The organism is Caballeronia grimmiae, assembly GCF_022879615.1.
In the GTDB taxonomy this organism is placed as follows: domain Bacteria; phylum Pseudomonadota; class Gammaproteobacteria; order Burkholderiales; family Burkholderiaceae; genus Caballeronia; species Caballeronia grimmiae.
Window position 1 is genome coordinate 1 of record NZ_CP084276.1, and the last position, 57,671, is coordinate 57,671.

41 protein-coding genes, 12 pseudogenes and 1 other annotated feature (1 of these 54 running past the window's edge) are annotated in these 57,671 nt (G+C 60.0%); of the genes and pseudogenes, 19 read left to right on the forward strand and 34 right to left on the reverse strand.

Annotated features, from left to right (window positions below; all coding sequences use genetic code 11):
• Positions 1–409 precede the first annotated feature (409 nt).
• Entirely contained in the window at positions 410–1,834 is a 1,425-nt protein-coding gene (locus LDZ21_RS28480) for an MFS transporter (protein ID WP_244797847.1), read from the reverse strand.
• Between the two features lie 683 nt (positions 1,835–2,517).
• Between LDZ21_RS28480 and LDZ21_RS28485 the strand changes: the two genes are divergently transcribed.
• On the forward strand, positions 2,518–2,703 hold the full coding sequence (locus tag LDZ21_RS28485) for a DUF2934 domain-containing protein (protein ID WP_244797848.1): 186 nt from the start codon (positions 2,518–2,520) through the stop codon (positions 2,701–2,703).
• Positions 2,704–3,571: 868 nt separating this feature from the next.
• Here LDZ21_RS28485 and LDZ21_RS28495 read toward each other — a convergent pair.
• Both LDZ21_RS28495 and LDZ21_RS28500 read right to left on the reverse strand, forming a co-directional pair.
• Positions 3,572–3,808 carry a YlcI/YnfO family protein gene (locus tag LDZ21_RS28495; RefSeq protein ID WP_404981055.1) on the reverse strand — a complete coding sequence of 79 codons (237 nt, stop codon included), beginning with the start codon at positions 3,806–3,808 and terminating at the stop codon, positions 3,572–3,574.
• A 117-nt stretch (positions 3,809–3,925) separates the two neighbouring features.
• Positions 3,926–4,942, reverse strand: a complete 1,017-nt coding sequence (locus LDZ21_RS28500) for a DNA-binding protein (protein ID WP_244797850.1) — start codon at positions 4,940–4,942, stop codon at positions 3,926–3,928.
• Positions 4,943–5,113: 171 nt separating this feature from the next.
• Between LDZ21_RS28500 and LDZ21_RS28505 the strand changes: the two genes are divergently transcribed.
• Complete coding sequence (locus LDZ21_RS28505; RefSeq protein ID WP_244797988.1) at positions 5,114–6,301, forward strand: tyrosine-type recombinase/integrase; 1,188 nt, start codon at positions 5,114–5,116, stop codon at positions 6,299–6,301.
• A 754-nt stretch (positions 6,302–7,055) separates the two neighbouring features.
• On the opposite strand, the gene LDZ21_RS28510 is transcribed toward LDZ21_RS28505, so the two are convergent.
• The 6 genes from LDZ21_RS28510 to LDZ21_RS28535 all read right to left on the reverse strand — a co-directional run bounded on the left by LDZ21_RS28510 (position 7,056) and on the right by LDZ21_RS28535 (position 15,672).
• Positions 7,056–8,285 carry a phosphatidylserine decarboxylase family protein gene (locus LDZ21_RS28510; RefSeq protein ID WP_244797851.1) on the reverse strand — a complete coding sequence of 410 codons (1,230 nt, stop codon included), beginning with the start codon at positions 8,283–8,285 and terminating at the stop codon, positions 7,056–7,058.
• 971 nt (positions 8,286–9,256) lie between these two features.
• Positions 9,257–9,655, reverse strand: coding sequence for a response regulator (locus LDZ21_RS28515; RefSeq protein WP_309775665.1), 399 nt, complete (start codon positions 9,653–9,655; stop codon positions 9,257–9,259).
• Entirely contained in the window at positions 9,634–10,833 is a 1,200-nt protein-coding gene (locus LDZ21_RS28520; RefSeq protein WP_244797853.1) for a PAS domain-containing sensor histidine kinase, read from the reverse strand. Before LDZ21_RS28520 ends, LDZ21_RS28515 begins: the two co-directional genes overlap by 22 nt.
• A gap of 109 nt (positions 10,834–10,942) precedes the next feature.
• On the reverse strand, positions 10,943–13,615 hold the full coding sequence (locus tag LDZ21_RS28525; protein ID WP_244797854.1) for a PAS domain-containing hybrid sensor histidine kinase/response regulator: 2,673 nt from the start codon (positions 13,613–13,615) through the stop codon (positions 10,943–10,945).
• Positions 13,616–14,837: 1,222 nt separating this feature from the next.
• Positions 14,838–15,074: a response regulator gene (locus tag LDZ21_RS28530; protein ID WP_309775666.1), complete on the reverse strand. Its 237-nt coding sequence runs from the start codon at positions 15,072–15,074 to the stop codon at positions 14,838–14,840.
• Positions 15,075–15,333: 259 nt separating this feature from the next.
• Positions 15,334–15,672 (reverse strand): response regulator transcription factor, encoded by a 339-nt coding sequence (locus LDZ21_RS28535; RefSeq protein ID WP_244797856.1) that lies wholly within the window; start codon positions 15,670–15,672, stop codon positions 15,334–15,336.
• Between the two features lie 401 nt (positions 15,673–16,073).
• Between LDZ21_RS28535 and LDZ21_RS28540 the strand changes: the two genes are divergently transcribed.
• Complete coding sequence (locus LDZ21_RS28540; RefSeq protein WP_244797857.1) at positions 16,074–17,258, forward strand: sensor histidine kinase; 1,185 nt, start codon at positions 16,074–16,076, stop codon at positions 17,256–17,258.
• Positions 17,259–17,306: 48 nt separating this feature from the next.
• Here LDZ21_RS28540 and LDZ21_RS28545 read toward each other — a convergent pair whose 3' ends face one another.
• The 3 genes from LDZ21_RS28545 to LDZ21_RS28555 are packed head-to-tail and all read right to left on the reverse strand — an operon-like array spanning position 17,307 to position 21,049.
• A complete protein-coding gene (locus tag LDZ21_RS28545; protein ID WP_244797858.1) occupies positions 17,307–17,675 on the reverse strand; it encodes a response regulator in 369 nt (122 codons plus the stop codon).
• 9 nt (positions 17,676–17,684) lie between these two features.
• Positions 17,685–20,819, reverse strand: coding sequence for a CheR family methyltransferase (locus LDZ21_RS28550; protein ID WP_244797859.1), 3,135 nt, complete (start codon positions 20,817–20,819; stop codon positions 17,685–17,687).
• Positions 20,816–21,049, reverse strand: a complete 234-nt coding sequence (locus LDZ21_RS28555; protein WP_244797860.1) for a type II toxin-antitoxin system ParD family antitoxin — start codon at positions 21,047–21,049, stop codon at positions 20,816–20,818. The genes LDZ21_RS28550 and LDZ21_RS28555 overlap by 4 nt, the downstream gene beginning before the upstream one ends.
• A gap of 274 nt (positions 21,050–21,323) precedes the next feature.
• On the opposite strand from LDZ21_RS28555, the gene LDZ21_RS28560 reads away from it, so the two are divergent.
• Positions 21,324–22,343: a chemotaxis protein CheB gene (locus tag LDZ21_RS28560; RefSeq protein ID WP_244797861.1), complete on the forward strand. Its 1,020-nt coding sequence runs from the start codon at positions 21,324–21,326 to the stop codon at positions 22,341–22,343.
• Here LDZ21_RS28560 and LDZ21_RS31240 read toward each other — a convergent pair.
• The 4 genes and pseudogenes from LDZ21_RS31240 to LDZ21_RS31245 all read right to left on the reverse strand — a co-directional run.
• Positions 22,340–22,717, reverse strand: a complete 378-nt coding sequence (locus tag LDZ21_RS31240) for a DUF2934 domain-containing protein (protein WP_280519456.1) — start codon at positions 22,715–22,717, stop codon at positions 22,340–22,342. The two genes, LDZ21_RS28560 and LDZ21_RS31240, sit on opposite strands and share 4 nt — an antisense overlap.
• Positions 22,718–23,412: 695 nt before the next feature.
• A pseudogene (locus LDZ21_RS31475) lies at positions 23,413–24,106 on the reverse strand (membrane-bound PQQ-dependent dehydrogenase, glucose/quinate/shikimate family); the annotation flags it as partial.
• 359 nt (positions 24,107–24,465) lie between these two features.
• Positions 24,466–24,651: a hypothetical protein gene (locus LDZ21_RS28565; RefSeq protein ID WP_244797862.1), complete on the reverse strand. Its 186-nt coding sequence runs from the start codon at positions 24,649–24,651 to the stop codon at positions 24,466–24,468.
• 1,019 nt (positions 24,652–25,670) lie between these two features.
• Positions 25,671–27,020 (reverse strand): annotated as a pseudogene (locus LDZ21_RS31245) (methyl-accepting chemotaxis protein); the annotation flags it as partial.
• A 933-nt stretch (positions 27,021–27,953) separates the two neighbouring features.
• Here LDZ21_RS31245 and LDZ21_RS28580 point away from each other — a divergent pair.
• The 11 genes and pseudogenes from LDZ21_RS28580 to LDZ21_RS28635 all read left to right on the forward strand — a co-directional run.
• Positions 27,954–28,877 carry a hypothetical protein gene (locus LDZ21_RS28580; protein WP_244797863.1) on the forward strand — a complete coding sequence of 308 codons (924 nt, stop codon included), beginning with the start codon at positions 27,954–27,956 and terminating at the stop codon, positions 28,875–28,877.
• 285 nt (positions 28,878–29,162) lie between these two features.
• Positions 29,163–29,882: a glutathione S-transferase C-terminal domain-containing protein gene (locus LDZ21_RS28585; RefSeq protein ID WP_244797864.1), complete on the forward strand. Its 720-nt coding sequence runs from the start codon at positions 29,163–29,165 to the stop codon at positions 29,880–29,882.
• Between the two features lie 1,150 nt (positions 29,883–31,032).
• Entirely contained in the window at positions 31,033–31,329 is a 297-nt protein-coding gene (locus tag LDZ21_RS28590) for a DUF6723 family protein (protein WP_244797865.1), read from the forward strand.
• A 622-nt stretch (positions 31,330–31,951) separates the two neighbouring features.
• Positions 31,952–32,440: pseudogene (locus tag LDZ21_RS28595) on the forward strand (IS21 family transposase); the annotation flags it as partial.
• A gap of 35 nt (positions 32,441–32,475) precedes the next feature.
• On the forward strand, positions 32,476–32,748 hold the full coding sequence (locus LDZ21_RS28600; RefSeq protein WP_244797866.1) for a hypothetical protein: 273 nt from the start codon (positions 32,476–32,478) through the stop codon (positions 32,746–32,748).
• Between the two features lie 106 nt (positions 32,749–32,854).
• Entirely contained in the window at positions 32,855–33,091 is a 237-nt protein-coding gene (locus LDZ21_RS28605) for a hypothetical protein (protein WP_244797867.1), read from the forward strand.
• A gap of 352 nt (positions 33,092–33,443) precedes the next feature.
• The gene (locus LDZ21_RS28615; protein WP_035971050.1) at positions 33,444–34,319 is read left to right on the forward strand and encodes a tyrosine-type recombinase/integrase; all 876 of its coding nucleotides are present in this window, start codon (positions 33,444–33,446) and stop codon (positions 34,317–34,319) included.
• A 20-nt stretch (positions 34,320–34,339) separates the two neighbouring features.
• Complete coding sequence (locus LDZ21_RS28620) at positions 34,340–35,506, forward strand: IS91 family transposase (protein WP_244797868.1); 1,167 nt, start codon at positions 34,340–34,342, stop codon at positions 35,504–35,506.
• 97 nt (positions 35,507–35,603) lie between these two features.
• Positions 35,604–36,853, forward strand: a protein-coding gene (locus tag LDZ21_RS28625; protein ID WP_425306854.1) for an IS3 family transposase whose coding sequence is annotated in 2 segments (ribosomal slippage) — positions 35,604–35,916 and positions 35,916–36,853 — 1,251 coding nt in all. Because the reading frame shifts where the segments join, the coding sequence is not laid out codon by codon here.
• Positions 35,906–36,022: a sequence feature (AL1L pseudoknot), on the forward strand. (Overlaps the previous gene by 117 nt.)
• A 37-nt stretch (positions 36,854–36,890) precedes the next feature.
• Positions 36,891–37,559, forward strand: a pseudogene (locus LDZ21_RS28630) (DNA polymerase Y family protein); the annotation flags it as partial.
• 20 nt (positions 37,560–37,579) lie between these two features.
• Positions 37,580–39,878: pseudogene (locus LDZ21_RS28635) on the forward strand (error-prone DNA polymerase); the annotation flags it as partial.
• A gap of 315 nt (positions 39,879–40,193) precedes the next feature.
• Here LDZ21_RS28635 and LDZ21_RS31480 read toward each other — a convergent pair.
• Both LDZ21_RS31480 and LDZ21_RS28640 read right to left on the reverse strand, forming a co-directional pair.
• Positions 40,194–40,412 (reverse strand): annotated as a pseudogene (locus tag LDZ21_RS31480) (IS110 family RNA-guided transposase); the annotation flags it as partial.
• 71 nt (positions 40,413–40,483) lie between these two features.
• A pseudogene (locus LDZ21_RS28640) lies at positions 40,484–41,478 on the reverse strand (IS110 family RNA-guided transposase).
• Between the two features lie 246 nt (positions 41,479–41,724).
• On the opposite strand from LDZ21_RS28640, the pseudogene LDZ21_RS28645 reads away from it, so the two are divergent.
• The 4 genes and pseudogenes from LDZ21_RS28645 to LDZ21_RS28660 form a co-directional block, all read left to right on the forward strand.
• Positions 41,725–41,961 (forward strand): annotated as a pseudogene (locus LDZ21_RS28645) (IS256 family transposase); the annotation flags it as partial.
• Between the two features lie 56 nt (positions 41,962–42,017).
• Positions 42,018–42,122 (forward strand): annotated as a pseudogene (locus LDZ21_RS28650) (IS66 family transposase); the annotation flags it as partial.
• Positions 42,119–42,448 (forward strand): annotated as a pseudogene (locus tag LDZ21_RS28655) (IS66 family transposase); the annotation flags it as partial. The pseudogenes LDZ21_RS28650 and LDZ21_RS28655, both read left to right, overlap by 4 nt.
• 124 nt (positions 42,449–42,572) lie before the next feature.
• The gene (locus LDZ21_RS28660) at positions 42,573–42,818 is read left to right on the forward strand and encodes a hypothetical protein (RefSeq protein ID WP_244797871.1); all 246 of its coding nucleotides are present in this window, start codon (positions 42,573–42,575) and stop codon (positions 42,816–42,818) included.
• Between the two features lie 59 nt (positions 42,819–42,877).
• On the opposite strand, the pseudogene LDZ21_RS28665 reads toward LDZ21_RS28660, so the two are convergent.
• From LDZ21_RS28665 to LDZ21_RS28740, 16 genes and pseudogenes are all read right to left on the reverse strand, one after another.
• Positions 42,878–43,561 (reverse strand): annotated as a pseudogene (locus LDZ21_RS28665) (ISNCY family transposase); the annotation flags it as partial.
• A 300-nt stretch (positions 43,562–43,861) separates the two neighbouring features.
• Positions 43,862–44,458, reverse strand: a pseudogene (locus LDZ21_RS28670) (S16 family serine protease); the annotation flags it as partial.
• 514 nt (positions 44,459–44,972) lie between these two features.
• A complete protein-coding gene (locus LDZ21_RS28675) occupies positions 44,973–45,419 on the reverse strand; it encodes a DUF805 domain-containing protein (RefSeq protein ID WP_244797872.1) in 447 nt (148 codons plus the stop codon).
• A gap of 90 nt (positions 45,420–45,509) precedes the next feature.
• Complete coding sequence (locus LDZ21_RS28680; protein WP_244797873.1) at positions 45,510–46,139, reverse strand: HAD-IB family hydrolase; 630 nt, start codon at positions 46,137–46,139, stop codon at positions 45,510–45,512.
• The gene (locus LDZ21_RS28685; protein WP_244797874.1) at positions 46,139–47,638 is read right to left on the reverse strand and encodes a helix-hairpin-helix domain-containing protein; all 1,500 of its coding nucleotides are present in this window, start codon (positions 47,636–47,638) and stop codon (positions 46,139–46,141) included. Before LDZ21_RS28685 ends, LDZ21_RS28680 begins: the two co-directional genes overlap by 1 nt.
• Positions 47,639–47,730: 92 nt before the next feature.
• Positions 47,731–49,209, reverse strand: a complete 1,479-nt coding sequence (locus LDZ21_RS28690) for a PP2C family serine/threonine-protein phosphatase (protein WP_244797875.1) — start codon at positions 49,207–49,209, stop codon at positions 47,731–47,733.
• Between the two features lie 370 nt (positions 49,210–49,579).
• Positions 49,580–50,629, reverse strand: coding sequence for a TerY-C metal binding domain-containing protein (locus tag LDZ21_RS28695; RefSeq protein ID WP_244797876.1), 1,050 nt, complete (start codon positions 50,627–50,629; stop codon positions 49,580–49,582).
• A gap of 94 nt (positions 50,630–50,723) precedes the next feature.
• Positions 50,724–51,362, reverse strand: a complete 639-nt coding sequence (locus LDZ21_RS28700) for a VWA domain-containing protein (RefSeq protein WP_244797877.1) — start codon at positions 51,360–51,362, stop codon at positions 50,724–50,726.
• Positions 51,363–51,385: 23 nt separating this feature from the next.
• Complete coding sequence (locus LDZ21_RS28705) at positions 51,386–52,027, reverse strand: TerD family protein (protein ID WP_244797878.1); 642 nt, start codon at positions 52,025–52,027, stop codon at positions 51,386–51,388.
• Positions 52,028–52,039: 12 nt separating this feature from the next.
• Positions 52,040–52,675 carry a vWA domain-containing protein gene (locus LDZ21_RS28710; RefSeq protein ID WP_244797879.1) on the reverse strand — a complete coding sequence of 212 codons (636 nt, stop codon included), beginning with the start codon at positions 52,673–52,675 and terminating at the stop codon, positions 52,040–52,042.
• Positions 52,676–52,718: 43 nt separating this feature from the next.
• Complete coding sequence (locus LDZ21_RS28715; protein ID WP_244797880.1) at positions 52,719–53,297, reverse strand: TerD family protein; 579 nt, start codon at positions 53,295–53,297, stop codon at positions 52,719–52,721.
• A gap of 45 nt (positions 53,298–53,342) precedes the next feature.
• Complete coding sequence (locus LDZ21_RS28720; protein WP_244797989.1) at positions 53,343–54,392, reverse strand: DUF475 domain-containing protein; 1,050 nt, start codon at positions 54,390–54,392, stop codon at positions 53,343–53,345.
• A 662-nt stretch (positions 54,393–55,054) separates the two neighbouring features.
• The gene (locus tag LDZ21_RS28725; protein WP_244797881.1) at positions 55,055–55,600 is read right to left on the reverse strand and encodes a hypothetical protein; all 546 of its coding nucleotides are present in this window, start codon (positions 55,598–55,600) and stop codon (positions 55,055–55,057) included.
• Positions 55,601–55,879: 279 nt separating this feature from the next.
• A complete protein-coding gene (locus LDZ21_RS28730; protein ID WP_244797882.1) occupies positions 55,880–56,218 on the reverse strand; it encodes a DUF4087 domain-containing protein in 339 nt (112 codons plus the stop codon).
• Positions 56,219–56,314: 96 nt separating this feature from the next.
• On the reverse strand, positions 56,315–57,004 hold the full coding sequence (locus tag LDZ21_RS28735) for a hypothetical protein (RefSeq protein WP_244797883.1): 690 nt from the start codon (positions 57,002–57,004) through the stop codon (positions 56,315–56,317).
• A 33-nt stretch (positions 57,005–57,037) separates the two neighbouring features.
• Positions 57,038–57,671, reverse strand: partial view of a hypothetical protein gene (locus LDZ21_RS28740; protein WP_244797884.1) — the 3' end only. The gene runs 1,385 nt beyond the window's last position; 634 of the gene's 2,019 nt are visible here — the last part of the coding sequence; its start codon lies off the right edge, out of view; it ends in the stop codon at positions 57,038–57,040.

Consider the following 57,671-nt stretch of genomic DNA (forward strand, 5'->3'; position numbering starts at 1 on the left):
ATATAAGGCTCCGTTGGTATGGTCAGCGTTGAATCGAGGCGTGCCCGCTTTCGAATCGTTGATTGCCGCGGCTAGCATTCAGCCGATTCCGCAGCGTCGACACATCCTCGCCCAAGCGGCAGCGCGTTAGCAGGCAAGCCGACGGAGCCCCGCGGCATGAACGGCTTCCTTGGCTAGCCGACTTGGTACGTTCACGGCTTTGCCGCGCCCAGCGGCTGCCGACTTCTGCCGTCCGGCGCCGGTGCGATGTCTTGTCTCGCCCCGACTGGCGTGAAGTCGCAAGGATAGCGCCGGGACGTCCGAACAAAGCAGGACTAGTAATCGCATTGCTCTGCACGGGCGCAGCCACCTCGGTGACGCGTCCGGTGGCGAATGCGTCGCCTGCGGGCGGAAGGGGTGGCGTTGTTTTTCAGCGCGAAGCGCTAAGTGTATGCCCGGCATCGCGTGCCAGTCTGGCGTAGCCGACGATGGTCACGAGCGTCAGCACCCCCCCGCACAGGAAGGCGAGCCGGAAGTCATCGAGCGTGAAGGCGTGCGATTGCGCGGACGCGCCGTCATGCAGCGCCGCTGCCAGGCGCAATGCCACCGCGCCGAACGCGATCCCGAGACCGATGCTCATCTGCGCCGCCGCATTCCACATCGTATTGGCGGCGCTCATTTGCGGCTGTGGCACGTCCGCGTAGGCGAGCGTGGCGAGCGACGAGAACTGCATCGAACGCGTCACGCCGTAGATGAATACAACCAGCAGAATGATTGCGAGCGGCGTTGCGGGCGTGAGCAGGCCACATGCGATTGTGAAGACGCCACATACGGCGCAGTTGATGATTGCCACGTTGCGAAAGCCGTATCGCTTGAGAATGACCGTCGTCAGCGCTTTCATGCCGAGGTTGCCGGTCGCGCTCGCGAGCAGGAACAAGCCGGACTCAAACGCGGAAAGGCCGAAGCCGATCTGGAACAGCAGCGGCAACAGATATGGGACCGCGCCGATGCCGATGCGCGTGAACGTGCCCGTTATCACTGTCACCGAGAAGGTCGGGATACGCAGCGTAGTGACGTCGATGAGCGGATGTGCGTGCCCAAGCGCATGCCGATAAGCGACGACGCCGATCACGAGTCCGACCGCGATGGCGGCTAGGCCAATCCACGGATTGGTGTCAGGCTGGCTCGCCATGTCTGCGCCGTAGAGGATCGCGGTGAGCGTGAGGCCGCTGAGTACAAGTCCAGCGACATCGAACGGAAGCTTCTCCTCGCTGCGCAGATTTGGCACCCACCTGAGCACCGCAATGAGCACTGCGAGGCACACCGGCAGATTCAACAGAAAGATCCAGCGCCACGACGCATAGGTGGTGATGAAGCCGCCGATCGGGGGCCCGACGACCGGCGCTACGATGCCGGGCCAGGTGATCGTCGAGATAGCCTGCATCAGATGGCGCTTGTCGACGCTGCGCACGACGGTCAGTCGACCGACGGGCACCATCAGCGCACCGCCGATGCCTTGCAGCACGCGCGCCGCTGTGAACTCCATCGTGTTCTGCGAGATGCCACACAGGAGCGACGCGAGCGTGAACGTGACGATCGCGCTGAAGAATACGCTGCGCGAGCCGAAGCGGTCCGCGACCCAGCCGCTCGCCGGGATAAAGATGGCGAGCGCGATCATATAGGCGCTCATGCCGAGGCTGAGCGCGTTCGGGCTCGTGCTGAATGAACGCGCCATCTGCGGCAATGCCGTCGCGATGATGGTCGTGTCCAGATACTCCATGAAGAAGGTGGCGGCCACCACGTAAGGCAGCGGGCCTAGCGAAGCGGAGCGGCGGTTGGAAACTGTCTCTGTCATGCGGCGGGTGATGTGCGATGCCGAAGCTGTGATGCTATCAGTATTTCGTACGAATGCACCGGGCGAGGCCTTTATAGACATGCGCCGCGCTGTGGATCTGTCACCGGCATTCGACGATGGGTCGAGTACGCTAAGGGGAGGTCGTCACTGCCGCTTCGTCGCTTCCTTCTTTTCCTTTTTCGCGGCTTTCTTTTCCTTCGGCGTCTTCGTCGCCGCCTTCTTCTCTGTCTTCCTTGCGTCCCGAGCTTTACTCATTTTTCCTCCTACGGCGGCCGCCTTTCGCAACGACGCTAAAAAATGGCAACACTAAGCAAGCGTCACGCCAGTCCGACCGTCCCCTCCGTACTGGGCGACGCAATATTCGCCGCTCCCCGCGCTCTCGGACAGTAAGAAACTGCCTGCTCGTTGCATCGTCGCGACCGGGCACTCATCATGGAAACGCGCGCCATATAATGAGTCAGTGCTGTGTCCTCATGGAAGTTCGATAAGTCGCAAGCCATGCACCACGCACCATGGACTTTGGGGCTTTCCTAACTAGCTTCAAGGAGCATGAAATACGGACACCGCAAGCTTCTCGCGTTACCGTGCACGCAGTAATCCGAATAGACGCGTAAGCCCTTCGTCCACCGTACCGACGTAGCGGCCGACTCTACCGGTGTGCAGCTAACCCTTCGGAGATCGATATGGACGTACCTGCAACGGAAGAACAAATCCGCTCGCTCGCTTACCAGCTTTGGGAAGAAGCCGGTTGCCCAGATGGCCGTGCTGCGGAATTCTGGGCACAGGCGGAGAAACAGCTGGACGTCCAAGCCGGAACCTCCTCGCCAGACGCGGGTGCTGACGAAGCGCAGGCGGCGGGTGGAAGTTGAACAACCGGGGGGAACCATTCGCGTCCGCTTGGCGCGAGTAAGCGGCGCGGGTCGAAACACTGTTCGGCATCGCGTGACGAAAGCAGGCAACGGTGTTGCAGTAAGGCGCCGGGCGTACTACTCGTCCCGTTGCCCGTAGTACTCGCAAATGGGTAAATGCGCCCACAGGCTTTCTTCCGAGTTGGCGGTCAGGCGTTTCGTCTTTCTGTTCCGGTCGCCCGCTTCTTCTCGCAATATGATCCGTGCTCACGCCCTACATGCGCGGCACGCGCGCTAGACGACGGCTCATCGTGGACGGCAGAGGGCCGACGCGCACGTCGCTAGCTTGCGTCGCCTGATCCAGCTTGACGTAGTTTCGGCGAGCTTGAGCCTTGCGTTGCCGACTGCCCTTGCCCTGAGGGCGGTCCTTGCACCTGCGCAGAACCATTTTCCTTAGAGCCGTTCTCCTGTGCATTCTTATTGGCCATGTGACGGCCAACGAGACAGCCACCTGCTGCGCCAAGCAACGCATGGCCCTTTCCGACAAAGTGGCCACCGACCCCGCCAACCACTGCCCCTTTCAGACATCCTGCGGCTTGTGCTTGCCCTGCAGTAGCAGCAACGAGCGTCGTAATAATGAACAAGTGCACCTTCGTTTTCATTGCGTTTCCAGTACCGTAGTGGTGAGGGAGCGTTCGAGCTACAACAGCATGTCGTCCGATGCGCCGGCGGCTTCCGCCGCTTCCCGCCATCGTTGTTACTCATAACGCGTCAAGACTCGCGTCGATGACCCCCTCTTCGGCACGGATTGCAACAAGATGTTGCACGCCGCGCGCGGCCATCGTCTTGCGTCGTCCACAATGAGATTCCAGCGATCCGGGCCACTGGTTCACTCGGGGGCGCTAATGGCGTGCCCCCCAAACAGGTCTGCCGTCCGATTGTGTGCATCTCGCCGCTCGGGAACCCCACCAGCTCTGACCTTCGCCAGCGTGTCCGACGACAGCCAGAGATCCTCCATCGCGTCCATGCCTTCTTCGATCATGCGTTGCAAGAAGAACGACTGCTTGCGCCCGGTTGCCTCCGCGAGAATGCGCAGCCGTTGTTCGAGGATGGGATCGATGCGCACGGCAACGACTCTTAGTTTGTTCTCTGCGGATCTTTTCACCGGTTCTCTCTGTTTGTGTGCGCCGCGGGCACCTCTATACGTCGGCTTCCAAGCCCACGTGGTGCGCTGGGCCACGCTTCAGGTACTGCGTTTTCCGCGACCGGTCTTGTCGACGACCGCTTTTCGGGCGACCCGCCTCGTAGGCGAACGCGATCCTGCCGATGGTGTGCGGACCGAGGAAACGCTGGGTGTTGCGCGTAGCGACTCCATCTGCGCTCGAAGTTCCGCGTACGCAGACTCCAGCGCGCTCAGCTTGCCCTGCAGCAGCCCTGCTTGATGCCGGGCATCGCCTTGCTGCTGCTGCAACGCTTCAACCGTTCGACGAAGTTCTGCCTCACGCTTCTCTGCACGCTTAGCCGCCTCCGCCCCTTCTTTGTGCGCCTTGGCCGCCGCGCTGCGCTCGCGGTCGATCTCAAGCAGCGCACGCCGTTCCGAGGCGCGTAAGCGCTCCTCGGCCCGCTCGGCCGTCTGCCGGAGCTTGTCCAAGTCATGCGAGAAGGTGTCGCGCACCTTCTCGAGTTCTCGCTCCCGCGCGGCGACCTCTTCACGCAGACGCGCGAGTTGCGCATCCAGCGCTTTACGCGTGGCGATCTCCTGCGCTTGTTGCCGCTCCAACTCCCGAATCTCCACCTGGGCGGCGAGCAGCGCAGCGGTACGCTGTTCCAGCGCAGTTTCGGTGCGCCCCAGTTCCTCACGTGCCGCGACGACCTTTTGCTCCCCTTGCGCCCGACTCGCTTCGACTTCATCGCGAAGTGATGTTAACTCGGCGTGCGCGGAGCTTGTCGCGCGCGTCCACAGCGTACCGATCAGCTCGCCCGCGGCCTCGCTCAGGTCCGCGGGCAAATCGGGATGTTCGATGCGTACTCGGCTCTTTTCGCGCAGCTCCGTCCAGAATTCGCTCAGCACCGACGCTGGGGTGCTCATGGTGCCGCGTCGCACGAGGTTGTAAAGCCGGTTGGCCGTTGGGGCAACCCCAAAGCGGAAGAACAGCAGCGCGCAAACCTCGCGATACAGCTCGCGTGTCTTGGGGAATTCAGCTTTCAGGCGCTCGATATCGGCCGCGAGACGGCTTTCGTCGGAAATGAGGTCGGACATAGCGAGACAAGTTGCGCAGTCCGTCCATAATATAACGTAGTCCGTATAAGAGCCAACGCCGCGACGCTCTGCGTTTGACATTAATGCTATAATGTCGAATCTGCTTCGACAATCAGCCGGAAAATCGACGTGACCTCCGCGCCGTCTTTCGCCACTTCACATCCGCCGGCGCTGCAGCCGACTCCGTTGGAATTGCTCGTGATTCCCGGCGATCTCGACGGCGCGACCGGTTCGAACCGATCTGTGACCGGGCGCGCACAGATCGCGGCCGGCAACGATCTGGACGCGATCCGGGCTTGGTTGTCGCGCTTTGTCGACACCAGGACCACGTTCGAGAACTACCGCAAGGAGGCCGAGAGGCTCTTGCTCTGGTCCGTCGCCGTGCTGGGCAAGCCGCTCTCTTCCTTGACGCACGAAGACTGCCTGCGCTATCAGCAGTTTCTCGCCGACCCCCAACCTGCCGCGACGTGGGTGGCCGGCGGCGGTCGCAAGCATCCGCGCAGCGACGCGCGCTGGCGCCCGTTCTACGGCCCGCTGTCTCCGTCCAGCCAACGCCAGGCGACCGTGATCCTCAACGCTATGTTCTCGTGGCTGGTGCAGGCGGGCTACTTGGCGGGCAATCCGTTGTCGCTCTCCCGCCAGCGCACCCGACATGCCGCGCCGCGCATCACCCGCTATCTGGAACCGAGCGTCTGGCAGGAGGTCAAGGACGTGATCGCGACGATGCCGAAGGAAACGGAGAGGCAAAAAGCACATGCCTACCGAGTCCGATGGCTGTTCACGCTGCTCTATCTCGGGGGGCTGCGCATCGCGGAAGTCGGCGGCAACACGATGGGGCAGTTCTTCGTGCGACGCGATGCGGACGGTGCGCTGCGCTGGTGGCTCACCATCCACGGCAAGGGCGACAAGCAACGGCTGGTGCCGGCCACGCGCGAGATGATGATGGAGCTCTCGCGTTATCGACAGTACCTTGGGCTAAGCGCCCTTCCGTCGCCCAGCGAAGATACCCCGCTCGTGCTGCCGATTGGCGCAACAGCGTTTAACGAACGCACCGAGACCTGCGCCCCGCTGACGCGCGCAGCGCTTCACGCCATCGTAAAGGATGTATTCGCCCGCGCCGCGGCGCGCCTTCGCGAGCGCGACGATGGCGCCAGCGCGCGAGCCGATCTGCTCGAGAAGGCGTCCGCGCATTGGCTCCGGCACAGCGCCGGCTCGCACATGGCCGACCGCAAGGTGGACCTGCGCACCGTGCGCGACAATCTCGGACATGCATCGTTGACGACGACCAGCATCTACCTGCATGTGGACGACGATCGCCGCCATCAGGAAACCGAAGAGAAGCACCGGGTAGACTGGTGACGCCAACCGAAGCACGCGCTGTACGTCCCGCGCCAGACACGTCCGAATCCCTCTAAGTGATCGCAACACCGCTCATGAAAGTGCTTGTGCCAGAAGCGCAGATCTCTGCAGATAAGCAGACGCTAAGCTTTACCCTCGATTGGCGCGGGCAAACCGTGACTTGCGTGGTGCCGCGCAGGTGCTTCGTGTTGTTCGCTCCGCGGGTACTTACGGGCGCCGAAAAGCGAAGACCATTAGTTGCATCACGCTTTTGGCAGGACCTGCCTTGCAACGGGAACGGATAAACCGGACCTCCTCAGCAATCCACACTGACCCCCTAGAGACGTTCAGAAGCCCGTGCCCCTGTCGGCTCCAGCAAAAACGAAAAACGGTCGGAGCGGCCCATGTGCACCGGGCTGCCTCGGACTTGTCGACGACGGCGTCTGCGAAAGCGACTCTCGCTCAATGGACGGACTCGCTCACGCGCCGTCGGCTCCGACCTGATGCCTGAGGACCGAGCTACGCCGCTAAGTCAGCAGTAGGTCTGTCCGCAGGGTCAGCAGCATTCACGCTTTGCCGACTGCAATGCCATGTTCACTGTCCTCCGTCGCAAAAGCCAGCACAACGTCCATGCCCTGCTCGATGAGACTCGCCCGCTCGACCGGATGTGGGAGAGGTCTACGCACTGACATGCTGTCCCAGCGTTCGATGTTGCTGGATGCCCGCGCGAGAAGCGCGGGATCCGCGCGGACCTTCTGAGCCAGGCGGCGCATACTCATCGAGCGGTACAGAGATGCGCGTTCACCTTGACAGGAGGATCGTCGCCATTGAACGGCGGCTGTGGCACGAAACTCTGGATCACGCCGGGCCGGAAAAACAGGCAGTAAGTGGAGCCGCCGTACTGGAAGTAGCCTAGCTCGTCGCCTTTCTTCACGCGTTGGCCCGACAGCGCCTCAATCATGCACGACGACACCTCCGCCATGCCGACGAACACGCACGCTACCTCGCCGACAGCAGGATCATCGCAATCGATCACGATCACCGCCCGCGCCGCGACCGCAGTGATATAGCCTTGTGAGTCGTTCAGGCCGCCGGGATCCTCGCCTTCGGACTCCGCATCGGAGTAGTAGGTGCCATCGACGAGATAGGTCTTTTCGATGGTCCCGTTCACCGGCGCGTGCCAGCGGTGATAGTTGAACGCGCTCAGGAATGCCTGATAGACACCTCCGCCAACAAAGCGCTTGGCAAGATCCGGCTCTTTTGCGGTGAAAATCTCCTGCAACGAATAAGGCTGCGACTTGATCCAGAACGAATCGCGCAGCTTGACGTCCTCCTTGATCGCGTACGGCGATGCCTCGCACGCGCTCACGATGACCTTATCGTTGTCCGGTTCCGCGACGGGCCGCGCACCAGTCTTGAACTCGCGCGTGAAGAAGTGATTCCAAGATGCGAAGCCCCAGTAAGGCTTATCCGGATCGCATAGGAACTGTGAGAGGCCGATCTGCTTGTCGGCTTCGGGACTGAACCATCCGTTCGGCGCCGATGTATTTAGATGCTCGCGCGAATACGGCCCGCTCAGGAAGCCCGACCACACATTCAGAATGCGCTTCAAATGCGCATTGAATGCGGGATCGCGAAAAAGCGCATAGCCCGACGGCATCACCATCGGCCAGTCCAGCAATGCGTTAATTGGGCAGTGAATCAGGCTTTTCTCGCTGAAGGGCGGGGCGTACGTCAGCATTGCATCAAGCAACACGACCAATTCTGCGATATTCGAATAGCCCAGCTCGAAACCTTCCTTGAGCGCCTGCTCGATCGCCCGGGTGAACTCCATCCGCACCACTGGATCGTTGCGGACGAACGCAGCGAATTCCTGCGTGACGTTGTGCAGCTCCGTTCTGTCCGCGCGGTTGCGTGCGTGGTCTGCGTACTCCGTGCGAAAGCGCGCAATCGCTTGCTCACCGCTTGGCAGCCAGCCGCCAAGTCGTCGCCTTTCATTGGTCATCGTGTGTCCCCTCCTCAAAACTGACCTCAACCATCAGCACCTGCCATGCCTTGGGAGAATGAGTCTCCGGAATGCGGTTTGCGCGAATCACATGCTCCCCGTTTGAGACGTAGCCGCGTGCACGTCGAGCGCCGCGACGCGGACCAGGTTCAAGAATGCGCCCACAGTGCGCGCGATGGCTTGTCCGAGGTGTTGGGTTAGTGCCGCGCCACCGAGCACGTCGCCGCAGACGGGCGCGCCGAAATACGCCCGTCGCACTGCTGCCTTAGGTGCAAATTCGCAGCGAAACGGTGAGCTACCTTGAAAAGCGGTTCACGTGACCCGCCGAGGATTTGGTCACTCGACGCTTCCAGCGCCTCGTACCCTTGCGGCTAAGCACACGTGGATACGCGCGACGATAACGGGGGTACCGCAGAGCTGTGAAGTGCGCCTTGGCTGGATGCCGCACTCGCCCGCTGGCCGACGCGAAATGCGGATTGAAAGGGGCGCTATCGTGGCAGGCAAGGCGGGGCGCAGGCGCAGCGGGCGCCACAAGGGTGAACGGGAAACCGTAGCCGGACACGTTTCGCCGGCGAACCCCGCTATCGCGTCCGGCTTGGCGACCGATTCCTGCGACGGGACAGGGTGCCTCGTCGGCATATTTTTGCGCGCTCGTCCGATACTGGTCCTGACGCCGCCGCCGCCACCGGTTCGGTAAAATGGCGTTTGAATCAGAAAGGAAAAATCATGAATAAGCAGGAAAATCGACGCCGTCGCGTCACAGGCAGGCACGAGCAAGAGCGCCGTCGAAGACGGCAACGCGCGTAGTCTAGCGGCAACGTTAGGGAACATATCAAACGTCGCTAAATTCCTTTTTGTCGACTGCTGGCAGTTCTTGCGGAACGATCTGCATTCTCGAGAGCCGCCTTCGGCATGAGCCGTCGGTCGGGGGCAGGCGTCCAACGACCCTAAGGGCTGAACAAAGTTTAACGCTAGATGACGTCCTTGGCGCGCATTCGATCGGCCGTCGCGATAATCGCTTCCAGTTCCAAGGGCGCCACCGGCTTAGTGAGGTGCGCGTCGAACCCAGCGGCTCGGGTCTTTTGACGGTCTTCTTCTAAACCAAAACCAGTCATTGCGGCAACGACAAGTGTCTCGCTGCTCACCACATCGCGTAGCCGGGTAATTGCCTCATACCCGCTCATGAGCGGCATCGATAGGTCAAGCAAGATCAGGTCTGGCCGAAATTCTCCAGCCACATTGATCGCTTCCGCGGCCCCGTACGCCTTCCGTGCCATGTGCCCCTGGACTTCAAGTAGTAATACCATGCTGTCGGCCGAGTCGACATTGTCATCGACGACTAAGACTTTCAGGGCCGCGGCGACGCGAATCTTCGGAGATTCCCCGGGGACTTGGCTCGAACATTCCCCTCAAGTGCGGGAAGCCAGACTGTGAAGGTCGTTCCGTGCCCCCGACCAGAGCTACTGACGTCAATGCTACCCCCATGAAGTTCGACGAGGGAGCGAGCCAGCGTAAGGCCAATGCCCAGTCCGCCTTCCTCTCGTGCCGCACTGGGGTCCTTTTCCTGCGTAAAAAGATCGAACACCCGATGAAGCGCTTCCGCCTCTATTCCACGCCCGTTATCCTTGATGCGAACCATCGCCATTCGCTGCACGTGCGAGAGGTTTACGCAGATCAGTCCGTCGGCCGGCGTAAATTTGGAGGCATTGTGCAGCAGGTTCTGCAAGACTTGCACGAGACGCGTCATGTCGCCATTGACCATTAACGGCTCCGCCGGCATTTGCACATCGAGTGTTTGCGCTTTGCCGTCGGCCATTGCGTCAATTCCTTCAACAGCACGTTCGACGACTTCCTGCATCCGAATCGGCGCTGCAGATACCTTCACCTTCCCTGTCGTTATCCGCCCTGCATCCAACAAGTCATCGACGAGCCGGGTCATGTGCGCGAGTTGCCTTTCGACAAGATCGCGTGTTTTGCGCAGGACATCGGGACTGACCAAGTCTTGGCGTTGAAGGACCCCAACGGCGTTGCGAATCGGCGCCAGCGGGTTGCGCAGCTCGTGCCCGAGCATGGCAAGGAACTCATTCATGCGACGACTAGATGCTTCAAGTTCCTCAAGCCTGCGACGCTCGGTCATGTCGCGCACAACCTTCGCGAATCCAGCCACCCGTCCGCTTTCATCCCGGATAACCGAAATCAGGATGCTCGCCCAGAAGAGCGAGCCGTCCTTTCTTACTCGCCAGCCTTCTTCCATGTACTGACCGCTTGCAAGTGCTTTTCGCAGCACCGTCTCGGGGCGCCCCGAGGCGAGCTGGTCCGGCGTGTAAAACACCGAAAAGTGCCGTCCGACTATTTCGGAAGCGGCGTAGCCCTTGAGCCGTTGGGCGCCTGGATTCCAGGTTGCGACGACGCCTGTCTCGCTGAGCATGAAGATGGCGTAGTCCCTGACGGAATCAACAAGCAACTTGAAGCTAACGTCATGATGTTGGATTCCGTGCTGCTTCGATGCAGCGCCGTCAGGATCGCCTTCGCAAGCGTTACGGTTCATTGTGGGCTCGGTTCGTTGAGTGCGACAGCAGCGGAACGCTTGCCTGCAGGCCTACTTCCCTCTGAGCAATGACCGTACCGCTGCCCTGCCTCCCGGAGCCAGGCACTGGTTAAGAAGCACCCGGCGGCACGCGCTCGGCTGAGCCGCCCACCTGGAGCGAGTTAAGTAACGCCAGCAGGGCGCTAATGTCGACCGGCTTCACAAAGTGGTGATCGAAGCCAGCAGACTGCGCTCGCAGCCGATCGTCCAACTGACCGTATCCCGTGATCGCTACTAGCACCGGCTCCCGGGCTCCTTTAGCACGAGCGCGAGAGGCCAGTTCGTAGCCGTCCATTTCCGGCAGCCCGATGTCGAGCAGGGCGACGTCTGGGTAAAAGGAGGCAAACCGCTTCAAGGCATCGGTCGCTCCGTAGCATACGCAGACCACGTGTCCTTCGTCCTCGCAGACGAGACCGAGAGAATCGGCCGCATCGCGGTTGTCATCGACGATGAGGACTCTCAGGGTCGAACGCCGCTCGGCTGCCGGTGCTGGCGGCGCAGGAACGGTCGGGCGCGCCGTGCGCAGGCGCGGAAAGCGCATCGTGACAGTCGTTCCACGGCCCGAACCCGGACTTGCGACGCTGATGGCCCCGTCATGCAGCTCGACGAGCTTTCGCACGAGCGATAGGCCTATTCCTAGCCCGCCCTTTGACCTGTCGAGCGTTTGCTCGCCCTGCGTGAATAGCTCGAAGATACGGGGTAACAGTTCTTTGGCGACGCCCGCGCCGGTGTCGGACACGACTATGGTGACTTCGCTTCCGTCAGCGCAAGCTCGAAGTGAAATGCTACCGCCGCGCGGGGTGTACTTGATCGAGTTGTTGAGCACATTGACGATTATTTGCGACAGGCGCGTCGCATCTCCGAATACCCACGCCGTATCTCTTGGCACGTCGACAGTGAGTGTCTGCGACCGCTCTTCGACTAAAGATGCGACGGCTTCCGCCGCTGCGTAGACAACTGCGCCTACGAGCAGCGGCTCGCGCGCGAGAGTGATTCGTCCCTGCGTTATCCGCGATACCTCGAGAAGGTCGTCGACGAGTCGCGTAAGGTGAGATATCTGCCGGTCCATTAAGGCGATAATTTCTTGCGGGTCCTTGTTCGCCGCCTTTCGCTGCAGCAGCGTCACCCCGGTCCGCAGCGGAGCCAGGGGATTACGCAGTTCATGGGCAAGCATAGCTAAGAACTCGTCCTTACGCTTATGTGCGTCGCGAAGAGCAAGCTCCATCTTCTTTCGGTCGCTGATGTCCAGCAGGCTAGCAATAATGCTCTCCGGTGTTCCATCGTTGCCGCGTCGCAACAGCGCGCTGCCAGTCATCCAGTGCTCGCCGTCCGCCCGCCTGACTCGAAATTCGAAATCTGCGTAGTCTTCCTCGTTGCTCACGAGTCGGCGGATCCCCTCTTCCAACGCTTGCCGGTCGTCGCGGACTATGCGGGCGAGCGCGACGTCGTAAGCGACTTTGACTTGCCGCGGCAATTGGCCTCTGACTCGCGCGCCGACGTTCGCCCCTTCAATGGTGACCAGGTAATTCTGTAGACTCAGCGTTACGATGACAATATTGGCCGCCTCCATCGCAAGGGTCAGGTGAACATGACGCGCTTCGCTGACTGCTTTCGCGTTATGCTCGTCGGTCACGTCTTTCGTTGTGCCGAACCACTCCTCAAGGCGCCCGGACTCATCGCACATCGGCACCGCCCTCGCGTGCATAAACCGATAAACGCCGTCTGCACGTCGCATCCGAAACGTCGCTTCACGTACACTGTCGCCCTGCAATGCTTCTGTCCATACGTCGCGCAGGCTTTCGCGATCGACAGGATGGACTGCATCAAGCCAGCCATGACCGACAAGCATCTGCGATGGCAGACCGGTGAAGGCTTCCCACTCACTTTCCTCACCTTCGACTGGGCGCATCGCACCGGTCTGATCGGCCGACCAGATGAGGGCGGCAGAAGAGCGCGCAAGCTCGCGATAGCGGCGCTCGCTTCGAGCGAGCATTGCGCGCGTAGTCGGGTCTGCGGTAATGTCCGACGTCACTCCGAACACCGTTGTCGCCGCACTCGCCTTGTTGGGTGCGTGGTCGCGCGTTTCGGCGCGCATGCGCAGCCAGCGCGGCCTATCCGACGATAATCCGATTTCGAACTCGATCTCAAATGGTCCCCGCCCTGCCACTCCCTCAAAAACTGCTCGCCTCAACAAGGCTCGCTGCTCGGGTACTACTTTGTCCCAGAGGACGTCCAACGGCACCGTTCTCACCGATTCGTCCAGTCCATATAGCCGTGCCAGCACCCCGCTAATATGTGCAATGCCTGCTCTCATGTCACATTCCCACGCCCCGATGGCGGAGGCCTCAAGAGCGCACTGCAGGCGATGCTCTGATTGCTCAATCGCTCGCACCGTACACTTGTACTCGTGAACGTCAACGGCAATGATCACGCAGCCGCCGCTAGTGACTCGATCTGAAGTAACAGGGTTCTCTAGGTGCAGTGCATGCCACCTGTACTCACCGTCTTCGCGACGCAATCTCGCATCGATGCTAGTACCCGATACTGCGTCGGCAAGGAGGGACATCGCAGATTCGACGGCCGCTACGTCTTCCGGCGCGATGACATTGCGCCAGTGTGTGCCGCCGACGAGCCCAAGTCCCAGATAGGTTGTTGCGCACGTGTTCAACGGCCGCGCGACACTCTCGCGATCTATTGACATCACCAGGCAACGGTCAGAATCGATGAGTGCTTGAGCGGGCAAAAGAGCACCTTTTTCTGTTCAACCTACCACTGCTGCTCGAAAGGGTCCTTACGTCAGGCGAATATCCCCACCACTACAATTTTGAGGCGTACGATGTGCTCATTGTCCACGAAGCGTAACAAGCCCGAATCATTTATCTTACGGACTCTCCTGGCATGGGATCGCCCGCCAACACAGGGAACCGGTATGGGGCCCAATCCGGGCAGCCTCGGTTCGCTTTGTCGTGGAAGCCGAGCGCCCTGACCGTTACGTTCAGCCCGGAAAGATGCATGAAAACTAAATAGCTATGTCGGCATAGCCTTGGCGAGCGCTTGCCGACCATAATCCGATGGCACAGCCGGGCGTAATCCGGTACTGCCGCAACCTAGCGACATCGTGCGCATGGGTCGCCCTTGACGGCAGTTCGGCGATCGCGCGCGCTTTGTGGGTGAGAGGCGCCAACGTTGACTTTTCTTTCTGCTGATATGATGGAGCAGGCGTTCAATCGTCGCAATTTCAGCGTCTCGAACTCATGCGCGGGGGGCGCTTCGCAACTGAACGTGGTATCACCAACGCATCACGAAGCGCCTCGTATTCAGCGTCGGCTGCTTCGACGCCGCAGTTGAGGTCCGCTTTAGAATAGACGCGGACGACAGCCGCATAAGCACCGGGATTCGATTCGACTTGCGAACTTCCGTATCCGGCAACACAAAGTGCTTCAGCAATATGAAGCTGTTGCGCCAACGAAGTCAGCAAGGTGGTCGTGGCCTTTCCTCGACGTAATGCATCCAATGCAATCAGAGCCTTCAACAGAAGCGGGGCTGAGCGGCCTACCTCAGCGCGTAGGACGAGTGACTCAACAAGACGAGAAACGGGCTTACTCGTCACACTAGACACGGTCTTCTTTCTTATCATTATGATAAGTATTAAGCTGGCATACGACGTTCCAAAGTAGGAATACTTCACTTTGATCGTGAGCGATACCGGTATCGCACGCCCCCTGGGCTGGTAGCACGGGTCTTCGAGCCGTTTTACACAACTGAGCAGATTGGTCAACCAAACCGGTCTGCATTGTGGAGGCTAGAATCAGGGCGCAGTGGTGGTCATGTCGTCGGCGACGTGCGGCTCGGGCGGTCGTACCTTGCTCAACATCTAGATCGCGCGTTCGGCGGGATTGCCTGCGCCGGCATCGCGGGCCCGGTCGATTGGACGTTTACTTGACGTCTGCAGCACCGACAAGAATTTAACCAAGCCTCTGTTCGATTAAAAGGAAGAGCAGCATCGGTGCGCCCGCCTTCTGGCAATAACCATCAAAATTTGGCGCAGCAGCATTGCCACGAACGGCGAGCTCATCGAATGCTGTGAAGGCGATTAATACGATATCGTTGGTGGCCGAACTTCTACGAAGCCGAAGCGCTAATTGGAACCCGTCCATGTTCGGCATGTTGATGTCAAGTGTATGGCGACGTCTGGTATCCAGTTCTCGGTGAGTTCAAGCGCGGCTGCCGCGCTGAAAACACAACGTACGTCAAAGTCACTGGGAAGTAAGGCCGCCGCTAGCGCAGTTGCACCGGGTTCGTAATCGTCAACGACCAATACCCGTAAAGCAGATGAACGTTTCTTAACTGTGCGTGCGGACCAACGAGATGCTCGATGCGAAAACATGTTCGTATTCCAGGGGTTAAACGGACGAAAGCAACCGCGGCTCCTGGAGGAATCTTGCCTTCGCGAGCTCCATATCAAACTAGGATGTGCTCAAGGTCGTCGACGCTTACAGGCTTCGGGACAACTCCGTCGAAGCATTCGAATTCCGATTCCGCAATATCGCTGCGGCCAGTGAATGCGAAGATCTTCGCATTTGCGCTCTGACCCTTTCGCATCTTCATGCATACCGTGCAATCATCCATGTCCGGCAAGGTGACGTCCAAGAAAATCACGTCAAACGGTTGGCAGGAAGCTAACAAAAGGGCCGACGCACCGTCGTATGCGACGGAGCATTGATGTCCCAATGCACAAACTATTTCCGAGAGCGAGTCGGCAGGGTCTTGGTAGTCGTCCACAAATAACAGGTTGCTCATGGTCTTCCTGTTCCGCAAAAAACCGATGCTCTCGGCCCGAGGCCTACGGTCGGTGGCGACACGGGAGTGTAACTGAAGCCGAAGATTCCGGGCTTGCGGGCCCGCGCACAAGCAGACCTTACGGAAGCGCTGGCACAGGTCGCTCGATGGTTCGTCTTTATCCCCCACGCGGACCGATCAAGCGCGAAGCACTTACCGGGTTCAGTTACAGTCTGAGTTCGGCCATGAAGCGATGTTCGATTGCGCCCCGTAGGGACATGCATCGCCTGTTGCACGTTGGCCATAGCGAGGGCACCCCTGCGGTCCGCGTTGCTGGCAACCGTCGGTGGGAAAAAGCTAGAATGGGGTCCTTTCCGACGTTGAACAATGCGGCTCAGTCCTCTCCGCTTCTGGATATGAAAATGGCAACGGTCGCCAATATTTCGTCGAAAACCAAGCCTCTTCCCGTTCTGGACGAGGATCTGATTGAGGCGCTTCCCGTCGCGGTCTATGTCTGTGATCTCGACGGTGTGATTGTTCGATACAACCGAAAAGCGGCAGAGCTATGGGGCAGGTCGCTGGGACCAGCCGATGCCAATATGCTTTTCTGCGGCGCTTATAAGCTTCATCTGCCGGACGGGATGCTTCTTCCGCAAGATCGCGCCCCCATGGTTGAAGCCCTACGTTCCGGGGCTTCCTTTCGTAACCTCGAGTTTCAGATAGAACAGCCGAACGGTCGACGACTGTGGGTGCTGGTGAACATCGATCCGCTGCGTGACGAAGCCGGCACCATCGTCGGAGCGATCAATTGCTTCCAGGATGTTACCGAGCATAAGTTGGCTCAAGAGCACAAGTCGCGGATCGATGAACTGAATCGCAGTTTGCAACGCCAAGCAGAATTTCTTGCTACCGTTGCCCATGAGCTGCGAAGCCCACTGGCACCGGTTAGCAACGCTTTGGAGGTCATGCGTCGAAGCAGCCCGGGAACGGACGCCGAACCCATGCGAGCCATGATTGAAAGACAGGTGGCTCATATGACTCGGCTGGTCGACGACCTGATCGACGGGTCGCGTGTAACCGCGGGGAAGATCGAATTAAAGATGTCTCGGACGAATCTTCGAGACATTGTTGACCGAGGGGTTGAACTGATTCGACCTCAGATAGAAGCCGCGAATCAGGAACTTGCCATTGACGTTCCGCGACACCCTGTCAACATAGTCGCCGACGCCACCCGGCTGACTCAGGTTCTTGGAAATTTACTCGGGAATGCCACGAAATTCGCGCCAATTGGTGGCTGCATTGGCATCAGCCTGACGGTTGAAGACAACTTCGCGGTATTCAGAATATCCGACAATGGTATCGGCATACCGCTTGGGAGACTGACGTCGATCTTCGATATGTTTTCGCAGGGCGAGCAAGCTGCCACGCGTGGTCCTGGCGGGCTCGGTATCGGACTAACACTGACAAAACGGCTCGTCCAAATGCACGGTGGCGACGTCGTTGCAGAAAGCGCCGGCCGCGGCCACGGCAGCGTTTTTATGTGTAGGCTACCCATGGTGCCCGACACTGCGCAGCAAGCGAACGCCACCCACGCTGACAACGATTGAAGGAAGCGATCGGATCGGTCCGCGCGGTTCGCATAGGTCGGGTGTGCATCAACCTTTCAGTGCTTTCAAAATTGCGTTGTGATCGAATGGTTTCTGGCAACGCGGATAGTGTCGATAGCCTTCAGCCAGGGCATCGACCCCGTAGCCGGTCGCAAAAATGAAACGGATGTCCCGCGACGCGAGCGCCTCAGCCACCGGATACGATTTCGCGCCGTTCAGATCAACGTCCAGGACCGCCGCGTCGATTATTTCGCAGCCCTGCTCGAGCAGCGCGACCGCTTCCTGCGCGCTGGCAAACGGCCCGACGACGTGAGCTCCGGCTTCCTCCAATACGGTTAAAAGCCCGAGCGCCACCAGATAGTCGTCCTCGACTACCATGATTCTTCGACCGTCCAGTATCCTCGCCTGTTCATTCATGTCCGCCCTCTATGCATCATGCGAGTTCGCCGACGGTAACGGTATTTCGATATGACAAAACACGCCATCCGGAGCGAAAGCGAGATTCGTGCGCGCGCGCAGCGTGAATCGCAGTGCTTTCTCAATCAACTGCCGCCCGAAACCGGTCTTCGAGCTGTCTGGTGGAACCGAAACACCGCTTTCAATCCAGTCGATGACGAGAGACGCGGCATCGTGCCCTTCGGGCTCGACCTTCCAGCGCACCTCGAGCCGAGCCGCTTTCTCCTTCAAGGCACCATACTTGACCGCGTTTGTGGTCAGTTCGTGTAAAACCAGCGCGATGGTTTGCACGTTGCGAAAGCCAAGTGGCACCACTGGCCCACCCAGGACAATGCGGTCGCTGCCTGCGACGCCGAGTGCATCGAACTCGAGCTTCACGATGTCCCCGAGGTTGATGAGGTTGCCGTCCGCTTCACCGATGAGACCTTGCAGACGACCGAGCGCTGCCAGGCGGCTGTTGAAGGTTTCTAGTGCGACGTCTTGCTTGAGCGTCTGCTGTGCGATCGACTGGATCACTGTGAGCAGGTTGCGAGTGCGGTGCTGCAGCTCGGCAATCAACAAGTTCTGCCGCTCTTCCGCATGCACCATGCCCGTTACGTCGACGAAGACAATCACGACGCCGTCGGATTTTCGTTCGCTGTTTCGATAGGGCGCAAGGCGCATCAGGAAATGCGTGAGCCTGTCCCTGCTGCACACATGGCGCTCCCGCGGCTCGTCGGTATTGAGCACCGCCTCGATATCAGCTTCCAGTCCGGGCAGCTCCAGCCGGGTAACAAGCTCCGTAATCGGACGTCCACGGTCGATCGTGCGAATGTGGAAAATACGGTCCATCGCTGGCGTGAACGAACGGATCACGAGATTACGGTCGAGGAATACGGTGGCGACCGACGTGCTCTCGAACAGGTTCTGCAAGTCGCTGTTCGAGCGATCGAGCGCCTCGATCTTGCGACTCAGTTCGAGGTTGACCGTGTGCAACTCTTCGTTGAGCGACACGAGTTCTTCCTTCGATGCCTCCAGCTCTTCGTTGGACGACTGCATTTCCTCGTTGACCGACACCAGTTCCTCGTTCGATGACTTGAGCTCCTCGAGCGCAGTCTCATACTCTTCGATCATCGACTGCAGGCGTTCACGGGTGTCGCGCAACTCCTTCTCGACCTGCACGGCGGTCCGCTCGTGCGTGGCCTGGGCGCGCATGAGCGCCTCTTCCCGTGAAAGCACGGGCCCCTGATCGTTGAAGACCACGAGGTACATCCGCTCGCCGTTGGTCTGGTCGGTCAGCGGCTCGACGGTCAGGCTGATCTCCTGTACGCGGCCGTCCTCGCTCTCGATCACCACGCCTTCGCGTATGACCTGTCGACCCGACTCGACGGCCTCGCGGAACACCGAACGCAGATCGAGCCCCAGTCCCTTGCGCGCCATGGTGAATAGCTGGCGCGTCGGCGCACCGGCTGCGGCCTCCAGGTACTTGCCCGTGCGTGCGGAGTAGTACAGCACATCGCCATCGCGCGAAGCGAGCACATGAGGTGGCGTGAACCGCTCCAGCATGTGGTTATCGACCACGAGGCGCAGCGACGCACCGGTCAGCGCAGGGCGGCCGGGTGCAAGCCCGGCGATGTGACCGATCTTGAGCGACGACACCGACAACGGCACGCGAAGCTGCGGCGACACGTCAGCGCGGCGGCGAAAGATCCGGTGCTTCTTTTCGATCGGTACAAACAACTCGTCGAACTGGCTGACGCCTTCCGACGTACCGAGAAACAGGTAGCCATCGGGGCGAAGTGCGTAGTGGAAAGTCGGAATGACCTGGTTTTGAATCTCTGCGCCGAAGTAAATCAGCAGATTGCGGCACGAGACAAGGTCGATCCGTGAGAACGGCGGGTCACGAATCACGCTGTGCGGCGAAAAGATGCAGAGATCGCGGACTTCTTTTGCGAGAACATAACTGCTGCCGTCGGGGATGAAAAATCGCTGGCGCCGCTCGTCCGACACGCCATCCAGCAACGGCAGCGGATAACGTGCCGAGCGCGCCACGCCGAGCGCCGCGTCGTCGATATCGGTGGCAAAGATTTGCACACGCGGCGCCTGGTCGGACCGGTCCATGTGCTCGCGCATGAGCATGGCGATGGAATACACTTCCTCGCCGGTCGCACAACCGGGCACCCAAACGCGGATGGTGTCGTTGACACCGCGCGCTTCGAACAGTTTCGGTAAGACAACATCCGAGAGCGCTTCGAACGCCTGAGCATCGCGAAAGAAGCTGGTGACATTGATGAGCAGGTCGCGAAATAGTGCCGTGACCTCTTGCGCGTCGTTGGACAGTCGTGCGACATACGCTTCCGGCGTCTCCACCTCCAGGACTTGCATGCGCCGCTGCACACGGCGCAGGAAGGTTCTTACCTTGTAGCCGCTGAAATCATGGCCGACCTGGTGACGCAGGATTGTGTAGATCGCATTGCGAGCTTCGTCAAAAGCGGCACTCGCGATCTGCGCATCGGAAGCTCCGGACAGCTTGTCGAGCAAGAATCTACCCGCCGCAAAACGAGCCAATTTGGCGCCCATCTCCTCCGCGGGTATGGCGAAATCAACCAGACCGCTGGAAATTGCGCTCTCGGGCATGTTGGGGTGATGAGGACCGAACCCGTCGGCCACCTGCGCGAGAGTGAGCCCGCCGCGCTCCTTGATGGCCTTGATACCCAGTGTCCCGTCCGAGTCGCCGCCGGAGAGCACCACGCCGGCGGACAATTCGCCGACGGCGGTCGCCAGTGCGCTAAAAAATAGATCGATGGGCCTGCGCTCCCGCCGACGTGCATCCTGCGCATGTACGTGCAGCCTGCGATGCTCCACGCCTACCACGGCGTCAGTCGGCAACAGATAAACAGTGTCGACTTCAATCACCGTGTTATCGGTAATCACGCGCACCGGCATGGCCGTGAAGCGCGCCACGATCTCCGGAAGCATGCTCTCGCGATCGGGGCTCAAATGGGTGATGATCACACACGCCAATCCGGGCGCTTCAGGCATGCCGCGAAAGAAGCCTTCCAGTGCCTCAACCCCGCCAGCAGAGGCGCCCACGCCCACGATCGGAAAATTGGCCGCTGATGTCATGCTTTCTCCAACGCAGCGCGTGCCTTGCCCTGCGCCGGTGCGGCTCGCTTCGATCGCGCAGTTTTCTTGCTACCCGACGATGCGTAGTTCGACGCCTGCTCCTCCAATAGCCGTAGCCCCGCGCGGACGACTTCGCTGGCCGAGCTATAGCGACCGGTAGCAACTTCCGATCTGATGAATGCGGAGAGATGCTCCGTCACGCTGATGCTCAATGCGTATTTGCTGGGCATGGTCTACTCACCGATGGCTGGGTAACATCTGATATTACCCCGTCATCGAGGACAGCGGTTCCATTATGAACAACCGGTCGTTCTATGGCCTCGGACGTCGGCAAGGGATGGCGGATTCAGCCGGACCGTGCAATAGTTTGCTGAGACCATTTGGATGGCGTTTCGTAGGCCAATGTCCTCGAATCCGGAACTCGGGCCGGATGCGCGACAAGATCGTGATGCGCTGCTCTCGATAGGCTCACGGTTTGCTGCTTTGTAGCACGGAGGACCAAACGTGAGCAAAACATTAAGTGGCCGTTGTATTGTCGTGATCGCAGCGTCGATGGGCGGGCTTGACGTGCTTAGAACAATCGTCTCTGGGTTGCCAGCTGATTTTCCGGCGAGTATCTTTGTCGTCATGCATATCGGCGCCTGGCCCAGTCGGCTTCCCCAGATTCTTGCCGCAGATAGCCGGCTGCCGGTGGTTCATGCCTCGGACGGCGAAGCCATCGCTGTAGGGACGGTGTACATTGCCCCGCCTGACAGGCACATGCTGCTGGCCGATGAAAGAATTGTTCTTTCGACTGCGCCTAAAGAAAACTTTGCGCGTCCGGCGGCTGATCCCCTCTTTCGCTCCGCAGCCGTCAATTTTGGTGACCGTGCTATAGGCGTTGTCCTCACCGGAAAGCTCGATGACGGCGCTGCGGGACTAAAGGCTATTCACGCCTGCGGCGGCTACACCATTATTCAGGACCCGTCGACGTGCGTCGCACCTGATATGCCCCAAGCTGCCCTAAAAGCTGTTCCACCGGACGTGGTCGCTCCGATCGAGGACATAGGCCCGGCCATCGTCAAGGCGTTGACAGACTCCTCGTCCAAGGGCTTTGATATGAACGAAAGGGAACGCGCCACGCTTGAACTAAAAATTGCCGCCACCGGCCATTCGACACCAGCCGAGCTGGAACGACTTGGACACCGAACGAGTATGACCTGCCCGGACTGTGGCGGCGTCATCTGGCGCATTGGAGAGGGTTACCCACTCAGGTATCGGTGCCATACAGGCCACGCATTTTCTGCGATGGCGCTCGAGGCGGAGCAACGCTCAGGTGCCGAGAATGCGCTGTGGTCAGCGGTTCGACGCCTGGAAGAGAAGCTGCTCCTTGCGCAGGAGCAACTTTCTCTGGCGGAGACGACGCACAGCGCCGACGCGCCAGTGTTTCGCGCCGAGATAGCGCCCTTAGAGATCGCGATCATAGCGGTCACGCGCTTAGCGATCGAGTCGGCCAATACAATCCCCAACCGAAGCGTTGGCTAGCGCGTGACGTAACTGCGTTCCTTCTTCCTGCACTGACCCGAGTCGCCTTTTAGGCTAGCGGCCTTGGCCTTAGATCTTTGCGCTGCCTTCGTGCTGCCTTCCTTGTTCTTCGGGCTGAGAGCACCTTCGCCCGGTGCGTCCCTACATGCAGAGTCGTGGGGCGCGCCATTGTGCCCAATAGTTGGTGAATGCTGCCTCGTGTTAGCCCACGCTAGCAACGATTGCGACATCTCTCTGGAAAGTTGCGCCTCCTCCTCAAGAAGCTCAATGGCTAGATACCAATAGTAGTCGGAGCTGCCTTCCCGACACCCATCTGCTTCCCACAGCCGGTAAGCGCGCTCGCGAACCGCTTCTTCCCTTGATTTATCTTGCATCTTAGAAGTTCCGTGACACTGCCCTTGTAGAACAGTCGGCGTTGTAGGCTCATCAATCCATTCATACACCTGACAATCGGACGGGCAATGCGTCTCGATCGGTTCTAGGTTCCTCCAAGCCGCTTCGCGTCCAGACGAGGAAATATATTCGCGGCCGCCTCCTGCCGTTCCGGGAACTATGCCATATTCAACGGTTGTTGCGTGTAGGAAAGTGCAGTTCGAAGCGTCTCTTGTAGCAATGGAACCGATCGAAGCTGCAAGGCATTGGCCCGTAGTCAGGCGTGCCCCGCAGCCTTAGCCGCCCCTTCCGCGAGCCTTTCCGAACGCTCATCAAACGGCGGTCGCAAAGTCTCTTACTGGCTTACTGGAGCATACGCGCCGTTTAAACGGCAGCGACCGATCTCATGCGAATGACGTGAATTGGCCGGTCAGGCTCCAATACCGACTGCATGCCAGCTCCGCGGTTATACGACCCTCTGCATCCGCGCTCACTCCGCGCGCCGTGCGCAAAGCAGCGTGACGATGCTCGGTATTGCGGTATTGCGACGTCGGCGCGAGCTATGTGAGCAACGAAAACGGCAGCCATAACTTCAAAGCCAAGGACTCGGTCTGGACGCCGAGCACCTGGTGCATCTGTCCCATCGAGGATCTCGGCGACAGGCTACAAGACCCTGTTCGAGCTTGCCTCGCAGTTCGCCGATCTGCAGCGGTGTATCCTGGTCTTCAGCGCCGTTGCCAGTCGGGCTTAGAGGCGTATCACCGGTGTGAAAAGTCCACGCAACGTGGAGGTCGTTCACGTTGTCGCGGGTGATCCGGTTCAGGGCGACGAAGCGGCTTCCGCCCGGCGTGTTGCCGTAATTGTTCCAGTCCTTCTAGGCCTTAGCCGGCGCAATCGGCCGCAGCGGTTTCGGCATTCCGTTGGATGCGACCGTCGGATTGCGGTCGGAATATCTGCACGAACGTCGCACCCATGCACAATGCGATGAGCGGCGGGAGACCGTAAGCAACCTTGCTCGCAGCTTGGCCCGAAGCAAGCCGTCGCATCGCTGGCCACGTGAGCAGTGTCAGCACCATCAAGCCGACGGGCAGCATAGAAGCGCGACACGAGCGGCCAGAAAGTAAGGCCCACTTCGATCAGAGCCTAGACCAGCGTGCCGATGAATACGAAGCCGTGAAGGAGTATTGCGGACGATTTCATCGGCATAAGTTGCACGGGGGAAAGTACGATCAAGATACCCGCAACTAGGAAATACAGGCTGCCGTGCAACGACGCGAGCTTCGCGCCTCCGACGGCGAAGAACGACCCCTGACCAATAAGGCGAGGCCTAAAGCAACGCGCGTTACCCTCAGCGCGACTGACGGGCGGGCGTCCACTTCGTGACGTCTCATTCTCCGAAAAATTTGCGAACACTTGGCGATCGATCGGCGGGCGGCATCGGCGGTGGCTAAATTCCTTCGCAATCCTTATGCCGCTTCCCGAAATCCTCGAGCGCAAGAAAATCAATGTCGTTTCCGGGACGTTGCAACAGTGGTGCGGTGCCGATACGCTCGCTTCGGAACCATGCGAACCGTCCTGCTTTACATCGCAGGCAAGCTCGACTTCTCCGCATTCAAGTCGCGGGTCCGCTGAAGACCGTTACCCACTCCGTTTTTTCAAAAAAGCCTCTTTTGGGCGGATGGGATTTTCTCGCACCGTTTTGGAACTCATGCCGGTGACGATTGGCAAGACTAGCCGGCGACAACTCGGACTACCGGCGCCGCCGTTCATGTTCACTGCATTGCTGCAACGCAATCAAGCCGGCCCAGCGCCCCCATGCCCGCGCCCACTTGATTGCCTGCCTCTTTTCCTCGATGGTCGTTGCGAACAGAAAACGGTCCACCGTCGCATTGATGCGGCGAATAGCGTAAGAGATGCGCTCCCGCTCCGGCTTCATCAGCGCCTCCTGCCAGACTGCGGATTTCGGTGCGTTGATCAGCCGTTTCGGTGATGAAAAAGTCTGCGCGCCGCTTATCAGCAGACGCCGTGTCTATTATCACCGAAAACAGGCGAAGCCGATTAAGCGAGATAGCATGCCCCTTAGCGCCAAATCTCTGAATATACGCCGGACGCTTGGCGTAGCGGCACTCTAGAACTTCCGGGCACCAGAAGCCGCGGATAAGGCATTCGCTCCATCCGCTTCGCCCCCCGGGGTATCGCCGATGCCCTATCAACCTCAACACTCTACCACTGAAAACACAGTGTGCTTCGGTTTCCTAACGATATGCGTTAGAAGATGCGCCTGCTCGCTACGCACGACGGTCTTCCCCGCCTCTCCAATGTTTTGCGCTTGTTCAAGAGCGACGTGCTCCGCTGCTCTAACCATCGTCCAACTTGCGGCATTGGCGTTCCAACAACCGACAGTCATCGAGAATTTTGATGTCCAATCTTTTTCCCAAACGTAAAACTCCGCCCCCCCGCAGTAGCCGCTCTGGCAGTGGCGGCAACTACCGCAATCGCGAATGCTATCTGGAACCGCTATAAGGCGGAACGAGCCCAGCGCGAGGACCCACCGATGGCCGATTCACCGATGTTGATGGCGTTCGGCTCCGCTACACCGATACGGGGAGGGCTCCATGCGTAGTGCTTCAGCATGGCAATACCGTGCTGCTGCAGGATTTCGAGGCTAGCGGCGTGACGGGCATGCTCGCTGAGGACCACCGGGTGATTTCGTTCGATCGACCGGGCTTCGGTTATAGCGAGCGTCGGAGAAATCGTCTTTGGACGGCACAGCGCAGGCGGCCCTGTTACAGCGTGCGCTCGAACTGCTTGGCGCCGACAGGCCAGTAGTTAGAGGCGGTGCGCGCTGGAAACGAGAGGTAAAAATTGGCCGCTGTCATTTCGTTCATTACCTGGGAAAAAGGGCCAATGGCGACTTTCCCTTTACAACTGCAGATAGCCACGAATTGCAAACTTCAGTGCGGCCAAGCGCGAAATCGACGACGAAACATCGCGCATGGCTGCGCCGGCCCGTTCGACGAGCACCGAGCCGTCGCTGACCTGCGCGACCGATTCCCCGATTAGTTCCTTGATTTCCTTCGCCGATTGCGCCGAGCGTTGCGCAAGCCCGCGCACTTCCCCCGCGACCACGGCAAAGCCGCGCCCCTGTTCGCCCGCCCGCGCGGCTTCGACGGCCGCGTTGAGCGCGAGAATGTTGGTCTGGAACGCGATGCCGTCGATCACCGAAATGATCTCGGCGATCTTGTCCGAGCTTTGCGCGATCCCGCGCATCTTCTTGACCACGTCATCGACGACGCTGGAGCCGCGCGACGTGGCTTCGAGCGCATCGCCGGCGAGCGTGTTGGCTTCGCGGGCGTGATCGGCGTTCTGTCGCACGGTCGCCGTCAGCTCTTCCATGCTCGATGCGGTTTCTTCCAGCGATGCAGCCTGGTTTTCGGTGCGCGCGGACAAATCGGCGTTTCCGCTTGCGATTTCATCCGCGCCGAAGTTGATCGACTCCGACGTTTCGCGCACGGTCTTCACCGTGCTCGCGACGCTCGCCTGCATTGCCGCAAGGCCCGCGAACAGACGGCCGATTTCGTTCGTTCCGCGATCCGCGATGCGCTCGTCCAGACGTCCCTGCGCGATGCGTTCGAAGTGACGGCCCGCTTCCTCGAGCGGCGCGATCACGCCACGGCGCAGCGCGACGTGCACGAGCGCGACGCCCGCGATGAGCGCCAGGGCGATTGCGAAACCCACTGCGCGGAACAATCCGTAGCGCGTATCGATCGATTCCAGATACGCATTGCTCGACGCATTGCCGAAATCGACGAACTTCTGCTGCTCGGCCAGATAGCGGTCCTGGAAGCCTTGCGTCGGCTGGTCCAGAAACGCCTGCAGGTTATTGGAATCGAGATATTGCACGAGTTCCGACAGCGCCTTCGCGTATTCGGCGTACTTCGCCTTCAGCGCGGTCATGCGCTCGACGTTCTCGTTGCCGGTCTTCGGCGCGTCGAGGAACGCGGAGAACGACTTGTCGGCGAGTGCGATCTCTTCACGCGCATGCTGCACGATCTCGACCGGCTCGGCGCCGCCGCGCACCATGCCCGTTCCTGCGCGCGACAGGTTGATGCGCGCGTCCATCAAGTGCTGCGTGGTCTTGTTGACCGCGTTGACCTGCTTCAGCGCGATGTTGGACAGGTTGCCGACATCGTCGTGCGTGCGCGAGAGCGATCAGAACCCGAGCCCTTCGGTCGCGAGCTGGAACACGCAGAACACCACCAATACAGCGAGCAAACCCGATGAAACCTTGATCTTTCGAAACATCACTTTCACCCGACTGACTAATTGAGCCGCTTTAACGCACGGCGGCAGTGCGGGTTTGCGGCAGCGGGAAGCGCCGGCTTAAACGGGACACTCGGGCCCAGATCTAGCGGGATCCGCGTCGACTTATGACTGGCGCAAGCGCTGCGAGTGGCGGGAGCGCCAAGAGTACGGACGCCGACGCGCGTACTACAGATGCTTAGAGGTGTTCTTCTGGTTACCACGCGATGCGGACGATGCTCGTATGGTGAGCGTATTCGGGAACGGGTTTGCGCGCGTTGAAGCGGTCGCACGGCGTAAGCTGCTGCCGCATCCGACGCAAACCGTCCGACTCACCCACGCGGACTTTTCGAGTAACTAGTGATCTACCGTCGCGTCGGACACCGCTCATGCAAATCGCTGAGCTTGGTGAAGTTTGCCAGGGCGGCAAGCGCGAAGACTAGTAGTTGCATCCCACAAAACGAGAACCGCGTTGCAGCGGGAATCTCACGGCCGCCTAAGCTTTCACCGCGAATTACACTTCCGACCCACTCCGGTCACACGGCCGTCTCCGAAGCGGTCAGTCAGACGAATCCAGGGTTGCGAGGTGGACCGCCTAACAACGGCTGTTTGCGACATCCAGCAATCGGCCATGAAGCGACGGTCGAGATTCTCGTCCAATTCGGATGGACGAGGAGCCATCTGCGCTCGTTCAATGACCGTTTTGCGGCGAGCGAACTGCGGGTGGGACCGTCTTAGCCCGGCCAGTTTGACAGTCAGCGATGCCCGAAGTTGACGCTCCAACGGCCGTTAGCCTCATATAAAGACCACTGTCCGCTGCACTTTGGGCAGTCGGCTACGCACGATGGCACTTGCATTGCTCCGCATGATCTGGTGTCAGGCGGTCTCCCTCAGATCGCTAATTTAGGGACGGGACAAGTTGCGAGGGCCAGCGCGATGCAAGCTGTCAACGTTGCGCAAACCGGATTTGACATCGGTTGGGATTTCGCCCGCTTCGGTCGTGTCTTGGACTGCGCATCGAGCGAGCCGAGTGTACTGGCTGGGTACCGCGCGGGCCGCCTGCATTTTCGCGTTCCGCAGCATGTCCCCGATCGCTTCGTGTCCAAATGGTTGCAACTTCGGCTGAACGCCTTTCGACGCCGCCGAATTCTCGACGAGGAAGTAACTCCTGCCTACCTAAAAAAGATCGACTGCGCGATGCGTCCGATCACCTTGATCGCCATGACACATGCTGCTTTGGTCGAAAGCGACTGGTCGGTCGATAGGATCAACAATGATGGAGCCTATGCACCCGGCAACCTTATGGTGATGTGCGTAAAAGCGAATCGAGCCAAGGGAGCGAAGGGTCTTGAACAGGTCATCGAACTGGCGTCGGGAAGCGCGGAGGACACAGTGCTCGGTCTTTCGAAAAGCGAGTGGGCACGCCTAGCCTGCGTGATGGTCGGCGCAGCGAACTGGACCGGGGTCAGTCCGCCTCTTCTCCCGCTTCTCACTCGGCTCCCAGAGGACTCGCGAGCGCCGCTCTACTTCGTCTTCCAGCAGACGCTCTTGCTTTCGGCGCGGCTAGCGACTGAGCGCAATCGGGTTATGAAGGCTCTGTGTCGATTGCACCCGTCAAGCGAGCGGTCCGCTCTTTTGAGATGCGCAGTGGAAAAGCTGGCAGTGGACTTGAAGTATGCCGCTTACCCCTACGACGCTTTGGCTGGCGAAGGCGTGCAGCGTCCGATGAGAAGCTGGTTCACGACCGCGCCCGCGGCCAGCACTCCCGGATTGCTGCAAGTGTGTTCCCAGTACTGCGCCGGGCGTTGCGAACCTGCGCCTCCGGTTGCATGGGCGCTAGAAACGAGCGGTCGCTTTTAGAGCATCAGACGTCCGATTGGGAAGGTTGCGGTCATTCCAACGCTCTCGTCGAAGCGGTGCGTTTGCGAAACGCCGTCCATATCGACGGCCACGCCGTAATGATCTCTCGCATCGTCGCATCTTTTCCATCCCGCGGTTGTCCACTGCCGGCGCCCATCACGTCCATTCAAACTTTGCGTTCGAAGGGCCGCAATCTGATTGGCTCATGTGTCATGATCGCTCACTGCGCCCGGCTACAAACTCGTCGGCGCTGGTCGCTCCATGTTTTCATCACGGGGGAGTTCCATGCCGACGCTCTATTCCTACCCAGACCTGTTCGGCGTCGCCGACAACAATCCGTTCGGCCTGAAGGTCTATGCGTTCATGCGCTTGTGCGGCCTCGACTTCGAGCACAAGCACATTCTCGATACGAAAGCGGCGCCGCGAGGGCAGTTGCCGTATCTGGTCGACGGCGAGGAATCCATCGGCGATAGCGATGCGATCATCGACTATCTCAAGCGCAAAGACGATCTAGGCATCGACAGAGCGCTTTCACCAGGTCAAGCGAATCTCGACTTCTTCGTGCGACGCACACTGGACGACCTGTACTGGCCGATGAGCTTCTCTCGGTGGCGCGACGAGCGTTTTCGCCCGGCTTTTTGCTCTGCCTTCATGGCGGCGCACCCAGAAGTCGCTGCGAGTGCACTCGAAGCCGCGAGCGAGTACAACCGGCTGCGATACCACTATCAGGGCATCGGCCGCTATGAGCCGGATCAGGTGTACGAGCGCGGCATCGCCGACCTGCGCGTCGTAGCCGATCTGATGGGCCACAGCGGCTTTGTCTTCGGGCCAGAGCCGGCCACGGTCGATGCCGCGATCTACGGCTGCGTCGCAAACATCTATTACTACGACATTGATACGCCGTTGAAGCGCTACCTTCTATCGAGGCCGAACCTGGTCCGGCATTGCATTGCGATACACGAGAGGATCGTTACCTTCAGCGAACCGCATAGTAGCGACGCTTAGGGCCGTCGGGTCATCCGTCTTGGCTTGTCCTACTACAGGGCAGGCAATTTCGGTTTCAGCAAACCGCAGCGAAAGTTGAAGGAGTGTGCTCATGTGGTCGGTCGGTTTGACCTCACCCTCCCGTTGACAATCTTGCCTCAGACAGGGGCCGGCCGAGAGGCGACCACTCAGAATATGGAGTCGGGGGACGCTTCGCGTGGTCAAGGCGCGTCCGCCGTCTCCGAAACCCGAAGTTCATTGCGCCGCGTTGCGGATGTCAGGACTGCGGCGCCCAGACTCCCAAGGCGGCTGAACGCCGGAAGTTGGCGAGGCCCGATTAGGAGCCCGTCGGTTCTTGCCGTCGTAGCGCCGTCGGGAGGCCGCCAGAAAGTAATTACCGCTCGAGGGCTAGAACTGATGGCGCAGCGACAAAGGCGCTCACTGTGCTCGACCAAATTCGCAGAGCCCAGCTGTTTCAATGACAGTCCCGTAGCGTTGAAGCGTACTCAAAATGTTCTTAGTACGGCGTCGCGTGCATCCTCTCTGCACGGCCCTCAGATGATACCGAGCACCGCCGCGTGCGCTGCTTGTTGACGTCGCTACTCGCGACAACTGCTCGCGTTTTGTTCTCGCCTAGGCACGCTCCTCGACGGCGAATCTGGCGGTCGCAGAACCTTTGCGGACCCTCGCAGATCATATGCCACATTGCGTCGCTTCGTCCCTCGAAGGAGGCCCGGTTAATCGCTTTCGAAAGCGGTTGACCGGCAGTAACCGTTAGCGTCGAATGATTTAATGGCACGCATGGCGGATGGGGTGCCAAGATGAGGCGGAGCCATGTCGCCCGAGCGCCGCGCATGTGGCCGAATATCCACTGCGGCGCAGCCACGGTGCCCGATACGACGCAAAGCGGACGGTGGGCAGCCGTGCAACGGCTGCCCAGAGGGGTGCCTGGCGGGCTGACTTCACCACCGACGACCTGGTGCAGCTGGCGTAGCACGTCGGCATATGCGGTTGGACACACGTTCGGCACAACAGGCGGTCGCACGCGAAATGTGAACCAACGTTGGCAGGCGATCGTTCAGAATTGGATGTTCGAACAGGGTCGATGTTGCGCGGCACCGTTCTTGCGTCTAAAAGGTGGCCATCACTAAGTGAAACAAGTCGGGGCCATATGGCACATGTCACGGGCAAGCGCCCGAAACTTGCTTTGTTCCCAACAAAAAGAGTTCCGCCGGCGCCTGGCGCGACGGAAGATGATTTTCGGATATACGCGTCGTATCGCGGCACCACTGCGAGCGGGTACTATGGCACGCTGAAAGTAGTGAGGATGACGGACGGGAAATTGCTTTACCCGTTTGACGGCGTCGAGCAAATCGGCCCGTTCCCAAGCAAAGCCGAAGCGACGGCTGCGGCGCACCGGCGCGGCGACGAAATTGTTAGCGGCGACTTGGTAAACCCGGAGCTGTAGCGGCGAGCTCTTGCTGACGAAACATGTCGTTTGAGGGTAGGCGTACGCTGGCGACGGGCGTCGGCAGATCGGCTACTCAACTCGAGCAATGACCGGTGGCGGGTCTCGGTTGCATATCGGGGTGGCCGGATCGGACATGCGCGCGGATACCCACGTCGCTTACCTTTTGTCCAGCCTAACACTTCGCCACGCGGCTGACCTGCGATCGACCTATTCTTTGCGGTTTGTTGCGTGAAAGACTCCCGGCCAACTGCGTCGCCGTGTTGTCGAACCGGTTATCCCGCGTCCCATCGACAAGCCGGACAACTCTACGAGTTGCCCCACCTTGCCAACAGGTCCCCTCGCGACAGGGGGCCTACGGACGGACTGACTCACTACGCTCCGCCTCATTGAGAGAGACAGCAAAGTCAGAACCGAGGGACTAGGCAAAGAAAAGCCCGCCTAGCGGGGCGGGCCCATAAGTGGGGATCAACGAACAGCGCCGACCAGGGCGCAATCCCAAGCTTAGTCAACGGACGGGAAATTGCCAAGGAAAAGGGCGTCAGGAGCACGGGCCAGCCCTCGCGACGTAAAACTGAGTCCCCCTCAAAACAGTCGGGCTTTTGCGCACAAAAGGCCGGCGATGCTTCGGAAGGAACCGTGGATGCAAGTCCATGTGCTCAAAGCTCAGGGCCGTATCCGAACGCGAGATCGCGCGTCGCCTGGGCGTTTTCGCGCAACACGGAGACGCGGTATTCGTCGGCAGAAGAGGTGCCGCGCTATAAGCAGCGAGCCCCCCGGCCAAGCTTTGGTGCGTCCGAAACGTATGTCGTTGAGCGCGTGCTAGCCGCCGCGCCCGAGACGATCGCAACGCCTGCGCTGCTTCGAGCGTTACGTGCTGGCTACGGCGGGCATTTGCGCAGTCTTCAGGCGCTGATGAAGCTTCACAAGATGGTGGGAAAGCCTCGCCCTCTCGTGCGGTTTGAAACCGATCCGGGGTGCCAGATGCAATGCGACTTCGTTGTGTCCGCCGATGAGGCGCGCATCGTCTCTACGCCGTCACGGCGACGCTCGGCTTCAGCCGCTGGCGTTGGGCGCGTTTCACACAGATGAGAGGGCCGAGACCCTGGTCGAGTTAAAGGCATGGGAACTGCTCACACGGCTTGCATGGCACGCGAACAAGCGTGGACCGAAGCTGAGCCCGGCACCGCGATGAACTTCCAGATCGATGCAGTGACCCAACCTGGGGCGACGGCCGCTGATTTCTTATCGGCAGCGTGTCGGTTCGGGATGACATTGGAGGAATGCCAGCGAGTCGGTGAGCGACGATTTTTGATTCGTTTGGAATCGGGTCTTCAATCAAACGTCTGCCGGCTTGCAACTTCCTTAATTTACATGGGGCTGGCCGAAACGGCCTACCTCGTCAGGACGGATTTATAGACGCTTCCCTTCCTCCCACCGGACGGCGGAGCCGCGTGACGTCCGGCCCGCCACCTATGGGGTGTCACGCCGTTTCATTCACGGATACGCCAGACAGGCGACCCTGATGAAAGATGCAATCGAGTTGGGGTTCAAAGGATTCTTGGTGACCGGATTGGCAGTGCCGGACGGAACCTCATTTGCCGCCATGGTGATTGTGCGCCTACCAAGCGGTGATCAAGTGGCCAGCGGCCTATTGGGCCGGTTTGACAGCCGGCACGAGGCTCAGCGGTCAGCTATTAAGCATGGAATTAATGAGATCGACCGCTTTTTAGCTGTTCGCCGCGCCCTCAACGTATCGTGACATCGGCTAGCCGGGTGAGTAGCTGTGGGCTGTAGTGAGGGACGGTCAGCTCCACCGAGGTTTCGCACTTGCAACGCATCACTCTTTTTTCCTCGAGATCCTGGAGTTGACGAATCGCGTGCGAGAGCAAGGCGATGGGGGCGACTTAATGCGACGATGCGAGGGGCGGCTCACCTTCCGATAGCCGACGTTGGGACGACGGAAGTGCGAGCGTCGCCTATGGGTCGTAGAACGAAACCGCTCGCGCGGTAGGGGGCTACGGCCCGACTAGGCGGGCCTTGAGAGGGCTTCGGCGCGATTCCGTATGTTGATGGTCGGGGCAATCCGCCTCGTTCCTCAACGGAGCCGCATCATGACCTCCACTCAACCGGGCGTCAGCCCGCTGCGTCAGCGCATGACGGACGACATGCGCATGCGCCAGCTTTCTCCCGCAACTCAAACAGGCTATCTGCGCATTGTGCGTGAATTTGCTCGATACCTTAAGCGCTCGCCCGATACGGCGACTGTCGAAGACCTGCGAAACTACCAGTTGTATTTGGTCGATCGCGGAACGTCGCCCGCTTCCCTCAATGCCGCGATCACTGGGTTGAAGTTTTTCTTCGAGATCACGCTTCAGAAGCCGGAATTGATGGCTCGAATGCAGCCAGTGCGTGTGCCGCGCATACTGCCGGTTATCCTTAGCCCCGACGAGGTCCGGCGACTGATCGCGGCAACCGGTAATTTAAAGCATCAGACGGCGTTGTCGCTGGCCTACGGCACCGGGTTGCGGGCCGGCGAAGTGGTCGCGCTCAAGGTGAGCGACATCGATAGCCAGCGCATGACGCTGCGCGTCGAACAGGGCAAGGGCCGTAAGGATCGCTATGCGATGCTCTCGCCGGTGCTGCTCGAGCGCTTGCGGGTCTGGTGGCGCGTGGCGCGCGCTCAAGGCAAGATGCCCGATGGCGGCTGGTTATTTCCGGGACTGGATCCTGTTGACCCGCTGACTCCACGGCAGCTGAATCGCGCGATTCGCGCTGCAGCCGAAGCCGCACAAATCGATAAACGCGTATCGATGCATACGCTGCGCCACAGTTTTGCCACGCACCTGCTCGAACAGCAGGTAGATATCCGTGTGATTCAGGTGCTGCTTGGCCATAAGAAGCTTGAAACGACAGCGCTTTACGCCCAGGTCGCCACCGATTTGCTGCAAAAAGTCGTCAGCCCGCTGGAGCGCCTGCGTACCGAGTAACACGCGCGCGGTCAGACCCGATGTTAGAGGTCGCGGATATCTTCCGCGCCTGCGGGGCCACGTGGCGACGCACGGTAGCACTGAGCCTCGGGCAGCTGAAGGTGATGTCGGCCATCGAACAGTGCCGCAGCGCGGCGCTGGGTGGACATGTGTTGCGGTGTTCGGGCTGTGCACGAACCGAGATCGCCTATAACTCATGTCGTAATCGCCATTGCCCGAAGTGTCAGGCTAGTGCCGCGCGCCGCTGGCTCGAAGCGCGCGAGGCTGATCTGCTGCCGGTCGAGTACTATCACGTCGTCTTTACGCTTCCCGCACCGATCAGTGCTATCGCCTGGTATAACAAGCGCGTCATCTACGGGTTGCTATTCGACATCGCGGCCGAGACGCTACGCACCATCGCGGCGGACCCCAAACACCTAGGCGCCGACATTGGCGCCACGCTCGTGCTGCACACATGGGGCTCAGCGCTCACGCATCATCCGCATGTGCACGGCATTGTCCCGGGCGGCGGCCTGTCAGCCAACGGGGAACGCTGGATAGCCTGTCGGCCGGGCTTCTTCTTGCCCGTGCGCGTGCTTTCGCGCCTGTTTCGCAGACGCTTCCTCGAAGCGCTCGCCGACGCCCATCACCGTGGACGCCTTCAGTTCTTTGGTGAGTACGCGCAGCTCGCTGACCGAGCGGCTTTCGCGCAGTGGCTCGCGCCGCTGCGCGCCTCGGAATGGTTCGTGTATGCCAAGCGTCCGTTCGCGGGCCCTGAAGCGGTGCTCGCGTACCTGTCACGCTATACACATCGCGTCGCCATCTCCAACCAGCGCTTGCTCGCCTTCGACGAGCGTGGCGTGAGCTTCCGTTGGAAGGACTACCGCGAGAACGGTCGCACCCGCCACAAGGTCATGACGCTCGAGCCCGGCGAATTCATGCGCCGCTTCCTGCTCCATGTGTTGCCTACCGGCTTCCATCGAATTCGCCACTATGGACTGCTCGCCAACCCGGTGCGCCGCGTGAACCTGGCAAAGATTCGCACGCTGCTCGGCCTTGCGCCCAAACTCAGCTCATCACCGCACGAAGCGGCCGTCGTTGATCAACCAACCTTCATCTGTCGACACTGCGGCGCGCCGATGCTCGTCATCGACATTCTGACGCGCACCGTACCAATTCGCGCTCCACCGGAGAGAACACGGCAATGACTGTCTCGCTCCTGTCTACCGCTCAATCGTCGGCTTTGCGTCAAAGCTGAAGCGCACCGGGTTTTCCGGAGACCTCAACTCCTGAGAGAATGAGGAAATGGAAAGCATCGACAAAGCAAAACGCAAGACTGCGCCGAAGTATCCGACCGAGGTTCGCGAGCGCGCGGTTCGCATGGTGTTCGAGCACCGTTCGGAATACGCTACGCAGTGGGAAGCGATCCAGTCGATCGCCGCGAAGATGGGCTGTTCGCGCGAGACTCTTAGAAATTGGGTCCGTCAGGCTGAGAGTGATCGTGGTGTGCGAGCAGGCCCCTCGAAGCAAGAGCAAGATCGAATTCGCGAGCTTGAACGAGAGGTCCGGGAACTGCGCCAGGCGAACGAGATCCTGCGCAAGGCCTCGGCGTATTTCGCACAGGCGGAGCTCGACCGCCGACCGAAGTGATGATCGCTTTCATCGACGATCACCGATCGGTCTACGGGGTCGAGCCGATCTGCAGAGTATTGCCGATCGCCCCGTCGACTTACTACCTGTACGCCTCCCGCCGCGCCGATCCTCGTCGGCTACCAGCGCGGCAGCAGCGTGATGCTTTGTTGTGTCAGCATATCCGTCGCGTTTGGGAAGAGAACTTTCGAGTGTACGGTGCGCGTAAGATCTGGCGACAGTTGCTGCGCGAAGGTTTCAGAATTGCGCGTTGCACCGTTGAACGGTTGATGAGGCGGCTAGGTCTGCAGGGTGTACGGCGGGGTAAGTCGATGCGAACCACCGTCAGCGATAAAAACGCACCTTGTCCGCTTGATCATGTTCAGCGTCAGTTCAAGGCGTCAAAGCCCAACGCACTGTGGGTGTCCGACTTTACCCTTGTCGCGACCTGGCAAGGCTTCGCGTATGTTGCCTTCATCGTTGACGTGTTCGCGCGACGCATCGTGGGTTGGAGAGTGTCAAGTTCAGCGCGCACCGATTTCGTACTGGATGCGCTGGAGCAGGCCCTACATGAGCGCCGACCAGCCGAAGGTAACCGTTTGGTACATCATTCGGACCGCGGGTCGCAATACGTTTCTATTCGGTACACGGACCGGCTAGCTGAAGCAGGGATTGAACCGTCAGTTGGAAGCGTAGGCGATTCATACGATAACGCACTCGCCGAAACGATTAACGGCCTCTACAAGGCAGAAGTCATTCATCGCCGCGGCCCGTGGCGCAATGTGCAAGCCGTCGAACTGGCGACACTTAGTTGGGTGGACTGGTTCAATCACCGACGTCTGCTTGAACCTATCGGCAACATCCCACCGGCCGAGGCGGAAGCTCGTTACTATGAGCAACTCGCTGGAATGCCGATGGCTGCTTAACTCCAGCAAAACGGTCTCCGAGGTTCCCGGTGCGCTTCATGCCACGATCACGCTAGAGCACGAGCGCGGACGCCAGGCCATCGAGCCGACCCTGATCGAGATCGCGCTTGCTGAGCCGACTTGGCACGAAGAGCACCTGGTGCGTCTCTTGAAGGAGCGGCTCGGGCGCACCGAGCTCGAGGCCGCGGTGATCGCCGTGCGGCTGACGGCCTCGGACGTGCGCGCGGCTGAACCGCCCAGCGATTCGCTGTTCCCCGAGCCCGGTGGATCCGCGCAAGACTATAACCGGCTGCTGGAGTTACTGGCTGCCCGCCTCGGCCCCGAAAATGTCCTGCGGCCCGCGCCCGCGCCCGATCGTCGCCCGGAACATGCCAACCAGTGGGTGCCCGTGCAAGGCAGTCCAAGGACGCACGCCGCGACCCTCGCGCCCTCTACGCCCGCGCCTGATGATCTGCCGCGACCAACCTGGCTGCTGCATGTGCCGTTGCGGTTGATGGTCAAGAATCATCGTCCGTTCTACGGCTCGCCGCTCAAGCTCGTGTCGACCGGCGAACGCATCGAAGCCGGATGGCATGACGGCGCACTGGTGACGCGCGACTATTTCGTCGCCGAAGCGGACGACAAGAGCTGCTACTGGATCTACCGCGAGCGGCCGAGCGTCAAGACCGAAGAGACGCGCTGGTTCCTTCACGGCCTGTTTGGATAAGCGGATAAGCAGGTGGCACTGTGGAGTCTCCCTCATCGGCCCTGCCGGACTATGCGGAGCTTTTCGCGTTCAGCAACTTTTCGTTCCTGCACGGTGCATCGCACGGTGAAGAGCTGGTGCTGCGCGCGTCGCAACTCGGCTACGCGGGACTGGCCATCACCGACGAGTGCTCGGTCGCGGGTATCGTGCGCGCGCATGTTCAGGCCAAGGGAGAAAAGCTGCCGCTCGTCATCGGCTCGTATTTTCGTCTGGTCCATGCGGGTCACGGTGCGGATAGCGGTCCCAAAAACCGCCCCGCTCTTGGTCCCACTTCGGGCCCCGCGTTTGGCCTGATCTTGCTGGCGCAGAACCGCGAAGGTTACGGCAACCTTTCGAACTCATCACGCTGGCGCGCATGCGGGCGGCCAAGGGTAGCTACCTGCTGACCCCCGACGATCTTGCCCGGCCGGAAACGAACTACGGGCATTTGAAGGGCGTTCCAGACTGCCTTGCGATTCTGGTGCCGGATTTTCCGGCGAATGAAGAGACGCTGACTGCGCAAGTCGACTGGTTGCGCCACACCTTCCCGGCGCGTGCGTGGATCGGGCTCACGTTGCATCAGCGGGCGATGGACGACATTCATCGCGGCATCGTAGAACAGGTGGCGTTGCGAGCTGGAATTCCGGTCGTGGCCACCGGCAACGTCGTGATGCACGTGCGCTCGCGCAAGCCCCTGCAGGACACCATGACGGCGATTCGTGTCGGCAAGCCCGTCGCCGAATGCGGGTACGAGCTCGCGCCCAATGCCGAGCAGCATCTGCGTTCTCGCTTACGGCTCGCCAACCTTTATCCGCCGCATGCGCTTGCCGAAACGTTGAGAATTCTCGCGCGCTGCAGCTTCTCGCTGGACGAACTTCGCTACGAGTATCCCGACGAACTGGTCCCCGAAGGCTACACTCATGAAGCCTATCTCCGGCAAGAGACTTATATCGGCGCGCACCGGCGCTTTCCTGCCGGCGTTCCACACAATGTGCAGCAACAAATCGAGCATGAACTGCAGCTCATTCGCGAGCTGCGCTACGAAGCCTACTTCCTCACCGTCTACGACATCGTGCGCTTCGCGCGCAGCCAACATATCCTTTGTCAGGGCCGAGGGTCGGCCGCCAACAGCGCCGTGTGCTATTGCCTGGGGGTCACTGAAGTCGATCCATCTCGCGGCAACATGCTGTTCGAGCGCTTTATCAGCAAGGAGCGCGGCGAGCCACCCGACATCGATGTCGACTTCGAACACCAACGGCGCGAAGAGGTCATCCAGTACATCTATCGCAAGTACGGGCGCGATCGCGCGGCCATCGCCGCAGCAGTGTCGACCTACCGTCCGCGGGGCGCGCTGCGGGAAACCGGCAAGGCGCTCGGCATCGATCCGCAAATTGTCGACAAGGTCGCGAAGAGCCATCAATGGTTCGATCACTCGCAGGATTTGCTGCGTCGGTTCGAAGAGTCGGGCCTCGATCCTGCGAATCCGCTGATTGCCATGTGGGCGAATCTGGCGGCGCAGATCCTCAACTTTCCTCGCCATCTGTCGCAGCACTCGGGCGGCTTTGTGATCAGTCGCGGCAAGCTTACGCGGCTGGTCCCCGTTGAGAATGCGGCGATGCCGGAGCGCAGCGCGATCCAGTGGGACAAGGACGACCTCGAAGCGCTCGGCTTGCTGAAAATCGACGTGCTCGCACTCGGCATGCTGTCGGCGATTCGACGCACGCTCGATATCATCTCGGAGCAACGCGGCGAGCGCTTCGAAATGCAGGACATTCCGGCGGAAGATGCGGCCACCTACGAGATGATCTCCCGCGCCGACACGGTCGGCGTCTTCCAGATCGAGTCGCGCGCACAGATGAGCATGCTGCCGCGCATGAGCCCAGAGAGTTTTACGATCTCGTGATCGAAGTCGCTATCGTGCGGCCTGGGCCAATCCAAGGTGGCGCCGTCCATCCCTACTTGCGACGGCGCCAGAAGCTGGAACCGGTCACCTATCCCAGCAAGGAATTGGAAATCGCGTTGGGCCGCACGCTCGGCGTGCCGATCTTCCAGGAGCAGGTCATGCAGGTGGCGATCCTGGCTGCAGGCTTTACGCCGGGCGAAGCAGATCAGTTGCGCCGCGCGATGGCGGCCTGGAAGCGTAAGGGCGGCCTGCAGCAGTACTACGATCGCATCGTGAACGGCATGCAGGAGCGCGGCTACGACAAGGCGTTCGCGGAAGCCATCTTTGAGCAGATCAAGGGATTCGGCGAATATGGCTTTCCGGAGAGTCACGCGGCGAGCTTTGCACTCCTCGTCTACCCCTGTTTGCTCAGCTCGGCAGCGAAGCCGTCTCTGAATGAGACAAGCGGTCCGGTAATACGGACCCTGGATGGATGTGACATGATGTGCCTCCTTCTCGCAGACGCGGAGAAGGAAGCATCGCTCAACTGAGCGGGATTATGCCGATACCCGAAGTGCGTTCGCCGCCAGCAGCCTGGTATCGCAGCCGGACTTCGGCATAATCCGGACATCGGCGTAATGGAACTTATTCCGACACCGGAATAAGTTCCACAAGATGGGTAATGATCCGCCTTTGCGCGACCCTGTTGTGACTTCGGCAGCGCATTCAGGACACTTTACGTTATATGCGGCGGCTGAACCCTTGCGACCTCCGCGCTGTGAAGACAGTCCGGCCTGAAGTTCGAGCGAGCGCAGCTTGTGAGCCGTGAGCGCAGGACGGTCCCATGCAAACGCCTCATCACGCGTGAGCACGTACCAGACCGTGATCGCAATCTTGCGTGCGGTAGCGACAGCGGCAATCTGCTGTCCACGTCGATCCTTTATGCGTAGGAAGACGGATGAAATTGACAAGCCCAGTAGCCAATATTTTTTTCGTTTCGCCGGGCCTGCGTGGGTGGCCGCCGTCATTGAGAGCGGAAGTTTTTGGGGCCGGCCTGTTTCCAGCGCGAAAACAACCGCTGATAGGTTCGCTCTGCCTGCTCGGCCACTGCGCGTTCCTGATCCCGAACGCTCAGAAGGCGCGCAACGGGCCGGCCGATTGTGCTGCAGCCCACGCCGCTTCGACTAGCATGGCGCGCGCATAAGAACGGCCGCGCTTGCTGATATGTCCGTGCCTAGCCGGCTGAGATCCGGACTGGTAGACGCAGGGATTGAGCCCGAAGTAGCTGACAAGCTTACCCGGCGTACGGAATCGCCCGATATCCCCAATGGCAGACAGCAGGCCGATGGCCACCGTGGTGTTTATGCCGGCGATCGTGAGCATCCTGCGTAGTCGCCCATCTTCCATGACCGACTGTGCCAACACGCGCTCGATTTCGCGGAGGTCCTTACCAAGGCGGTCGAGTTCGCGTAGCCGTTGCTCGACGCCCATCCGCTCGTCAGTGGGCAGGGGCTGGCTACTCAGCCACACACGGCCTTTCTTGCCGAACAAGTCCGTTGCGGGGCACCTTTCGATCAAGTGCGCGGCGAGTACCGCATGGATTTCATTCTTCAGGCGCGTTCGCTGGCGCACGATCTGCGCGCGGCGCGAGACCTGTCGACGCATCGCCTGCGTGGCTTCGTCTGGAATCCACACTTCCGGCAGGAAGCCGCTGGCATACAATTGGGCCAATATGGCCGCATCGATCTTGTCTGTCTTGACGCGCGCTTCGGCGATCAGCCGTACTTGCAGGGGATTGGCGACGATCACCCGCCCGACATGCGCTTGCAGTACGCCGACAATAGCGGCAGTGTTACCGGTGGCCTCCAGCACCACATGGTCATCCGGCCTGAGTTGGGCTGCAAATCGCTCAAGCTCGTCGCGTCTTAATCCAACGCGACCGCCGGATTTCAGTATTCCATTCTCGAGATACGCGACCTCGGTCACCGATCTCGATACATCCAGACCAATAATTCGCATAACCGTCTCCCACGAAAAGTTACCTTGGGAGCCGGTGGGACAGCACGACAACTACGGATTCGCGCTCGCAGCGCAACCGGGCGGGTCGCAGGGGCGGCCAACTACTAACACGAGCTCACAGCTCATCGTACGATCAACGGCCTGCCCACCCGAAGTGCTCCCCGGTGCCCCTGTCCCGGATGGTCATACCATACGCCAAAAATCGCGGCAGGGATGGATGAGGCACCAGGCCCTATCATGCCGGCTACGAATGCGATTGAGTCGACGTTCGCTACGGTGCGGCACCGTACGACGCGCACGCGCAACTGCGTGTCGCGACCAACCTTCCTTGGTCTGGCATTCAAACTAATCGAGGAAGCGGAGAAAACCTGGCGCCGCGTCAACGGCCCCGAAAAGATCGAGCTGTTGCTGGAGGGCATTGCCTTCAGGGACGGCGAACCGGTGCAAGGCGACCAACCGGTTCAGCAGAAACTCGCCGCCTGAAGTCGCCGGCAATCAAATGCCTGTACACCAGACTTGACCTTATCTCGGCGCTGCGCGCAACGCTGCTGTCGCAGCAGTTGATCCACGGCGACGAGACAACGGTGCAGGTGCTTAAAGAGCCGGGCAAAGCCGCTCAGAGCACTTCGTACATGTGGGTGTACCGTATACGCGCAACCAGTGGACGTATCTCAGCCGCTATGTGAGCGACGGACGCGCTCCGATTGACAATAACGTGATCGAGCGCGACATTCGGCCATTCTGTACGGGCAGGTCTTCCTGGCTATTTAGCGACACCGTTGCCGGCGCGAGGGCGAGTGCAATGATCTATAGCCTCGTCCTGACGTGTCGGGCCTGCAACGTCGAGCCCTACGCATACCTTCTGCATGTGCTCACCCAACTGCCGCAGCGCGCGCCGCATGACGATGTCACTGACCTCCTGCCGTTCAACTTCGCGCAACGGCCCGCTGTGGATGTCAACCCTGCCTGATCAGACGCGGTGCGCTGCGGCCTGCTGAAACGATGCGGACCGCCGCTATCCTCTGGATTCCTGGGTGTATCCTCGGATAGTCACCGCAGCGATGGCCCGCTGCAACTCCCGAAAGGAGGTCGCCATGACGCTGAGAAAGGAAGAATCCGCGCTAGTGCTTGCGGATCGTCATATCGCGGAAGCGCTGCAGCGAATCGCCCTGCAAGAAAAGCGCGTTAGCGACCAGAAGGAGTGCGGAAGAGATTCGTCGCAATCAGAACAGCTCCTGTGCATCCTGCGGGACATCCTCTGCTCCTTTACGAAGCACCGGCGCCAGATTGAGGAAGAGCTCGAAAGAGAGCGGCGCTTGCTGGATACTCTCGGCCACTGAACAACGTCTCGACGGCGCATCGATAGAATCCGGATTCAGTGTGCTTAATCGAGCGCTTACCCTTTACCCGCCGTTTCGTCGCGCTTGTGGACGTAGAAAACGCTCGCGCGGTCGCTATAGAAGGCCACCGGCTTGCCGTGCCGTTCGAGATACGCGCGCGTGGCCTCGAAGTAACTAAAAGTTGATTCGGTCGGCGCGAAGTGCAAGTGCATCAGCCGGCTCGTCGCGTCGTCGACAAACACCAGCAGCGCGCACGCGGGCCCGCGGTCTTCAAACCAGTAATGATCGCAACCATCAATTTATACGAGCTCACCGAAACAGGCTCGTCGGGCACGCGGCTGGTAGACCTTCGGCGGGCGTTGCTTGCGCGGCACCCAAAGGCCGGCATCCGTCATCAGGTGCCGCAAGGTTTCCTTCGACAGCACGAGGCCATTGCATTCACGCAGCTTCTCGCACGCCAGCGTCGGACCAAAATCGGCGTAGCGCTCGTAGATCAGTTCCAACGCCCGGTCAAGCACGGATTGCGGCAACTGATGATTGCTGCGCACGCCGCGCCGCTGCGAAACAAGACCAGCGGCGCCTTCGGCGCGGTAGCGGATCACGAGCCGCTCGACCTGGCGCCGGCTTAGGCACAGCCGTTCAGCGGCGCGCCAGGTCATTAGACGCGACTCGGCGACCGCCTCGATGACCTTCAGCCGGTGAAGCTCCCGCATGCTCATTGTGATCGTCCCAGTGCGCGTCATGGCGGTCTCCACAGGCGGGAAAACCGCACCAGCATGCGCTACAGATCCCTTGGTACGACATCTGTACTTTGCTCAAGTACGACAATACTACTTTGCTTCTACACCGCAACCTGCGACAAGACGGCGTTATGTCAAGCCACAAGACGCGGTCCACCGGAGAGTCAGTAGCTGCAGCGAACAGGCTCAGGCCCGAGACTCGTACGCGGATCCAAAGTGACCTTCCTAGTTGATCATCGCTTTCTGAGATTCGTTCGGATGACATATTAGCTTTTCGTCGAAAAGGCTCCCGGCAGCCACAAATTACTTAACGCCCAATGCTTTGAAAATCGCATCCACCGGATCCGAATAGAAGCTCGTCTGAAACTTAGCAAAGAGCCCACCCGGCACCGAAGGAACGTCCGTAACACTCGACCTTGGGAGAAGAATTCTTTTAGCACCTGCATCAAAGGCAACCTCCAGACTTTCGGCGAAATTACGCGCTTGCTTGATCGTTCCGCCGAGCGACATATCGCCCATTACTGCCATTTGACTCTGGAAAGGTTTGCTAAGCCCTGCTGAACACAGCGCAATGAAGGTTGCGAGGGTGAGCGCTTTCGGGGTGTCAGCGCTCTGCAGTTCGACAATGCCTAGATGAAAGTCGCGCTCGGTCGGGTGAACTGACGCGCTCACGCGCCCGGCATTGGCTTTGAAGAAATCGAAGGCCACGCGAACAGGCTCCTTCGAAAGAGGGCCGGACACAGATAGCTTGCCGCTTCCAGCCATGGACTGGATTTCCATTCGGTAGACACGCGGCATGCCGCCAGCACCCATGGCAATCGTGTGCAGTACCCCGGGGCTCAAGCGTCCCTCAGGGATCATCCCGCCGCCGCGTTGCTCCGGCACGGACACGAAGTTTTGGAGCCGAGAATACCCGTGCAGTCGTGGAGTCGTTCACCGACCTCCAGAAGTCACCTGGAAGGTGGCGAACGTCCAGAACGCGCTTTACGGCACGGATGCCTCCCAAGCGGTGCGCCTCTATGTTCCCGAGAGTAAGGGTCCCTTCCCTATTGTCCTCTATCTCCACGGCGCATCGCCTTCGCGCGATCAACACATCGGCCGAACATCTCCTCGCCGGATAGTGACTCGCCACTCACAAGCAGACGATGACTGCGTGGCAAAGGCTCGCAGAGGGATGTTAGTAGAACGCTCAGCGTCGACCGTTGGAGTTATCTATGTCGGGCTAGCTTAAGCGTGGACAACAGCGTCGGCTCACGAGCGGGCGTCAACGCCAAGCGGTCGCAGGCAGCCGGCAGCAGCCGATCCGGACCGCCATTCGCTCAGTCGAAGAGCGAACGGCGGTTATCGGGGGTTTCTGCTATCTCCGTCCTTCTCAGAACGCAGATTCTCTTCCAAGCTATTCCGAAGCAGGGCGTCACTTCGGATCGTCGCCGTAGTTGTTGCTGCCTTTTTGGCCGTCTTGCGCGAGGAAAATGAGATTCACGAGGGGCAAAAGCAGCCACCAGCCGGAACGGCCGGTATCGTGAAGGCGGCGGATACCGACCGCGATACTCGGTAGCAGCAGAGCAAGGCTGTAGAGCGTGCTCGGTCCGTCGCCCAGTCGCAAAAGCCCTTCGACAAAGCCCACCACGAACGCGAACAGGATGTAGAACAATGTGAAGAACCAATACTCCTTGCGTCGCGCGCGACCGGCGAACACGGCGTACTTCTTGAGCGCGATAACGAACCAGCCGAAGCCGCTCGTCTGAGTCACCGTGTTCTTTGTCACCTGAGTCGACAGTCGAGGCGCGCCACAGCCCGGGCAGCTAGGTGCGCTCGTGTGAAGCTGCTTGCCGCAGCCGAAACAACTCATCATGCTCATGACCAACCTCGTGTGAAATTCAACGCTTGTATTAACCGTTTGCTGCATAGCGACAGATACAATCGATATCCGCACTCATCGCCAAGGGCTTTAGGTAACCCTTCGGATATTTCCGCATGCATCCCTGAAGGGTCGGTAGAAACGATGAACCGCCGCGCGCAGCATCTCGGCGTCTCCGTCGCTATCGCCGTAGGCGTGTGTCACGAAGTCCGCAAGCGGCTTGCCGAGAAGCGCCTCGATGCGATGCACCTTTTCGGCAGCACGGCAGTTCGCCCCCTGCATGCGGCCCGTGGTTTGCGCGCCGGCGCGTTCGATACGCGTGCAAAGCAGATCGTCGAAACCGAGATCGCGAGCAATGTGCTCCAGATATAGATCGAGCGATGCACTCACCATGATCAGCCGATGCCCGCGCTCGCGATGCCAGCGAATGCGTTCGAGCGCGGCAGGCCGGTACCACTTCGGCACCGTCTTCGCATACGCGCGTCCGACGGCTTCAAGACGCGCACAGTCCGCCCCGGTGAACAACCGTGCAAGCAGGCGTGCCTTGAAGCGGTCGCGGGTGGACAACCCGGCGTAGACCATCAGCGCATGTGCGCCCAACGACGCGAAAGCGGCGCTCACGCGCGTCGTCCCGAACGCTTCAAGCAGGTAAGGTGCGAAGGTGTCTTTCGTCGTGATGGTGCCGTCAAAATCGAAAAGTGCGAGGGTCTGCGTCGTCATCAGGCCTCGACCATCTGAACGATGGCAAGGCGTCCGCCGTCGCCTGGGGCCAGGAGAATCTGCTGGTCGTGCTTGAGTTCGAGCTTTCCACCGATCGGAATGTCTGTCTTGTTCGCGACATCGCGAAGATCGGCCAGACGCTCGTTCACGAGCCACCATTTATTCTCGTGAAACACGAAGTAACCCACGCGCGATTTCTGATCGCCGCTCAGGCGCTCGTTCGGCACGATCAGGTTGTTCGCGTGCCACCAGAACAGCGACTGCCCGGTCCAGACCATCAGGCGATGGTTGTCACTACGGAAGCTGCCTTCCTTGCGCGACGAGTACAGGTTCAGCACCGGCAGCTTGCCTTTAAAGGCCGTATTGCAGAACGGACATTTGGGCTTCGTCGAATTGTCGAACACGTACCACTTTTGTTCGCACGCGGCGTTCTGGCACGGCTGAACCAGATCGACGGTTTTGACGAGCGCGGTTTCCCAATCGCTGGCTGACGGCCGCTTCGACGGATCATGAAGACCATCGACGAATGCGTCCTTGAAGCATTTGGCGAGATACGGTCCGGTGATCATGTAGGGCAGCTTGTCGGTGTCGGCCCACGGCAATTCGGAAGGCTTCGCGTTCTTCGTGCGGATGCGATTGCTCGCGTCGGTCGGGTGCTCGACGAACAGCGCGCGTTCGCCCATCATGAGCGCTTCGTCGCGCTGCTCGTCCTGCATATCGTGCACCTTGCCGCCCCGCAACGGATGCCGGTACAGCAGATACATGTAGATCAACACTGCGAGCGCGTGCAAATCGGTCTCGCGCCGCGGCAGTGAACGCTGCGGATCGTTCTTCGGCAGATGCGTGGTCTTCACGACTTCTGGCGCGATGAAGTCCGGCGTTCCCACGACATCAGGTGGATATTTTCCGGGCACGACGAGGCCGTCGAGATCGATCACGCATGCACCGCCGCGCGCTGGATTTACCAGCACGTTCTTATAGGAAAGATCGGAATGCGCGAGCCCGGCGAAATGGAGCCGGCGCGTCGCGCGAGCCAGCAGGACGCACATTTTAAGATGTGTGAGCCAGTCGCCGAGTTCGCGCGGATCGACGAAGCGATTGCGCAGACTCGACGCCGCGAACCACTTCCCTTCTTTCTCCTTGCCCTTGATGCCGAGGCTGTCGTTGTTCTTTGAACCGTGCTCGAAAAAGAATTCCTTGGCATAGACGGGCACTACGACGCCGAGCCGTCCTTCGTGTTCGAGCATGCCGCTCGGCCAGCAGAGCAGGTTCTTCCAGTAGTCGCCGCCGACGTTGTTGAAGATGCTCTCCCGGTATTTGCCGGTGATCATCTGCAAGCGGTCTTTGGCCTGCGCGTCTTGCTTGTCACGATAGAAGCCCACGACGTACGACTTGTCCGGCGCGAAGTACACGTCCTTCATCCCGCCTTGCGCGATGATTTCGTCGACGAACTCAACATCCTTTCCGTCGATCGTCTTGCATTTGACGACTTTGCTCATGCCAATCCCCACAATGTTCTCTCAGCGTGCCAGCGTGTGCGCGCAAAGGGCCCGCACCGCCGGACTCGCGTAAATCGCGGCCGCTTTCGCGATCACCACAGTAGAGTGATCGTGCGGTCGTCGTGATGTCCCTGCCTGAAAAAGTGCAGCCAATCGACCAGTGCGACCGCCGGATCGGCTGACTTGAGCGACGGCTCGATGTCCCGCCACAGCGCACCCCATTTGGTCGGATCGCTGAGACCGTTGTCCGTCTCGAAGTAAGGGTCCGAAACGCCATCGGTCATCAGGACGACGGCGGACAGATCACCGTATCGTCCGATGCTCACGCGCTTGGCGAAGCCCTCTGCCAGCGTGGCGCGATCCAGGAAGCGCGTCTGGCCGGCGAACTCGCCGCCATCGGGCGTACCCATCAGTTTGACGGTGCCGGTCGACGAATAGGCCGCGATCGCGCCATCACCCATCCAGAACGTCGCCAGGAAGGTGTTCCCGCCGTCCCGTTTGATGGCGGCGGCAAGCAGCGTGGTCGCATAGCTGCGGACCGGCGCACCGCGCTCGCCCGCGGCCTTCTCGATGCCCTGAACGGCCAGCGTCGCCATGTGGTGGAAGCAGTAATGAAACTCCGTGCCGAAGGCGGTGGCCGAATTGGCGTCCCACGTCGCAATAAGGCCATTCACCTTCGCGCCGAAGTCGCCTTCGAGGTCGTCGACCAGCGCGCGGCCCGCCGTCTGGACCGCAATGCGCGAGCCTTCGCGCGAAAACTCTGCGCTGCCCGCGCCGTCCGCGACGATGAGCACGTTCCAGCCGTGGTTCAGAGTCGCCGCCATGAAGAAATCGTCGTCGCGAAACGTGCCGCCGTGCTCGTGCGATCGGCCGCGCCGGCTTGCCGCGACCATCCTGAAGCCATCGCCTTCGATGAGTTGCTGCGCCAGATGCGGCTTCTGATAAGGCAACGCTGGGTCCGGCTCGACGACCTTCCACAGCGCGCGCGGATCGGGATTCGACGTGAGACGGCATTCGCCGGTTTGACGCGACGCGTGCCCCGGATAGCGCCACTGCAGCGGCAGAACAAAATCGCCCGCCAGGGCCGGCACACCGGTGACGCGTTGGGTCGCCATCTCGAAACTGAGGCCGAGACCTTGAGGGACCGCAATGTCAAGCACTTCCAGTTCGCGTCCCGCGCTGTCCTTGCCTTCAATCTTCGCGGTGTAATCCGTGCCGACCTTGCAGTTCGCGAGCAGGAAGCGCGTTTGCAGAGTCGTAGCCGGGATAACAGATGCGGATGGCGCGACGCGATCGGGCGGCGTTGCAGGCTTGTTCATTGACACCTGCACTGGCGATGGAGTAGGCGAAACCGGCGTCGTCGGCACGGCGACAGGCGCAGCGGGCGCGGGTGCTGTAGCTGCGGCGACTTGCTCCAGCGTCGGTGTCGACGCTTCGGGCGCGGCGGGGCATTCGGGCTTCGCTTCGGCCTGCTGCGCGGGTTGCGCTGCTTCAGATTGCACGACGTCGCACGGTGCGGTGTCTGCCGGGTCGGTCGTCGCCGCGCCGAAATCCTTCGGCGAAGGTTGCATCGGGTCGGGCTTGGTTATCGGCGGCAGAGCGAAAGGCGTTGCGGTCGGCTCCGCTTTCGGCTCGATTGAAAGGGGGCTGGCCTGAGCCTTTTCGGCGACATCGCCGGCTTGCAGGGCAGGAATCTCGCTTGCGTGCGGGAAATGAAGTTTGGCTTTTCTATAAAGCTCCATCGCGAAGCTCAGCACAAGGTCACAGGCTTCGTCGGATTTGGCAAAGCTTTGGATATGAACCTTCGCGAAGGTTGGCATGCGCAACGAGCTGAAAGTGCCGTTGCCACTCAGAATGTCATCGACCAGCAACTCCACTGCCGGGGCGGTGCGTGCTCTCAGTTCCGCATTAGCGGACCACTTTGATTTCTCGCTCACCGTATCACCCCTGTCCACGCCGCACATCGAAGCCATCATCACCGTCCGACGATCCATAGCCGAAGAAGACATCCTTCGCGCACCACGGACAACGCGCCTCCCCCGGCGCACCCAGGCACATCAGCTTGCCGCATGCGCAGGCGGCGAATGCCGTCGTGTTGCAGCAATGCGGGCAGCTCGGCGAGCCGTACAGCATCGACGTGTTGACCTTGGCATCGCCTGCGTTCGGATCGGTCCATTCGAAGTAATCGGCACCGATGGGATAGCAGCCCGCCAGCCGGTAGCCGGATACTTCGAAAGCGAGGTCACGCGTGTTGACGGCGCTTGATTCGCGGTCGTACTTGATCAGATAGGGCTCGCTGCTCTTCTGGCAGCGACCCACCAGCGTCACGCATGTTTCGTCCGCCGCAGGCACGGCCTCCTTGACGACGTGGAGAATTTGCTCATCGAGGACGGGCAAGGCATCGGCCTTCGCGCCGTCGCCGACACTCTTGCTCTGCGCGACGACGGACGACGACACCCATCGCACGAATTTCGTGAACGCTTCTTCCTGCGTGTCATCGAAGACGAGCGCGTGGCCGGTCAATTCCTTCAACACCGACAGGTCCGCGTTGCCGCCGATTCCCACCGCGATCAGCGTCGCGCGATGCGCGTAATCCGCGTTCCAGCGTGAAATCGCCGCGCGATAGCGGTCCGTGGGACGGCCATCGGTAAAGAGATAGACGATGGGCTTCCAGTCGCCCTTGGTATCGGCGGTCGTGCGCACGACGGAGCGGTCTATCGTGTCCATGAGCGTGGTTAGCGCGGCGCCGAGCGCCGTGCCGCCGCCGAGCGGCAGCCTTGGCGGATAAAACGACACAACTTCCACCAGTGGCACGATGGTCTTTGCGATACCGGCGAACGCCACCACCGACACATGCACTGTTTCGAGAGCGTGCGGATCAGTCCGCAGCGCGCGCACGATCGACTGTAGCCCGGCTTCCATCTTTCTGATCTTGTCCCCCGCCATCGATTCCGAGCAATCCAGAACAAAGAAGACAGGCAATCTGCGCATCGAGTCTCTCCTGATGCTTAGCACTATTTGAAAAGCTGTCCACGGATGCCGGCGGCGCCGTTGCGCGCCGCCACCGATGCGTCCGTGGACGTATTTAGAGAACCAGCTGAACCTCGGGTGGGGGCGGCGGCAACGACACTTGCCCGCTCATGCCCGCACTGCTCGAACCGACCGCGACCGACGCCGACACCCACTTGAAAAAGCCGGAAAACGCCGATGCATCCATCGTGTCGAGCAGCACAACGCGATCCGTCAACTCCCGGAGGACTTCCTCCTTCGCCTTTGGACCGGCTGCACAAGCCATGATGGAACCGAAGTTGCGCGCCTTGACTCCGGGGACCGCCTGACGAAAAGCGTGGAGATCGGACGGGCTACCGTCGGTCATGACGAACAGCAGCGGCCGCCAGTCGCCCTTGTTCGCAGCCGTCGACTTCCTGACGTCGCGGTCGACCCGTTCGATCAGCAGTTCCAGCGCTGCACCGATGAACGTGGCGCCCGCCTCCGGTACGGTGATCTCGCCGAGACTCAAGTCGTCGAGTGGGGTCAGCGGCAAATACTCGCGTGCCTCGATATCGAACGTGATGATGGAAAGATGCACGCTCTCCAGCGCGTACGGGTCTTGCCGGAGCGCACCGATCATCGCCTGCAGCCCCACGTTCACCGAGATGATGGGCTCGCCGCGCATGGAACCGGACGTGTCCAAAAGTATGTAGACAGGAAGTCGCCTGCTCATGGATTCGCTCTCTACGTTCGTGCTCAGAGGTAACGCTTGAGCCAGGTCACGAACGTGTCCGACTGCTCCGGGCTGCCGATGGCGTTGAACTTCCAGCCATTCGCCTCGCGCATCAGTTCGGCGAACAGCATCGAACGGCAATTTGTGAAGGCCGCACCGCCCGACAGATCGAAGCGGACCATTTCCTTGCTCTTGCCGTCTTCCGCGCGAATGTAGGCGTTCGCGACCTTGCCGAAGTTCTGCTCGCGCTTTTCGCCCTCGTAGATCTGCACAACGAAGACGATCTTGCTGAAGGTGTCCGGCAGATCGTTCAGCTTGACGATGATCTGCTCATCGTCGCCGTCGCCGGCACCCGTGCGGTTGTCGCCCGTCAACCAGATACAGTTCGACTTGTGATGCATGTTGTTGAAAAACACAACATCGCCGCCGACCAGCGTCTGACGTCCACTCGTCTGATCGCCGAGGTTGTGTACCTTGCCGTCGTCGTGGCACAGGAACGCGACGACATCTAAGTCGTACTCTTCCGGCTTCTTGCCGAAGAGCCCGCCGAGGAAGCCGCCTTTCGGTTCGTTGATGTCCCAGCCGAGCCCGATGGTGACCATCGACAGATCGTACTCGTTCTTCTTCAGGCTTACGCCTTGGCCTTTCTTAAGGGTGATCGCCATGTCTTAACCTCTTTACAGCACCACGTTGACTTCGGGCGGCGGCGGCGGAAGATCGCCGAGACCGCTGACTTCTTTTTGTTGATCGACCTTCTGGCTGCCCGTCGACACCGACGCGCTGACCCACTTGAAAAACGCCTTTATCGTGCTCGAATCGGCCGTGTCGAGGGACACGACGACTTCCGTGATTTGCTTGAGCACGTTAGTGTCTGCGCCGTGACCCGCCGCGCACGCGACGATCACGCCGGTGCGGACCTTGCGGAGCTTCTCAAGGCCGCGTGCCCAATCGTCGGTCGGCACTCCATCGGTCATGATGAACACGAGGGGCTTCCAGTCGCCCTTGACTTCCGCCGAGGTCTTGCTTACTTCGGCTTCGACGCGTGTGGCCAGAAGGCCGAGCGCTTCGCCGAGCGCGGTCGTGCCACTGGCCGCGATGTTCGGCGTCTGAAACGCCGAAAGTTCCGTCAGCGGCACGGCCTGACGCGCGGAACTGTCGAACGTGATCACGGACAGGTATGCCGTTTCGAGCGCATACGGGTCCTGGCGCAACGTCGACACGAGAATCTGCACGCCGTTCTTCAGCGCCTCGATGGGCTCGCCGCTCATCGAACCGGAGACGTCGAGTAGCAGATAAACCGGAAGCCTTCTCATTTTTATGCCTCTTTTTGCTGAATGTTTTAAAGAACGCCGCCGTTCAGGCCACCTGCACGCCGAACTGGCCGCACAGGGACTCGAGGCCGCCCGCGTAGCCTTGGCCGACCGCCTTGAATTTCCATTCGTCGTTGTGGCGATAGACTTCGCCGAAGATCATCGCAGTTTCAGTGCTGTAGTCTTCCGACAGATCGAACCGCGCGATTTCCACGTCGTTGTCGAGGTTCACGATGCGCATGAACGCGCCCGACACCTGACCGAAGTTCTGACGGCGCGCTTCCGCATCGTCGATGGTCACGCACACCACGACCCGTTTGACGTGACTCGGCACGAGCGTCAGATCGATCTTCAGCGCCTCGTCGTCGCCCTCGCCGGCACCCGTGCGGTTGTCGCCCGTGTGTTCAACCGAGCCGCAGCGCGAGCTGAGTTGGTTGTAGAAGATGAAGTCTTCATCGCCGCGCACCTTGCCGTTCTCGCCCACCATGAAAGCGCTGGCGTCGAGATCGTAGTCTTCGCCGTCCGTCGCACGGGCTTCCCAGCCGAGTCCGACGAGGATGCGAGTCAGCGAAGGCGCGGTCTTCGACAGCGAGACGTTGCCGCCTTTTGATAGAGAAACTGCCATGAGTCTTCCTTGCAGCAATAACGTGGGGATTGGACGGAAAGCGGCTTAGCGTGCTTCCGCGTTGGAGTCGGGGTGGTTCTTGCGATGGATGAGGGACGACGCCATAGCCGCGACGATAAAACCGACGCCGACCAGGCCGGTCACCACTTCGCTGACGTGCCACACGATACTTCTGAGCATGATCAGGGCGAGCGCGCCGATTGCATAATGCGCGCCGTGCTCCAAGAAAACGTATTCGTCGAGCGTGCCCTTTTCGACCAGGTAGACGGTCAGGGAACGAACGAACATGGCGCCGATGGCGAGGCCGAGCATGATGATCACGACATCGCGCGTAATGGCAAACGCACCGATGACGCCATCGAACGAGAACGACGCATCGAGCACTTCGAGATAGAGGAAGCCCAGCACGCCTGCACGCTTTGCGGCACGGTCCACGGCTTCGCCCTCTTCGTCGTCTTCGAAGAAATTACCCAAACTGTCGACCAGCCCATACAGAAAAATGCCGCCCACGCCGCCTACCAGCACGGTGACGCGCGTCGCCGCATCGATGGGGAAGAACGCCTGGATGAAAAGCAGAATGGCCAGCGCGCAGATCGTGCCCGCCGAGCCAAACTTGCCGAGACCGGTGAGCTTCGCCTCGAGCGCGCCGAGCCAGTGCAGATCCTTCTCGTCATCGAACAAGAAGGACGCGAACACCAGAAACAGGAAGATTCCCCCGAACGCCGCGATGCCCACATGTGCGCCGCTCAGATATGCTGCGTATTGCTCCGGCGCCTGCAGCGCCATGCTCGCAACATCGATGAGACCCTGACCGGTGGCCACGGCAACGACAAGAATCGGAAACAGCAAACGCATGCCGAACACTGCGACGAATATGCCGACCGTCAAAAAGAGTCGGCGCCATTTGGCCTCCATATCCTTAAGGATTGACGCGTTCACCACGGCATTGTCGAACGAGAGGCTGACTTCCATCACGCCGAGCAACAGAACGAGCGCAATGGCCGGAATTCCATTGCCCGTCGCGGTCTGCCCCCAAACAAAAGCAAGGCAAACGCAAGCAACGGTGAAGAAGAAGGAGTAGCGAAAGTGACGCATCGGAAGCACCAAAATTGGATCTGCAAGGTCGACACGTTGCCAGCCGACCGCCCGTTGACCCCGATACAATCATCGGCGCCGTTTGAAACGGACACTGAAGATTGGGGCATACTCAGTAGCCGTTATCGGCCAAGAAAAGGAAACCTTTAGCTTCGAGTAAGCAAACGTATCGGTCGTGTGATCACGGCGCTGGAGGAGGCTGGCATATCAGGCGAGGCGTACAGGTCCCAGACCGCGGCAGAAAAAAGCGGCCGCGCGCAAGGCACAAGCGATTTCCAAGCCTGCACAACAAGAACTTCAGTCAGCCCGCAACGCGTCGAAAGCGCGCCCGGACCGCCTCGAAAGAAGACTTGAGCGCTGCAGTACTTCTAGTGTTGTTGACTATCATCTCGCACGTAGGAGCCGCAGACGTTATTATTCGCTTTAGATGCAGGGCTGCCCGCACAACACAGATACCAAGACATAAGAGCATCGTTTTTTCCTAAGCGGCTCCAGCGAAACGGGCGACATGCGAAGTGTTCGAAGACTAGAGCCGAACGCTTTCACATCTCAAAAGCGTTAATAGTTCTTTACTTTTGTGAAGACCCAGGTATTTGCCGGGCGCTTATCATCTTTTCCAACCTGCACATCTCTTCGGATCAACTGCACTTTATAAATCGTCTTCAAGGAAGGACAGCAGTTAGGGTCATGCTCACCATATTCCAACCCAGTGGCCTGCAGTTGTCCATTTTGGCGATACAAACTCGTGATGTTTCTTGGCGCCCCATAGTTACAGCGCCAGGCTCAGAAAGTTCTGGGCGCACTCGCAGGTCAGCTGCCTGAAGACTCCCATCCAATGTAGCCTTGAGCGCTGCGTTGCCGACCACAACGATATGGTCTGCGGCCGTACCGGAACCACCAGCGCATTGAAGGTCAGATACGACCGTCGTGACATAGTAGGAGCTTAGGTTGTCTTCCGGGTTTGCCTTGGGATCCGTTACCAGAGCAATATTTCTCGGCTCAACCTTATTTGTATCGCAACCGAGCGTAGCGACGTAACGCTCTGCAATTGCTTTTGCGACCTTGGCGTTGTCTTCCGCGTTCGATACCTGCGAGACCAAGGCTACTACTAGACCAACGGCTGCTACATGAATCTGCACGAATTCTTCCTTATTAGTTTTCTTGCTGGCAATCGCCCGACCTCTGACCGGATCAACAGGGTGAGACACTCCCTTGAATAAGATCCTTCTGGACAGTCCTTCCGCGTATTTCGGTTGATTAAATGTCGCTTGACTGCACACAGGTCGCATGGACACATGGTTACAACAGCTGCATCGCAGACATCGGTTATGCGTTTGCGGTAAAGTTCGACGAGATATTGTTCAGTCGTACACTTGTTGCGAGCATGTTGTCCAACGGTCGCCGGCCAGAAAACTTGAGCGATTTCTAAGCTTGTCCGCATCGACCATGAAGCGGCGGACCATGAAGCGGCATCCGACGGCCGCGTTTCAGTTCGTCAGGTGATATCGAGCCTTGAACGCCTGCGTTAGTTTCTTATCAGCATCGCAGACCTTCATCGGCTTCAATTTGCCGCCTGTTACGCTCGTGAAAACATGAGTCTGGGCGTCCGTCGTACCGGTGATACAGCCACATTGTTCACCGCGGTTAGTGTCAGGCATGTTGTCGGGAACGCCATTCGGGTCGAGCCTCCAGGCCGCGTCGCGATCATCCAACGTCAGTTCGCCACCGGGAAGCGAGTTGGTGATGATCCCGCAGCGCGTCTCGGCGTGCGCGGCGATCGACAGCGCCGCCAGGACGCTGGCCGTCGCAAATGCGAATTTCTTCATGTTGCTCCTTCTTTCAAATTACGTGGTGTTCGCTGATCGAGCGTGAACCCAGACAGCACCGGGCTCACACGGTATCGACAAGATGCCGATAAAATATCAGAGCGTTTCCACAGGCTTTTGCGTTTCGGAGGCCGACGTCGGCAGCGCAGCAATCTTGCCGGTGCTCGCCAACCGAACCAGTCCGTCGCCAATCTTCGCGGTGCTGACTGCCTGTGCGCTCACCGAGGTGACGACATCCTTCAACGCGGCAAGACGCGGGAGCAGCATCGGGTTCGCGGCGACACCGCTCACGAGCGCGCGGCTTCCGTCCGCCAGCTGCTTGTCCTTCAACACGCCCAGAAAGTATGTGAACGCCGCATTGCCAAACGACTTCAATTGTTCCTTGTTCATCGACGCGAGCTTTTCTTGAATGTCATTGCTCGCCAACGCCTTCTGGACGACCGTCGCTTCGTCATCGCGAATCTTGTTGAGAGCGGCTGCCTTTTCGGCCGGGTCGGCAATCGCGTTTGCTGCTGCGAGCCTGGCTTCTTGTTCTTCAATGGCCTGCTTGCCGCCGATCGCACGGTAGATGTAGCGCGACGACGTGGCGATCATCATGTCCGCGTCCCGAGCCGTCTTGATGAACAGGTCGACGTCGGCGCCGCTCACCGTGCTGCCCGACGCGCCGCCGCCGACGACCGGAATTGCCGAAGTCAGGTTGCCGAGGCCGAAGGCATTGGCTTGCGGCATCTGAATGGCGAGGCCGGACACGAGGAGGGCGCCGAGCAATGCGGAATAGGTCTTCATTTGATGTGTTCCCGTGAAAGTAGTGGTCTGTTCTTAGTTGGTTTTGAGGAGCAACTGCTTCATGACCCCATCGAGGCCGGAACGCGTGTCCGCGTCGAGATCGATGTTCTGCAGTGCGGTGACGTCCGTTGTGCCAGTCGAGGCGGGATACGCGTTGGTCGTGAATCCATGTTCGAGGATGGCCTGACCGGACACCGTGTCCGCCGCCTTTTCCCGGTACGCCAGACGGATGTTGTAAACGGCCGCGCATGCACCGTTTTCACATCGCTGATCTTTCTGATCGATGCGGTTCAGCGCTTCCAGGCAGCGGTCATACACCGCTGGCTTGAGTGCCAGCGTCTTCGAGAACCCGGTCATGCCGTTCACACGCGCCTCGACGAGCGCGGCGAGGGTCGGGTCGACCAGGGTAATAGGCGCACGCGTCGCGCTTGCATATGCAAGCTGGTTAAAGCGCTCGAGGGTTACTGAGCCGATCTGATTCTTCTCCGATGGGCAGAACGCGAGCCGTTGTGCGCTCGCCGATGCATTTGCAATACCGTCCAGTAGCACGACATCTCCGCGCGACGGGCGCGGCGGATCGCCCGCGACCGCGAGGTCCGTCGACGCGGTGATCGTGTTGCCGTTGCGGCTGACGACGCGCGCATCCCACGTCGGAACGAGCACGCGC

Coding starts and splice junctions, on each gene's coding strand:
- LDZ21_RS31240 (WP_280519456.1), bottom strand. CDS start 22,717: ATGCAAGATAAATCAAGGGAAGAAGCGGTTCGCGAGCGCGCTTACCGG.
- LDZ21_RS28580 (WP_244797863.1), top strand. CDS start 27,954: ATGCAAGCTGTCAACGTTGCGCAAACCGGATTTGACATCGGTTGGGAT.
- LDZ21_RS28730 (WP_244797882.1), bottom strand. CDS start 56,218: ATGAAGAAATTCGCATTTGCGACGGCCAGCGTCCTGGCGGCGCTGTCG.
- LDZ21_RS28555 (WP_244797860.1), bottom strand. CDS start 21,049: ATGCCCAGCAAATACGCATTGAGCATCAGCGTGACGGAGCATCTCTCC.
- LDZ21_RS28675 (WP_244797872.1), bottom strand. CDS start 45,419: ATGAGCATGATGAGTTGTTTCGGCTGCGGCAAGCAGCTTCACACGAGC.
- LDZ21_RS28605 (WP_244797867.1), top strand. CDS start 32,855: ATGAAAGATGCAATCGAGTTGGGGTTCAAAGGATTCTTGGTGACCGGA.
- LDZ21_RS28480 (WP_244797847.1), bottom strand. CDS start 1,834: ATGACAGAGACAGTTTCCAACCGCCGCTCCGCTTCGCTAGGCCCGCTG.
- LDZ21_RS28695 (WP_244797876.1), bottom strand. CDS start 50,629: ATGCGCAGATTGCCTGTCTTCTTTGTTCTGGATTGCTCGGAATCGATG.
- LDZ21_RS28620 (WP_244797868.1), top strand. CDS start 34,340: ATGTTAGAGGTCGCGGATATCTTCCGCGCCTGCGGGGCCACGTGGCGA.
- LDZ21_RS28615 (WP_035971050.1), top strand. CDS start 33,444: ATGACCTCCACTCAACCGGGCGTCAGCCCGCTGCGTCAGCGCATGACG.
- LDZ21_RS28700 (WP_244797877.1), bottom strand. CDS start 51,362: ATGAGCAGGCGACTTCCTGTCTACATACTTTTGGACACGTCCGGTTCC.
- LDZ21_RS28710 (WP_244797879.1), bottom strand. CDS start 52,675: ATGAGAAGGCTTCCGGTTTATCTGCTACTCGACGTCTCCGGTTCGATG.
- LDZ21_RS28535 (WP_244797856.1), bottom strand. CDS start 15,672: ATGAGCAACCTGTTATTTGTGGACGACTACCAAGACCCTGCCGACTCG.
- LDZ21_RS28600 (WP_244797866.1), top strand. CDS start 32,476: ATGGCACGCGAACAAGCGTGGACCGAAGCTGAGCCCGGCACCGCGATG.
- LDZ21_RS28565 (WP_244797862.1), bottom strand. CDS start 24,651: ATGAAGCCGGAGCGGGAGCGCATCTCTTACGCTATTCGCCGCATCAAT.
- LDZ21_RS28590 (WP_244797865.1), top strand. CDS start 31,033: ATGGCACATGTCACGGGCAAGCGCCCGAAACTTGCTTTGTTCCCAACA.
- LDZ21_RS28500 (WP_244797850.1), bottom strand. CDS start 4,942: ATGTCCGACCTCATTTCCGACGAAAGCCGTCTCGCGGCCGATATCGAG.
- LDZ21_RS28720 (WP_244797989.1), bottom strand. CDS start 54,392: ATGCGTCACTTTCGCTACTCCTTCTTCTTCACCGTTGCTTGCGTTTGC.
- LDZ21_RS28660 (WP_244797871.1), top strand. CDS start 42,573: ATGACGCTGAGAAAGGAAGAATCCGCGCTAGTGCTTGCGGATCGTCAT.
- LDZ21_RS28485 (WP_244797848.1), top strand. CDS start 2,518: ATGGACGTACCTGCAACGGAAGAACAAATCCGCTCGCTCGCTTACCAG.
- LDZ21_RS28705 (WP_244797878.1), bottom strand. CDS start 52,027: ATGGCGATCACCCTTAAGAAAGGCCAAGGCGTAAGCCTGAAGAAGAAC.
- LDZ21_RS28690 (WP_244797875.1), bottom strand. CDS start 49,209: ATGCAACCTTCGCCGAAGGATTTCGGCGCGGCGACGACCGACCCGGCA.
- LDZ21_RS28685 (WP_244797874.1), bottom strand. CDS start 47,638: ATGAGCAAAGTCGTCAAATGCAAGACGATCGACGGAAAGGATGTTGAG.
- LDZ21_RS28715 (WP_244797880.1), bottom strand. CDS start 53,297: ATGGCAGTTTCTCTATCAAAAGGCGGCAACGTCTCGCTGTCGAAGACC.
- LDZ21_RS28540 (WP_244797857.1), top strand. CDS start 16,074: ATGGCAACGGTCGCCAATATTTCGTCGAAAACCAAGCCTCTTCCCGTT.
- LDZ21_RS28545 (WP_244797858.1), bottom strand. CDS start 17,675: ATGAATGAACAGGCGAGGATACTGGACGGTCGAAGAATCATGGTAGTC.
- LDZ21_RS28550 (WP_244797859.1), bottom strand. CDS start 20,819: ATGACATCAGCGGCCAATTTTCCGATCGTGGGCGTGGGCGCCTCTGCT.
- LDZ21_RS28510 (WP_244797851.1), bottom strand. CDS start 8,285: ATGACCAATGAAAGGCGACGACTTGGCGGCTGGCTGCCAAGCGGTGAG.
- LDZ21_RS28585 (WP_244797864.1), top strand. CDS start 29,163: ATGCCGACGCTCTATTCCTACCCAGACCTGTTCGGCGTCGCCGACAAC.
- LDZ21_RS28735 (WP_244797883.1), bottom strand. CDS start 57,004: ATGAAGACCTATTCCGCATTGCTCGGCGCCCTCCTCGTGTCCGGCCTC.
- LDZ21_RS28520 (WP_244797853.1), bottom strand. CDS start 10,833: ATGAACCGTAACGCTTGCGAAGGCGATCCTGACGGCGCTGCATCGAAG.
- LDZ21_RS28680 (WP_244797873.1), bottom strand. CDS start 46,139: ATGACGACGCAGACCCTCGCACTTTTCGATTTTGACGGCACCATCACG.